The organism is Paenibacillus glycinis, from assembly GCF_009909185.1.
GTDB classification, from domain to species: Bacteria; Bacillota; Bacilli; order Paenibacillales; family Paenibacillaceae; genus Paenibacillus_Z; species Paenibacillus_Z glycinis.
The window spans coordinates 1-57,671 of sequence record NZ_JAAAMV010000026.1 but is presented as its reverse complement, the minus strand read 5'-3'; the positions used below and the strand labels follow the sequence as shown (position 1 = coordinate 57,671).

The 57,671-nt window shown below is 56.3% G+C and carries 40 protein-coding genes (1 of these 40 running past the window's edge); 10 read left to right on the top strand and 30 right to left on the bottom strand.

The annotated features are described in order from the left end of the window. Together GT019_RS25655 and GT019_RS25650 are read left to right on the top strand one after the other, a co-directional pair. Positions 1 to 189, top strand: the final stretch of a protein-coding gene (locus GT019_RS25655; RefSeq protein ID WP_161746292.1) for a GerAB/ArcD/ProY family transporter. It extends 882 nt beyond the left edge of the window; 189 of the gene's 1,071 nt are visible here — the last part of the coding sequence; its start codon lies off the left edge, out of view; the stop codon is at positions 187 to 189. After that, positions 186 to 1,259, top strand: a complete 1,074-nt coding sequence (locus tag GT019_RS25650; protein WP_161746291.1) for a Ger(x)C family spore germination protein — start codon at positions 186 to 188, stop codon at positions 1,257 to 1,259. The genes GT019_RS25655 and GT019_RS25650 overlap by 4 nt, the downstream gene beginning before the upstream one ends. Positions 1,260 to 1,316: 57 nt before the next feature. Here the strand turns inward: GT019_RS25650 and GT019_RS25645 are convergent, their stop codons facing one another. From GT019_RS25645 to GT019_RS25610, 8 genes are all read right to left on the bottom strand, one after another. Continuing rightward, on the bottom strand, positions 1,317 to 5,918 hold the full coding sequence (locus tag GT019_RS25645; protein WP_161746290.1) for a discoidin domain-containing protein: 4,602 nt from the start codon (positions 5,916 to 5,918) through the stop codon (positions 1,317 to 1,319). Between the two features lie 254 nt (positions 5,919 to 6,172). Beyond that, positions 6,173 to 7,411 (bottom strand): flavin-containing monooxygenase, encoded by a 1,239-nt coding sequence (locus tag GT019_RS25640; protein WP_161746289.1) that lies wholly within the window; start codon positions 7,409 to 7,411, stop codon positions 6,173 to 6,175. Positions 7,412 to 7,448: 37 nt separating this feature from the next. Then, positions 7,449 to 8,486, bottom strand: coding sequence for an alpha/beta fold hydrolase (locus tag GT019_RS25635; RefSeq protein ID WP_235949321.1), 1,038 nt, complete (start codon positions 8,484 to 8,486; stop codon positions 7,449 to 7,451). Positions 8,487 to 8,707: 221 nt separating this feature from the next. Then, a complete protein-coding gene (locus tag GT019_RS25630; protein ID WP_161746288.1) occupies positions 8,708 to 9,172 on the bottom strand; it encodes an MEKHLA domain-containing protein in 465 nt (154 codons plus the stop codon). A 221-nt stretch (positions 9,173 to 9,393) separates the two neighbouring features. Then, positions 9,394 to 10,500, bottom strand: coding sequence for a GerAB/ArcD/ProY family transporter (locus GT019_RS25625; RefSeq protein ID WP_268896089.1), 1,107 nt, complete (start codon positions 10,498 to 10,500; stop codon positions 9,394 to 9,396). Then, positions 10,497 to 11,657, bottom strand: a complete 1,161-nt coding sequence (locus GT019_RS25620) for a Ger(x)C family spore germination protein (protein ID WP_161746286.1) — start codon at positions 11,655 to 11,657, stop codon at positions 10,497 to 10,499. Before GT019_RS25620 ends, GT019_RS25625 begins: the two co-directional genes overlap by 4 nt. After that, positions 11,654 to 13,033, bottom strand: a complete 1,380-nt coding sequence (locus GT019_RS25615; RefSeq protein ID WP_235949319.1) for a spore germination protein — start codon at positions 13,031 to 13,033, stop codon at positions 11,654 to 11,656. The genes GT019_RS25620 and GT019_RS25615 overlap by 4 nt, the downstream gene beginning before the upstream one ends. 147 nt (positions 13,034 to 13,180) lie before the next feature. Continuing rightward, positions 13,181 to 13,477, bottom strand: coding sequence for a putative quinol monooxygenase (locus tag GT019_RS25610; RefSeq protein WP_161746284.1), 297 nt, complete (start codon positions 13,475 to 13,477; stop codon positions 13,181 to 13,183). A 523-nt stretch (positions 13,478 to 14,000) separates the two neighbouring features. Between GT019_RS25610 and GT019_RS25605 the strand changes: the two genes are divergently transcribed. The 3 genes from GT019_RS25605 to GT019_RS25595 all read left to right on the top strand — a co-directional run bounded on the left by GT019_RS25605 (position 14,001) and on the right by GT019_RS25595 (position 15,662). Then, complete coding sequence (locus GT019_RS25605; protein WP_161746283.1) at positions 14,001 to 14,597, top strand: nitroreductase family protein; 597 nt, start codon at positions 14,001 to 14,003, stop codon at positions 14,595 to 14,597. 236 nt (positions 14,598 to 14,833) lie between these two features. Then, entirely contained in the window at positions 14,834 to 15,040 is a 207-nt protein-coding gene (locus tag GT019_RS25600) for a helix-turn-helix transcriptional regulator (RefSeq protein ID WP_161746282.1), read from the top strand. Positions 15,041 to 15,110: 70 nt separating this feature from the next. After that, the gene (locus GT019_RS25595; protein WP_161746281.1) at positions 15,111 to 15,662 is read left to right on the top strand and encodes a VanZ family protein; all 552 of its coding nucleotides are present in this window, start codon (positions 15,111 to 15,113) and stop codon (positions 15,660 to 15,662) included. A gap of 496 nt (positions 15,663 to 16,158) precedes the next feature. Here GT019_RS25595 and GT019_RS25590 read toward each other — a convergent pair whose 3' ends face one another. The 4 genes from GT019_RS25590 to GT019_RS25575 are packed head-to-tail and all read right to left on the bottom strand — an operon-like array spanning position 16,159 to position 18,914. After that, positions 16,159 to 16,926, bottom strand: a complete 768-nt coding sequence (locus GT019_RS25590) for an ABC transporter permease (protein ID WP_161746280.1) — start codon at positions 16,924 to 16,926, stop codon at positions 16,159 to 16,161. After that, positions 16,927 to 17,688 (bottom strand): ABC transporter ATP-binding protein, encoded by a 762-nt coding sequence (locus GT019_RS25585; protein WP_161746279.1) that lies wholly within the window; start codon positions 17,686 to 17,688, stop codon positions 16,927 to 16,929. A 15-nt stretch (positions 17,689 to 17,703) separates the two neighbouring features. After that, positions 17,704 to 18,570 (bottom strand): pentapeptide repeat-containing protein, encoded by an 867-nt coding sequence (locus GT019_RS25580; RefSeq protein WP_161746278.1) that lies wholly within the window; start codon positions 18,568 to 18,570, stop codon positions 17,704 to 17,706. A 14-nt stretch (positions 18,571 to 18,584) separates the two neighbouring features. After that, complete coding sequence (locus tag GT019_RS25575) at positions 18,585 to 18,914, bottom strand: PadR family transcriptional regulator (RefSeq protein WP_161746277.1); 330 nt, start codon at positions 18,912 to 18,914, stop codon at positions 18,585 to 18,587. 273 nt (positions 18,915 to 19,187) lie between these two features. Between GT019_RS25575 and GT019_RS25570 the strand changes: the two genes are divergently transcribed. After that, positions 19,188 to 20,432, top strand: coding sequence for an ATP-binding protein (locus GT019_RS25570; protein WP_161746276.1), 1,245 nt, complete (start codon positions 19,188 to 19,190; stop codon positions 20,430 to 20,432). Between the two features lie 141 nt (positions 20,433 to 20,573). Here the strand turns inward: GT019_RS25570 and GT019_RS25565 are convergent, their stop codons facing one another. Beyond that, positions 20,574 to 22,520 carry a glycoside hydrolase family 127 protein gene (locus GT019_RS25565; protein WP_161746275.1) on the bottom strand — a complete coding sequence of 649 codons (1,947 nt, stop codon included), beginning with the start codon at positions 22,518 to 22,520 and terminating at the stop codon, positions 20,574 to 20,576. A gap of 132 nt (positions 22,521 to 22,652) precedes the next feature. Here GT019_RS25565 and GT019_RS25560 point away from each other — a divergent pair, with 132 nt between their 5' ends. Further along, on the top strand, positions 22,653 to 23,507 hold the full coding sequence (locus GT019_RS25560; protein WP_161746274.1) for a helix-turn-helix transcriptional regulator: 855 nt from the start codon (positions 22,653 to 22,655) through the stop codon (positions 23,505 to 23,507). An 81-nt stretch (positions 23,508 to 23,588) separates the two neighbouring features. On the opposite strand, the gene GT019_RS25555 is transcribed toward GT019_RS25560, so the two are convergent. From GT019_RS25555 to GT019_RS25540, 4 genes are all read right to left on the bottom strand, one after another. Then, a complete protein-coding gene (locus tag GT019_RS25555) occupies positions 23,589 to 29,975 on the bottom strand; it encodes an S-layer homology domain-containing protein (protein WP_161746273.1) in 6,387 nt (2,128 codons plus the stop codon). 115 nt (positions 29,976 to 30,090) lie between these two features. Next, the gene (locus tag GT019_RS25550) at positions 30,091 to 30,930 is read right to left on the bottom strand and encodes a carbohydrate ABC transporter permease (protein ID WP_161746272.1); all 840 of its coding nucleotides are present in this window, start codon (positions 30,928 to 30,930) and stop codon (positions 30,091 to 30,093) included. Between the two features lie 11 nt (positions 30,931 to 30,941). Next, positions 30,942 to 31,811, bottom strand: a complete 870-nt coding sequence (locus GT019_RS25545; RefSeq protein WP_161746271.1) for a carbohydrate ABC transporter permease — start codon at positions 31,809 to 31,811, stop codon at positions 30,942 to 30,944. Between the two features lie 81 nt (positions 31,812 to 31,892). Then, the gene (locus GT019_RS25540) at positions 31,893 to 33,224 is read right to left on the bottom strand and encodes an ABC transporter substrate-binding protein (protein WP_328804034.1); all 1,332 of its coding nucleotides are present in this window, start codon (positions 33,222 to 33,224) and stop codon (positions 31,893 to 31,895) included. A 262-nt stretch (positions 33,225 to 33,486) separates the two neighbouring features. Here GT019_RS25540 and GT019_RS25535 point away from each other — a divergent pair, with 262 nt between their 5' ends. Next, positions 33,487 to 34,767, top strand: coding sequence for a Gfo/Idh/MocA family protein (locus GT019_RS25535; RefSeq protein ID WP_161746270.1), 1,281 nt, complete (start codon positions 33,487 to 33,489; stop codon positions 34,765 to 34,767). A gap of 17 nt (positions 34,768 to 34,784) precedes the next feature. Here the strand turns inward: GT019_RS25535 and GT019_RS25530 are convergent, their stop codons facing one another. From GT019_RS25530 to GT019_RS25515, 4 genes are all read right to left on the bottom strand, one after another. Then, positions 34,785 to 36,404: a response regulator transcription factor gene (locus tag GT019_RS25530; protein ID WP_161746269.1), complete on the bottom strand. Its 1,620-nt coding sequence runs from the start codon at positions 36,402 to 36,404 to the stop codon at positions 34,785 to 34,787. A gap of 3 nt (positions 36,405 to 36,407) precedes the next feature. Further along, on the bottom strand, positions 36,408 to 38,147 hold the full coding sequence (locus GT019_RS32540) for a sensor histidine kinase (protein ID WP_161746268.1): 1,740 nt from the start codon (positions 38,145 to 38,147) through the stop codon (positions 36,408 to 36,410). Continuing rightward, the gene (locus GT019_RS25520) at positions 38,144 to 39,667 is read right to left on the bottom strand and encodes an extracellular solute-binding protein (RefSeq protein ID WP_161746267.1); all 1,524 of its coding nucleotides are present in this window, start codon (positions 39,665 to 39,667) and stop codon (positions 38,144 to 38,146) included. Before GT019_RS25520 ends, GT019_RS32540 begins: the two co-directional genes overlap by 4 nt. A gap of 185 nt (positions 39,668 to 39,852) precedes the next feature. Then, positions 39,853 to 42,771, bottom strand: a complete 2,919-nt coding sequence (locus GT019_RS25515) for a DUF4832 domain-containing protein (RefSeq protein ID WP_161746266.1) — start codon at positions 42,769 to 42,771, stop codon at positions 39,853 to 39,855. Between the two features lie 309 nt (positions 42,772 to 43,080). On the opposite strand from GT019_RS25515, the gene GT019_RS25510 reads away from it, so the two are divergent. Beyond that, positions 43,081 to 44,619 (top strand): glycoside hydrolase family 31 protein, encoded by a 1,539-nt coding sequence (locus GT019_RS25510; protein ID WP_161746265.1) that lies wholly within the window; start codon positions 43,081 to 43,083, stop codon positions 44,617 to 44,619. A 133-nt stretch (positions 44,620 to 44,752) separates the two neighbouring features. On the opposite strand, the gene GT019_RS25505 is transcribed toward GT019_RS25510, so the two are convergent. The 7 genes from GT019_RS25505 to GT019_RS25475 all read right to left on the bottom strand — a co-directional run bounded on the left by GT019_RS25505 (position 44,753) and on the right by GT019_RS25475 (position 54,667). Next, a complete protein-coding gene (locus GT019_RS25505; RefSeq protein ID WP_161746264.1) occupies positions 44,753 to 45,763 on the bottom strand; it encodes a LacI family DNA-binding transcriptional regulator in 1,011 nt (336 codons plus the stop codon). A gap of 225 nt (positions 45,764 to 45,988) precedes the next feature. Then, positions 45,989 to 47,443 (bottom strand): sulfatase family protein, encoded by a 1,455-nt coding sequence (locus GT019_RS25500; RefSeq protein ID WP_161746263.1) that lies wholly within the window; start codon positions 47,441 to 47,443, stop codon positions 45,989 to 45,991. 3 nt (positions 47,444 to 47,446) lie between these two features. Beyond that, positions 47,447 to 49,009, bottom strand: a complete 1,563-nt coding sequence (locus tag GT019_RS25495) for a sulfatase-like hydrolase/transferase (RefSeq protein ID WP_161746262.1) — start codon at positions 49,007 to 49,009, stop codon at positions 47,447 to 47,449. Between the two features lie 15 nt (positions 49,010 to 49,024). Continuing rightward, complete coding sequence (locus GT019_RS25490; protein ID WP_161746261.1) at positions 49,025 to 51,172, bottom strand: ADP-ribosylglycohydrolase family protein; 2,148 nt, start codon at positions 51,170 to 51,172, stop codon at positions 49,025 to 49,027. A 63-nt stretch (positions 51,173 to 51,235) separates the two neighbouring features. Then, a complete protein-coding gene (locus tag GT019_RS25485; protein WP_161746260.1) occupies positions 51,236 to 52,105 on the bottom strand; it encodes a carbohydrate ABC transporter permease in 870 nt (289 codons plus the stop codon). Position 52,106: 1 nt separating this feature from the next. Further along, positions 52,107 to 53,069, bottom strand: a complete 963-nt coding sequence (locus tag GT019_RS25480) for an ABC transporter permease (RefSeq protein ID WP_161746259.1) — start codon at positions 53,067 to 53,069, stop codon at positions 52,107 to 52,109. Positions 53,070 to 53,089: 20 nt separating this feature from the next. Continuing rightward, complete coding sequence (locus tag GT019_RS25475; protein WP_161746258.1) at positions 53,090 to 54,667, bottom strand: extracellular solute-binding protein; 1,578 nt, start codon at positions 54,665 to 54,667, stop codon at positions 53,090 to 53,092. A gap of 504 nt (positions 54,668 to 55,171) precedes the next feature. Between GT019_RS25475 and GT019_RS25470 the strand changes: the two genes are divergently transcribed. Beyond that, the gene (locus GT019_RS25470) at positions 55,172 to 56,383 is read left to right on the top strand and encodes a GGDEF domain-containing protein (protein ID WP_161746257.1); all 1,212 of its coding nucleotides are present in this window, start codon (positions 55,172 to 55,174) and stop codon (positions 56,381 to 56,383) included. Between the two features lie 68 nt (positions 56,384 to 56,451). Here GT019_RS25470 and GT019_RS25465 read toward each other — a convergent pair whose 3' ends face one another. Beyond that, complete coding sequence (locus tag GT019_RS25465; protein ID WP_161746256.1) at positions 56,452 to 56,835, bottom strand: DUF7674 family protein; 384 nt, start codon at positions 56,833 to 56,835, stop codon at positions 56,452 to 56,454. 129 nt (positions 56,836 to 56,964) lie between these two features. Next, positions 56,965 to 57,423: a DUF4830 domain-containing protein gene (locus GT019_RS25460; protein WP_161746255.1), complete on the bottom strand. Its 459-nt coding sequence runs from the start codon at positions 57,421 to 57,423 to the stop codon at positions 56,965 to 56,967. Between the last annotated feature and the right edge of the window lie 248 nt (positions 57,424 to 57,671).

The following is a 57,671-nucleotide window of genomic DNA, read 5'->3' as shown; positions in this document are numbered from 1 at the left end:
AAACCCGCGTATATCCTGCTCGCGATCCCCCTCTTCGTCTTTATCGTGTGCTTGTACATTCCCGATTGGAAGGACATTACGGAATTCTATTGGTGGGGGACGTATCTGAGATTCTACATCCTGGTGGCCGTGCCGCTGTCGACCTGTTTCTTCGCAGGCCGGATCCGCAAGAGGAAGGTCGGACTATGAAGCGAACGTTGAAGCGCGGCGCGGGCTTGTCGGCCGTCGTCGGACTGTTGTGCGCTCTCTGCGGATGTTGGGACAACCGGGACATCGATCACCGTTCATTGCCCGTCGTCATGGGAGTCGCCCTGCATGACGATCTCTACGAGGTGGTGCTGCAAATCCCGGAGACGAGCCAGAAGGGAATCGACATCCGCATCATCAGCCAAACGGGCAAAACCATCAATCAAGCCGTCGACAAGATCAGCGAGCGAATGGAGACCAGCGTCGATCTGCTGCATCTCAAATTGATCCTCGTCGAAACGGAATACGCCCGAGAGGGCCTGACGGACAGCATCTCCAGCTTCATGAGAGCGAGGGACATCTCTCCCAAAACGATCATCGCCATATGCGACGAGAAGTTGGATCCTTTCTTCGATTACGTGGCAAGCTCCATGACGCCGAAGGGCACGACGCTGTACGATTGTTTCGAGAAAAACGCGGGATGGAATCCCCAGATGTCCTTGACGCGGATATGGGAAGTCTACCGAAGCATTCATTCGTACACCCGCGACGTCGCCATTCCGATCATCAAATCCGGACGCAGCGGGACGATCGACTATCTGGGATCGGCACTCATCAAGAACGGAAAAATGGTGGACCGGATATCCCCGGAGGAAACGCTGCTCTTCAACTCCTTCAACGGTCAAAGCGCGCAAGGGAAAATCGAGGTGATGGACCATGCCAGCGTGCTGATCCTGCGAAGCTCCGTGCGCCATCGCAGCAAGTTCGCCCATGGCACGCCTCATCTGGACGTCCGCATCACGCTGAAGGTGTCGATCGTGGAAACGAAGGGATCCGTGACGTCGAAGCTCGTGAAAAAGGAGGTCGAGGAAATCCTCGCGAAGCGGTTCGACGGCATGCTGCATAAAGTTCAAACCCAGGAATCCGACATCCTCGGACTAGGCCAATATTTCAGGAAGGATATTCCCCGCGCGCAATTGCGCAACTGGAGAACCGAGTATCTGCCGAAGCTGAAGGTCGATTTCAAGATCAATACGATTATCCAGAACGACGGAAATACGAAGCTTACCTAGCCGCGTGCCGAAAACCTAAAAACCCGGCGCCTGCGGCGCCGGGTTCGAAACATCTATTCAGGCTCTTGAACGGAATATGCCGGCGGCGTCGCCGCCCGTATCCGGCGTAAAGAGCCGCAGCTCGGCGATGGACCACCAATGCGCGTCCGTCCCCGTTTGGACGATCTTCATATAACGCGCGGTTTGCAGCGGGAACGCTGCCGTTATCTGCGGCCCGTTTCCTTTGCCGGAAGCAATCGGAACGCCCCAGTTCTCGCCGTCGCGCGAAACGTAGACCTCGTAGCCTCTCGCGAAGTCGTCGCGGCTTCTCCCGCTGTCCATGGCCAGCTGGTCGAAGATTTGTTCGGCTCCGAAGTCAAGCACGATAAAATCGCCGTTCCGCTGTTCGCTGCCCGTTGACCAGCGGGTATCCGATGCGCCGTCCAGCATCGACTGCGCGCTCTCGCCGCCCGCCGTCGAAGAAGCCGTCGCTGTCCAGCCGCCGGGCGCAAGCGGTTTTTGTTTGCCGATGCCATAATAGTATGCGTTCAGCTCGGCAACGGACCACCACTTATCGGCCTCTCCGGTTTGGACGATCCGGATGTAGCGCGCATGCCGAGCCGGGAACGTAATCAACGTCGTTCCGGCTTCTCCTTTGCCGGCGGCGGCCGCCGTTCCCCAATTCACCCCGTCCTGGGAAACGTACAGCTCATAACCGCGCGCGTAATCGTCCGCGGAATTTCCGGAAAGCAAAGCCACGCTGTCGAAGCTTTTCGTTTCGCCCAAGTCGATTTGCAGCCATTGCCCGTTCGTCTGGGTTTGGCCGGTCGTCCAGCGCGTATCGCCGTCTCCGTCCAGCATATTGGCCGCAATGTCGTCGCCCTGCGCGGAGGAGGCGGTCACGATCCAAGCCGTGCGGTCCAACTCGCCGAGTTGATCCGGCGGCGTCTCGGCTGCCGGTTTGCCGAACTTGGCGATTTGGACTTCGGAGATCGACCACCAGCTGTCGTTCGCTTCGGTAAGGACGATTCTCACGAACCGCGCCGTTTGTTCGGGCAGCGATACCGCGATGCTCGGGGAAGTGCCTTTTCCGGAGGCCGCCGGCTCTCCCCAGCTCTCCCCGTCCTTGGAGACGTACACTTCATACCCGTGCGCGTAATCGTTCCAGTTCGTGCCGGAGTTCATGAACAGCGTATCGAAGCGCCGTTCGGCGCCCAGATCGAGCTGCAGCCAGTCGCCGGCGGCCTGCGTCTTGCCCGAGGACCAGCGCGTCGACGGATCGCCGTCGGTCAGGCGCTCCAGCGGCTCTCCGGCTGCGGAGGCCGTGATCGACCACGCGGAACGATCCAGGTACGTGATGCCCTGGGATGGATCGGGGCCGCTAAGAACGCTGTTTTTCAACGGATCCACGGCCGCGAGCGCGTTCGCGTATACCGTTGCGGAGCCCAAAGCGCCGGCTTTGTCGAAGAAATGGATCGTTTTGGCGCGTTCCGCAGGATTCCAGATTTGCGCCGTATATGCGCCGTCTTTCTCGTACACGGTTACCGCCGGGTCATCGGCCCAAATATCGGCGCTGCGATGTCCGAGCGACGTCATGCCATGTACGAACCAGTATGCGTTGAACGCTTCATTTTGCTGCATGTTCGCGGTATCCCACTTGCCCAGCACCGCCTGCGAATCGCTGATGGATTCGAACGGCCAGATGATGTGATACCAGGCGCGCTCCTGCCCGCCTTCGATTTCGCCGGCCATCCCTCGATACAAAGCGGCGGCTTTCTCCGGCTGACGGCCGTAGTACGTCATCCACTCCGCGGGCGGCAGCCAATGGATGCCGTATACATACTCCGGATCCCCGTTGAAGAAGGTCGTGAAGGCCGTCGCGCTGCCGTAAACCTGACCTGCGGTCGCATGATCGTACCCCTTTGCCCAGTTATCGCCGTCATAGTTGAACCAGTACTGCTCCACTGCCTTTTCTTCGGTCGTAAAGCCCCAAATCCCCGCATCGCGATACGTATCGTTATCGGTTACCAGGCCCCACATGTATTCGCCGACCCAGCTGAACAGCGCTTCGCCCGCGGCTTCCTGGTTGTTGCCGCTGCGGTTATCGGCGTACCCGCCCGCCCAGGAATGGCCTTCATACGGGTCGAAGTTCCGGAACCAAGGGAACTGGCTGTCGGTTCTGGACGGATTCGCGTAATCGCGGATCAGCGTTTCGACCATGTCGCCGTAGTCGCGCTTAAACGACTGATCGTACGTGGCCAACACGGCCGAAGCAAAAATATAATACCCGTACGTGAAATGATGGTCGGTCAACCCGGTATTCAAGCCGAATCCGGTATGGTACGCCATCAGAGAACCCCAATATTCCGAATAATGGAAATAAGTCCCATGCAGCTTCTCTTCCGGCGAGTAAGTATACCAGTCGGTCAATATCGTTCTCAGATCGGCCAGATAACGGTCCCTCCGCTCATGATCGCCAAGCTGGTCGCTGATGAGCGCCGCCAACGCAAGCGGATGAAGCTTCTTGCCCTGCCAGTACGGATCCTCGGCCATCAGGCCGTTCGCCGCGTCGGCGTCCAATTGATCCAGGTAAGCGACGAGCTGGGCGCGGGAATACGTCGGATCGTTCGGCTCGACGAACTGCGGGATCAAGCCGTTAAAGCGGTCCGACGTGGTAAACCCATGGCCGATAGCGATTTTCAGCGTCCCGCGGATCGACGGATAGCTGAGCTCCGTGAGCGCCGTATCCGATATCTTCCACTGATGCGGAAGCAGCGTCAGGATCGTATCCGCCGAAAAGCCCGGACGCTTCGGTTCGGCAGTCGTCGTGAAGTCGGTCGTCACCGTGGAGGTCTGTTCATCGAAACGGTAATCGACTTTGGTACCGGTCACGAAAGCATACGCATGGCGGTAAAACAGTTCGAGCTCGGCCGCGGAAGGAAGCGCCGCGAGCGACAAGTAATTTTCGCCGCCGCCCAGCTTGATTTTGATCGTGTTGCCGAGCTTCATGAAAATCGTTCCTTCAGGGACGAAGATTCCGTAGTGGCGAACGAAGGTTTGCGGCACGGGCGCCTTGTCCTTGTTCGTCACTTCCAAGCCGATATGATCGGCCGTGTATACGTCTCCGTCGTTCGCCAGCACCGGATTGCCGTCGGCATCGAACAGACGGGTCATCGCCGGCGATTGCAGGATAACGGCATCCGGATCGTCGTACGTATTGTACAGGAAAGGCGATCCTTTCACGAAGGTCGTGCTCATTTTGGCCGTGTCGTCATCGCTGAGGACGACGTTGGCGGAATAATCGCCGTAACCGGAAATCTTGGTTTCCATGCTCGCGGGATTGATCGTATTGCTGGTCAAGTAGAGGTCCGGGTCGCCGTCGGCATCGATGGAATCGCCATGCGCAAACCCGGCGCCCGGGTTCAATACAGCCAGCCCCTGCTTGGTATACCAGCTCTTCAGGGGCAGCGTCATGAGGCTGCTGCCATCGCCGAGCTTGGAGACGAGAATGGACTGCCACCAGTCGTTGGAAGGAATCGGCGCCGCGATATCGGAGGTGCGATATGTAGGATTCTTCGGTTCCAATTGCGTGATATCGTGCTTCTCGTAGCTGCCGGCGCCGACCTGCACGGCGGCGGCGGCCGGGATAGCGGGAAGCTCGTAGACCGGCTTCGGATCGCCTTCCCGGTACGCATGCACCTCGAATTCGAACAGCGAATAACCGTTGGTGCCGCCGCGCGCGATGCCGGCCATCTTCACATAACGGGCATTCGCGTAGACCGGTATCGTTTCTCGGCCGCCGCTGCCGTTAAGCTGCCGGTAAACGGTCGTCCAATGCTTGGCATCGTCGGAAACCTGGATGTCGTAAGCCCGTCCGAAAGCGGCTTCCCAGTCGAGCGCGATGCTGCCGATTTCGCTTTTTCGGCCCAAATCGACATAGAGCCATTCGTTGTCCTTGTAGACGGAGGACCAGCGCGTATCCCTGCTGCCGTCGGTTGCATTGCGGGCCAGATAGTTTTTGGGTTCCATCTTCGCTTTGTCTTCAGCCGATTTGCTTGGCTCGTCGATCTCGGTGGACGAGACGGTCACCGGCTGGTCGAAGGCCAGGTTCGGAGCTGCCGGCAGCGGAGGACCGCCCAGGCCGCCGGTTCCGTAAACGCTGAATTCCCGTATGGAGATGCCGTAAGGCTGCTGGGCGCGCGCCGTGCTGAACAGACGGACGTAACGTCCCGCAGCGGCAACGTCGATCGCGACTTCGCCGGGCTTCCCCTGCATGACCGGCGTGATATCCCGCCAACGGTACTCGTCGTCGGAAACCTGGATCGTATACGCGCTGGAATACGCGTTTTCCCAATCGACCACGACCTTCGTGAGGCTCGCGGCGGCTCCCAGATCGACATAAATCCACTGCAAGTCTTTCTTCCAGACGCTTTCCCAACGGCTGTTCGCGCTGCCGTCCACGGCCATATCCGGCGTGTTGCCGCCAAGCGAGGACGAAGCGTAAATCGAACGGTTCATGGACAGCAGGTAGCTGTCCGCGCTGTCCTCGACGGCCGCGCCGGCCGCCCGGACCGTCTGGGCATGCAAAGAAGGCACACTGCCTGCCAACAGCAGGAAGGCTGTCAGGACATGGGCCCAGAGATGGCGTTTTTTTCTTTTTGCCGTAAACAAGCGGTTCATTTCTCTACTCCTTGCACCTTGTATTTTGTTGCGACAATCGATTCGTGCAAGATTAGTGTAAGGTTTTGACACAAGCCCTACAAATTATGAAATACGCGGACAAACATAAATTAATTTATATTTTCGGGATCCCCGTCTCCCGTCTGGCATCGCTTCATCCGCTGCCGGCGCCGCAAGCAGCCGAACGGGGGACCGGCCGCGATGCGGCCGGCAACCGGTCGAATTTCATGCTCGGCCTCAGCTTCTTTTCCGGATTACATCGATAAACGGTCTGCGATATGAGACGAAATATACGCCGCATCTTCCCCTACGCCGTAGAGGATGGGAGACTTTGCTTTATGCAGCCATGCCAACCCAATGAAGTACAAGCCCGGATGATTCGCGACTCCCCGATCGTGCACCGGATAACCGTCCCGATCGCGAACGGGCAGGTCGATCCATTCAAAATCCGGCGCATAGCCCGTCGCCCAGACGATCGTCGTGATTCCCGCCGCGGCCAAATCCAGCTCCTCGATGATCGGAAGCGCGACGCGCTTCAATCGTTCGTCGTTCATCCTCGCATCGTCCTCGGGCACGATCAGGTTCGACTTCGAGATGTAATGATCGATGCCGTCCATGAACGCTTCCGCGAATTCGTCCGCCTGTGCCAGACTATCCAAGAGATCGGGCCGCAGCTTCACGGTCGTCCCACGAATGTCCCGCAGCCGTCCCAGCAAGGTTATGCCATCCAGCGCGAACCGGCGAAGGTGGATATCTTCGCCTCGGTTTCTGCCCGATACGTAGGGACTGCTGGCGAATTTCTCGGCTGGCGAACCCAACAGCCCAGCCGGCTGATCGTACATGCCGAGCTCGGAAGCCCACCGCATCGTATCCTTCCCCCGGTAGCGCCTCGGCTGCCTCCCGCTGCCGCCGACCGACAGATACACGCGTCTTCCCGATTCGTTCAATTCCTTGGCGATATGACAGCCGGATTGACCGGCGCCGATGACGAGCACGCTGCCCGGACTTAATCCATGCGGATTCCGGTACTCGCTCGAATGAAGCTGCGCGATGCTTTCGTCGATCCGAGCGCCGATCGCCGGTACTTTCTTCTTCTGAAACGCGCCGGTGGCCACGACGACGTTTTTCGCCAGGATCGTCGTTCCCGAGGCTTCCACCGCATAGGTGCGAGCATCGGGATTCATGCGAACGGCCGTAACCGGAAGCGTCCTGATCCGCGGTTGAAAGCGTTCGGCATACCTTTCTAAATACGCCGTCACTTCATCGCGGGTCAAAAATCCGTCCGGGTCTGTCCCCGCATAGGGAAACCCGGGAAGCTGCAGCATCCAATTCGGCGTCACCAAATGAAAGCTATCCCATTTCTTCCTCCACGAAGCCCCGATCCGTTCTTTCTCCAAAATCACGTGGCCGCAGCCCCGCTCGGTCAAATGATAGCTTACGGCAAGTCCGGCTTGTCCCGCTCCGATAATGACGACATCCACCTGTTCCCGCATCTCGCGCACCTCCTGAGCAGATCTGGTCCGATGCCGGTTAATCCCTGGCTGCCTCGTACAATTTATTGGCCAGATATGCCGGCTGCGCATAGGCGGTCGTCATATGGTCGCCGTTGCCGGTAATCAGCCGAAACTGGCCCAGATGACCGGATTGGGCAGGGTTGAAGCCGTACTTGTCGCCCTGCGGCGCTGCCGTATCGGACGTGAAGTACAGATAGCTTTTCGGCAGGTTCAGCGCGTAAAATTTCTTCAAATCCAGCTTCTCGAGCAGCGGCGCGGCCGGCTCCGGTTTGGCGCTTTGATAGATTTGCTTGGCCAGGCCGTCGCTCGCCGTATTGACGAACCCGTCGCGGAACAATGGATACGGCATCGGAATGGTGTTGTTGCCGGAAGCTTGGATCAGCTGCGCGAAGGCATCCTGCAGCTCCGCGGGGAATTGGTCCGCCACGCTTTGCCCGTCGAGCGGCACGAAGGCGTCAAAGAAAACCAGACGGTGGATCCGATCCGGAATGCGTTCCGCGACCTTCTGGATGACCGAGCCGCCGAAGCTGTGTCCGACAAGCACGATGTCTTTCAGATTTTTGGACGTAATGTAGTCGACGACGGATTGCACGATCTGTTCATGCGTGACGTCGGGCTTGTACAAGCTCCCGTGGCCGGCATATTCGGGCGCGTAAGCGGCGTGGCCCTTTCGCTTCAATTCCGCGACGGTTTTGCTCCAGAAGCTTGCGTCGGTCCAAGAACCGTGAACGAGCACGAACGTCATGGGCAGCTGCTTGGCCGCTTTGGCGGCCGCGTCGGCGATCGCGCCGGAGGTGGCGTAGGATACGCCGTTCTTGATCGCGGGCTTCAGGGCATTTTGACCGTCAATCTGCAGATACCCCGTGGCCGCGTCGTAATAAAGCCGATCCGGGCTGATTTGATAAACCGTATATAAAGTGGTCTTAACGGGTAATGTAGAGGCGGACGAGGAAGCGGCCGCCTGCGCGAGGCTTGCATTCCCCCATGGCGCTCCGGCAAACAAGACGGCGGCGGCCAATGCGGCGCCTGCCAGCTTCTTCTTTGAGGTTTTCATGCGATTCGTACTCCTTGCATTGCTTTTTTCCATCATGCCGTTCTCCCTTCTTGTAACGAAGCGGTGGTTGTTCATCCTGCAGCTACGATACTAACAGGACGAGCAAAATCGAACCGTGACTTTATCACATAAACGGCTATCCAAATGTAGGAGACCATCCGGCGCAAACAAAAAAAGCAATCTTCTGCAAGAGAAGACTGCTTTTTGCTTTGCCGAATGGCCTATTCCAGATAACGGCACTCCCGAAACGTGGCGGCCTGTCCATGATTATGGCCGCTCTCGTCGATCAGATTCCACACCGTCGCCTCCAGAATATAAAATCTCCGGCCCGTGCTGGATATCCGAATGCCCGTATAGTTGTCGACGAAGCCCTGTTCGCCGACGGTTTGCAGGAAGCGGCTCCGCTCCTCGCGTTCCATGGGCTCGGCCGTCAATCTCGACGGGGTGCGCGTGAACGCGCTCCAGTCCATTTCCCACTGCGCCTGGGCGGCGAGGTTGCCGAAATTAAGCACCGGATCCGGCTCCAGCCCGTGGGACAGGACGACGAACGGGCTATGATACAACCGTTCGAATTCCTCGCCCGGCCTCGGCTCCTCTGCCAAGAGCTTCTTCCCCGTCAAGCGCTCGTAACTCGCGACAATGAGTCGCGCATGCTCGTTTGTCGCCCCGATTCCGGTTAGCGTCATGCTGTTGTTCCCCTCTCCATCCGATGATTGCTTCCATGCTGACGCGATCCTTGCGGTCAAGCGGAACGTACGCCATGCTTATCAGAATCGGCGTACATGACCTGATTGTAAACGGCGGCACGCCATGCAAGCAAATAACGAAATTACGATCATCGATTAATATATTTATGGAAGGGATTCCGCTAAGTGCCCGTCTTCATATGGCCTTCTCGTCGCGGATGCTATGAGTTTTGCTGCTCGCGCGCAGGCGGCGACTGGCCCCTTATCAAACTGACGAGCAGCAAGATGATCGGCAAGCCTACGATGAAGATCGGGAAAATATAGATGATCCAAACGAATTTCGCAAAATCCAAAATGCCGATCACATTCGCGGGTACCAGGGATATCGCGAAAATAACGGCCGCTACGAAGCCGATCATGATTCGCCAGTTCTTGACGCCAAGCAGCTGCGCCGTTCCGTAGCTGTTGATGAACAAATAAATCGAGAGCTTCACGAATACGCTGAAGATCCAGATGCACATAATCCAGACGTCCATGTTTTGAATGAATTCGAGGTAATTGATAAACCTGACCATGCTGAAATACGGGAAGATCAAGGTCGATCCGATATTGGTGCCGAAGGTCATGATGACCATGATCGCCGTCACGACGGCGATCATGGACGGAATGCAGATCGCCAGCAACGCCGGCTTAAGCATCTTTCGCGAATTCGCGATAAACGGCGTTAACATCATGATCATCATGGATTCTCCCAGAAACGATGCATTCACCAGCGAACCCTTCAATATGGGGATCGCCCCGGAGTCCGCGTAGATGGGCAATAGAAGATCCGGATGCAGATTCGAGATATTCAGCGCAAACGTTATCATAATGCCGAGCAGAAGCGACGGTCCGGCCAATTCGCTGAACCGGGCGATCGCTTCGATCCCGCCGGCGAAATTGATGTAGACCATGGCGGCGACCATCAGCATCGCGATGACCCAAACGGGCGTATCGTGAAACAAAAATTGCTTAATAAACAAGGAGAAGATGCGCAATATATCCGCCGATACCGAGAACCATACCGCGATATACAGGCCGGCGATCAGCTTGCCGATCCACTTTCCGAGAAGCTTCTGCGCAAACTCCACCAGCGTAAGCGAAGCATGGCGCTGGCTGACGCGCGTCAGGATCAGCGTCACGAACAATCCGATGACGCCCGCCACCGCAAGAGAGATCCAGGCATCCTGCCTAGCAATCTCGATCGACGGCGAGACCGTCAGCCAAATGCTCATTGAAATCTCCAATGTCGTGAACATGCAAAACAACTGCCAGGGCGTAATTCTCATGTTCTGTCTCCGATTCCCGGGATTCGCTTGCCGATGCCGCCCGTATACTGTATTTTCAATTTGACGCTGACCGCTACCTCGACGGCGGGGAAGAGCCGATCCCATTTGTTTCGAAGCCCTTTCCACTGGCGAGGATGTTCTCTGTGGAATTCTTCGCCGATTCCGAACACGTCCTGTCCATATTGCTGCTGTACTTTCTTGATCGTCGCTTCGACTTGCTTGGCTTTGATATCGTTCAGCTTGCGCTCCAACGGCCTGCGCTCGGAGGAGGCGGACAGATCGATATTCGTATTGTTTTCGAGCACTCTTCCGACCCCTTCCAGCTTTATGTAGGCCTTCAGCCGATTGCCGACGATTTCGGTGCGAACGGTTTTTTTCAAGTTGGATTCATAGAGCGAGATGGTGCCTTCTCCCGTTTCCTCCATGATGAATTGGTTTTTCAGCACGCCCTTCACCCAGAACATCTCCAAGGATTCGCGTCCGCTCACTTCCCCGACCATCTGCAGGTCCCGATTGAAGATGGCCACGGATTTCACTTCGATGATTTCGTCTTTTTCTTTGCCGTTCTTCGCCGAGATCTCGACCATCGGCATGGAAGGACGAATGCCGTCGCGACCGACATCGAGCAGCACATCGCGCAGGGCCGTATCCCCCAATCGGCAAAATCGGTCTTGTTCGACCGCCACGATCGCCGAGAATTGATTGAACGGACTTTTGACTTCCAAGATGTCCCTGCCGTCTCCGTTATTCACGACAAAGATGTCCGTACGCATCCGCGTGTCGGTATTCCGCGTAAATTGATCCATGATATCGGTTATCCCTTTGCGCGCCAAGCTTTCGCCGATGAAGATGGACCTGCGGTGTCCGAGAAAAATCTTGCGGGGCAGTTTGTCCTGCACTTGCTGCTCCAAATCCACGATGGACGAACCGGTCGCCGATATGACGATATTGGCCCGCTTCCCGCTTCCCCCGCCTCCGCCCGACGTCCTGAAACCGGCGGGAACCGCGATCTGGGCGCTTTTTTTAAGCTTGCCGTCTTTCGACAAATCCAGCCCGGTGCCGATCCAGAACGCGTAATCGTTAATTTCGTTCCGGTCCCAACACCCGGTTATGAAAGCGAGCGCGGTCAACCAGACGATGGCGCTTATTTTCCTCATGGTTTTTTTTGCTCCGATACGTACCGTTTATTCATTCGCACAAACGCATCCTTCCAGAAGTTTTTTCCGATCGGAGCGATCGGCATCAAATACGGCATGCCGAACGACTTCAGCGCCACAAGGTGGATCAGGATGAATATGAGCCCGATCGCGACGCCGTACAGACCGAGAAAACCGCCGGCGATCAGCAGCGGAAACCGCAGCAGCCGAAACGGCAGGGCCAGGCTGTAGCTGGGGAAAGCGAACGATGCGATGCCGGTGCCGGCAACGATCATGACGATCGGAGCGGAAATAAATCCGGCTTGTACCGCCGCCTCCCCGATGACGAGCGCCCCGACGATACTCACGGCCGACCCGATCGCTTTCGGCAATCGAAGGCCCGCTTCCCGCAACCCCTCGAACATCAACTCCATCAGCAGCGTTTCGATGACGGTGGGGAACGGAATCCCTTCTCTGGAGGCCGAGATGCTAAGCATCAGCGCCAGCGGAATCATCTGCGGGTGAAACGTCGTAAGCGCAACGTAGACGGATGGAAGCAGGCAGGACAACATGGCAAGCAGCAATCGCAGCAATCGGACCGCCGAGACGTAGATGAAGCGCTCGTAATGGTCCTCCGCCGCCTGCAGCCCGGCCCAAAACGTCATCGGCATGAGCAAGGCGTTCGGCGAGCCGTCGACGATAATGGCAACCCTCCCTGCCAATAAACTCGCGGATAGCGTATCCGGCCGCTCCGTATTTTGAATTTGCGGGAATAAAGACCAGCTTTTATCCTCGATATACTCTTCGATATAACCGGAATCCAGCAGCTGATTCGTGCTGAACGCATCCAGCCTTCTTCGGACCTCTTGAAGAAGCTCCGGTTTGACCTTCTCCTCGATATACGCCACGACGAACTCCGTATTGGTCAGCTCGCCTGCTTGATGCTTGTCGAATTTCAAGGTCGGGTGACTGATTATTCGGCGAATCATGCTTAAATTGGTTTTCAGGTCTTCGGTGAACCCTTCGCGCGGACCCCGAATGGCGGCTTCGTTCGAGGGCTCGGCGATAGCGCGTTGGTTGAACGCGGTCAGTTCCGCCACGTAGGCGAAAGGCTTGCCGTCGATAAAAATAGCCGTGCTGCCTTTCAAAACCTTGGCGACCACTTCCGACAGGTAATGAACGCTTTCATACTGCGTCAGCCGCGTGAATTCGCGACTGATCATGCATGCCGATATAATCTGTTCCAATTTCGCCGCGTCCGTCAGCTCTTCGATATAAACGAGCAGAATGTCGGCTTGATCCGGCAGCGTTAACGGTCGAAATACAATGTCCGCGCAATTGCGGAGAATGCGCTGCAAGGCATCGTGATTGATCGCGACGCTTTCGTCCACATCCATTGGAAATTTTTCCTCCATGACACGTACCGGCCCTTTCCGTAACCTCGATACACTTGCAGCGATTTGGGTTTAGTCTAGGTAAAAGAAGAGAAGCACCGCGGCAGCGGTGCTTTGCTTGTCTTCCGAAGGCGGAACATCGACTTGCCGCTATGCGTTCGCGATGATGTTCAACCGATAGACTTCGCGCGTATCCAACCACGCTTCCGCAGCTTGGCGATAAGCCCGGTAGTGGGAAGAAGCGATGTGCGCGTCAAGCGCGGCTTGATCCTGCCAGGTTTCATAAAACACGAATTGTTCCGGATGCTCCGCGCTTTCGTGCAGGACATAATCCAGGCAGCCCGCTTCGGCGCGCGAAGGTGCCGCGACTTTCAGCAATTCGTCCCGAAGCAGCCGCTCGTTCCCTTTCCGGGCTTTCAGTATGGCGACGATGGTAATGGCAGACACTGCATGTCCCCCTCTTGTGATTGATAAGCTTGATCGGCGCGCGAAACCGGCATGCTTCTCTTATTTTTTCCTCAATCGGGTTTAATAATCATGATGGTGCCGAATGAGGCCATATTTTTTTGATTCGCGCCCCAGTCCGATGCATCCGAGCCGCAACCGCAAATCGTCGACTCGAGCATCAACGAGCTTGAATGGCTGGACGAAGCGCGAACCGGGAAACGCGCCAAAGCTCAAGAACGCGACCGGAGGTAGCGGGATACGGCAAGCAAAAGGCTGCTATCTCGGGCTTTCGCTTGCGAGGACAGGCGGAGCGATGCCGCCGGACAACAAACCGACGTTCATCCTGAACGTCGGTTTGTTGCTCGCCACGCAGCTCTCGGACCGTAATTCATGGCACGCGGCTTCTCGATTCGGTCATGATTTTCGCCAAAATATCTTAACAATTAAACAGTTGACGCGTGCCTTAATTTCATGTATCTTAAATTTAAGATTTAAAACATTAAGTTATAGAGGAGAGATCACCGTGAGCAAATCTTATTTGGAAGCCGTCAAGGCCAGACGCACGTTTTACGGACTGAGCAAGGAAGTCGTCGTGCCCGCAGAGCAAATCAAGGAAATCGTAGGCGAAGCCGTTAATCATACCCCATCCGCATTCAACTCGCAAAGCTCGCGCGTTGTCGTACTGTTCGGAGAGCAGTCGGATAAACTGTGGAACATCACGAAAGAATCCCTCAGAAAAGTCGTTCCCGCCGAAAATTTCGCGGCAACCGAAGAAAGAATCAACGGTTTCGCGAACGGCTACGGCACGATTTTGTTTTTTGAGGACCAATCCGTCGTGAAAGGCCTGCAAGAAAAGTTCACGTCATACGCCGACAATTTCCCGATCTGGTCGAACCAGTCCTCGGGCATGCTGCAGCACGTCATTTGGACGGCGCTCGTCGCGGAAGGTCTCGGCGCTTCCTTGCAGCACTATAATGAGCTGATCCACGCCGAAGTGGCCCAAACGTGGGAACTTCCGGGCGAATGGAAGCTGATTGCGCAAATGCCGTTCGGCAAACCGACATTCGAACCGGGCGACAAGGAATTCATGCCGCTGTCGGATCGCGTGAAGTTCTTCTAATTGTTCGCAGCCTAAAAGATCGTCACATAAATACAGCGGCCGGACTAGGACATGGAGATCATGTCCTAGTCCGGCCGCTGTTTTCTTTGCCGCATAACTCCGATATTAACGAGAGCAAATCGTCTCCTTGAACATGTAACGCAAAGGTTATATGATGAGTAACAAAGGTTACAAGTCGTCGCTCTCCGCATGTCGTACCTGATTATGGAAAAAGACTAATCTCGAAGGAGAATAACATGAGTGAAGATAGCCTGGACAACACAATCAAAGTACAACGGGCCAAAATAGATCTTACCCAGGAGCAATTGGCATCGTTGGTCGGGGTAACCAGAAAAACCATCAACACGATCGAGAACGGCAAGTTCGTGCCGAGCACGCTGTTGGCGATTAAACTGGCAAGAGCACTGGGGGTAACGGTAGAAGAGCTCTTTATCCTCAAGTAAGCTTTGACGGGCACTAGGATCAGAACGCTATCGGTTCTAAAGGAAAACCGAGTCGGCCAAGGAGAATAAGATGACTAAACTAGAACGAATCAAAGCAGTCCTGCTATACGGCGTTTTCATCGGGTACCTGCTAGTATTGCTTAAAATATTGTTCTTATCGAGAGTTTCGGTCTCGGAGCTGTTCAATACCCAGAGGGCCGCGGTTCGGTCCATCAATCTCGTTCCTTTCGATACCATACGCGAATACCTGTCCGGCAGCTCTGCGAATCTAAGAAGATTCGCTTCCGCCAATGTGGTCGGCAATATCCTTATTTTCATTCCCCTGGGCGTATACCTGACAGCGCTTAAGCGCAATAAGAACGTACTCGCCAATCTATGCCTTATCTTGGCATTAAGCTTATTGGTTGAAATCATTCAGGGGCTATTAGGCATCGGAACGGCGGATATCGATGATGTCATTCTTAATGGTTTAGGCGGATGGATCGGGATTTTGGCGTATCAGTTTTTACGAATTATAGTACGGGGCCAGAAGAACGCTCTTACCGCGGTTACGGTGTTATCCGTAGTCATGGGGTTGCCAGTTATCTGCTACTATTTGTTTTTCATCAAAATGAGATTCTGAAGGTCCGCCTGCATAATAAAAAAACCCTGGGGGGCTTTCACTCGCTTTCTTCCGCTTGATTCCACTTGGCGATGATTTCTTTGGTACAGTCCGAGCAAACGAACGTAGATAAGCTATCGGGGTCTACTTCGCCGGATTGGCTTGGAAGATTAGCGAGCCATTTATATTGCCGACAAACTGTACAAAACACTTGAAATGAAGCTCCGCGCAACAAACCACTTCCTTCTGCGAATTTACTTATGACAATAAATACTATGCAGCCGCGCATGTTAAATTTACTCACTTCATTTATGCCGTACCTAAAGTTTACCTAAAGGCGATTGGCAGAGGCTGTCGAGAATGCATTTCCGACAGCCAAAATCCGGGGGAAAGGCGTTCCCCCGGATGAACGCGAGCATATCTTCTTGCAGTTTCGAAGCCTCCTGCCAGGCCGTGACGCATCGAAACGCTTTTCATTAAAATTAAACCTCTCCATTCGCCGTATCCATGCAATGCGTTATCCCCGCTTTTTGTACGCCCGTATCGCAAACGCATACGCGACGAGCGTAATGCCGACGCACCACGCAAGCGCGATCCAGATGTCGTTGCCCACCGGCCGACCCGACAGCAGCGCGCGGATGGACTCCACGATCGCGGTCACCGGCTGATTTTCGGCAAAAACGCGAACCACGGTCGGCATCGACTCGGTCGGCACGAATGCCGAACTGATGAAGGGCAGGAAGATAATCGGGTAGGAGAAGGCGCTCGCGCCATCGACCGTCTTTGCGGACAATCCGGCTATCGCCGCGACCCAGGTTAAAGCCAGCGTGAACAGAATCAGGATTCCGGCTACGGCCAGCCATGGCAGCACGCCCGCGGACGAACGGAAACCCATGATCAACGCGACGAGAACGATGACGACCACCGATATGGCGTTGGATACCACCGAAGTCAACACATGCCCCCAAAGCAAGGATGAACGCGAAATCGGCATCGTGTGAAACCGCTCGAGTATGCCCCGCTGCACGTCGGTGAAGAGGCGGTAAGCCGTGTAGGCCACTCCGCTGCCGATCGCCATGAGCAGGATGCCCGGCAGCAGGTAATTCACGTAATTATCCGTTCCGGCATCGATCGCGCCGCCGAACACGTAGACGAACAGCAGCATCATGGCGATCGGCGTGATGGTAACCGTGACGATGGTGTCCATGCTGCGGAAAACATGGCGCATGGAACGCCCGAGCATCACGCTGATATCGGTGAAGAAGCGGTTTTTTGTCGTTTCCATTTATTTGCCCTCCCGTTTGCCGATGATCGCCAGGAAGATCTCTTCCAGCGTCGGCTGTTTTTCAACATACTCCACTTGCGCGGCCGGGAACCTCTGTTTAAGCTCCGCGAGCGTGCCGTTCGCGATAATCCGTCCCTCGTGCAGAATGGCGATCCGATCGGCCAGCTGCTCCGCCTCCTCCAAATACTGCGTGGTGAGAAGTACCGTCGTGCCGCTGCCGGCCAATTCCTTGACGTTCTTCCATACCTCGATGCGCGCCTCCGGGTCAAGCCCGGTCGTCGGCTCGTCGAGGAAGATGATCTGCGGGTTGCCCACCAGGCTCAGGGCGATGTCGAGCCTGCGCCGCATCCCGCCCGAATACGTGGCTACCCTGCGATCGGCGGCGTCCGTCAAGCCGAAGCGCCGAAGCAAGTCGTCCGCAACCTGACGCGGATCGTCGAGGTAGCGCAGCTTGGCGATCAGGATCAGATTTTCGCGCCCGGTCAAAATTTCGTCCACGGCGGCGAATTGCCCGGTCAGGCTGATCGCCTGCCGCACCTTCTCGGGGCTCGACGCCACATCGAAGCCGTTGATCGCGGCGGTTCCGCCGTCCGGTTTGAGCAGCGTGGCGAGGATTTTGACGCATGTCGTCTTGCCTGCCCCGTTGGAGCCGAGGAGGGCGAAGATGCTTCCCTTTTCCACTTCGAAATCAACGCCTTTTAAGACTTGAAGCTGCTTGTAGGATTTTTGCAGTCCTTTTACTTGAATGGATGCGGTTGGCATATGATTTTCCCTCCCTTAAATAATCGTCACGTTGGACAGATTGGCTCCGATGCCTTTGAGCGCGGCGTACGTCAGCTTATCCATCGCGGCGCCGTCGAACGAGATCGTCTTGATGGTGCGGTAATACTTATTCGTCAAGGAGAAGAACGGAATGAACGACACGTTTCTAAGCGTTGCGCCCTTGAACGAAGCTTCGTTCAACGCGGACTTGTCGAACTTGACGCCGCTAAAGGTCTGCCCGTCGAAGCGCTGTCCGCTCAGATCGCAGCTTTCGAAGCTCGCGCCGTTAAAGGAGCATCCTTGGAAGATCGTTTTTCTGAGGTCCATCTTGCTCAGCGTAACGTCGGTCAGATTGACGTCCTTGAAGGCCGCGCCGTCCAGTCCCGCTATGCTGAAGTTCGTGCGGACAAGCCGCGATTGACGGAAGCTCGCATTCGCGAGATCGACGGCCGACAGGACGCAGTCGGTCAGATTGGCGCCGTCGAAATTCGCTTCGCGCATGTCGCTGCTCTTGAACGAGCTCCCGGTCAAGTCCGCCCCCGAGAAATCCGAGCCGTGCAGCGCGCTCGCATTGAATTGTCCCTTGTGCGCGGTCACGCCCGCAAAGTCGCTCTGCGTCAGGTTGCTCGCGCTGAAGTTGGTCAGCACCTGCCGCTCCAGCGAACGGGAAAGGTTGGCGACCTCCATGATCGTTTGTTCGATGTCGCCGATGCTCGCGATGGTCATCGCGAACGCGGTCTCGTCGTCTTTGCCTTCGGATTTCAATTCCCGGTACCGCTCCTGCAGATCGGACAGCAGGTCGGCCTTCAATTCAGTGACGCTCTTCACGCCGTCGTACGGGGTGAAAACACCGTTCAAATAGTTCGTCAATTTCGCATTCATCGCCACGCATCTCCTCATAATAAATTTTCTAACACGCGCTGTGCATAAGCCCAGTTGCTTTTGTTGCGGGCGTAAATATCCTTGCCCTTCTCGGTAATCCGGAAATACTTGCGCCGTCCGCCCTGCGATTCGTCGCCCCAATACCATTCGATATCGCCGTCCGTCTCCAGCCGTCTGACGCTGGAGTACATCGTGGCTTCCTTCAACTCGTACTCGCCGCCCGATCGATCCGCGATCAGCTTGACGATCTCGTAGCCGTAGCGGTCCGCTTCGGACAATAGCCGTAAAATCATGGTATCCGTATGTCCGCGCAGCAGATCGGATGTGATTTTGTTCTCGCTCATCTCCTCACCTCCACATCAACATCATAAGACATATTACTTTGACTGTCAAGGTAGTTTTTTAATTACGATACTCTGTCTAGAACAACTCGTTCCGCCAAAACAAAAAAACCGCGCGATGCGCGCGGTTTACTGGCGTGTTATGCTGAAGGCACCCGCGTATATTGTTGCGGGAAGCCGCATTTTGGAAGTTAAAGAAGAACAATGGCGAAATAAAGGAGATTGTCTACTTTTCTAGAAAGAAGAGCGTAATCCTAATGAAGGGAACCCAGCCGAATGCACTTTCATTCAGACTTGATCCTCAATGCGTTGATTATTTTTCTGCCCTTGATTTTTTATCGCCTTGTTTTCAAATATAAAAATCCGATTCTTCTGTTCTTGCTATTTCTTGTTCCGTTAATCATCACGATGACCTTCCCGGTCGCAATGTTCCAATCGGTGCTGGACCTGAGGGGAATTCCGCTTATTCTAGGCTCCTTTTACGGCGGCATCTATACCGCTTCGCTTTTGTTCGGAAGCCTTATCGCCTACCGGCTGATTTTGGGCGGCATCGATCTATGGCATTATACGATGGCTCTGCTGCCGACGGCCGCGCTCGTGCTCGCATCCTTTCGGGCTTTTGCGGGGGCCAATGCCAAAAAACGGATGCTCATGGTCTTCGGCGTCTGTTTATTTTTGCGCGTGACCGTCGTGAATCTATATCTCCTGCTCGAAGGACGCGAAAATTTCTTTGCCGCTACTTTCTTGCCCAGTCTGCCTATCATTCTCGTGCAATGCATCATGGCGGCCTTATGCGTGTTTATGATCGAAACCATTCGCAATCAGATGCGAATGCAAGAAGAGATGATCAAATCGGAGAAGATGAAAGTCGTGAGCGAGATCGCCGCGTCCGTCGCGCATGAGGTTCGCAATCCGTTGACCGCTGTCAGAGGCTTTATCCAATTGCTGTCCGACCCCAAGCTCAGCGACCGCAAACGGCAAGAATTTTCCGTCATTACCTTGGAAGAGCTCGATCGCGCGGAGTCCATTATTTCCGATTATTTATCGCTGGCCAAACCTCAAAACGAGAAACTTGAACCTATTTTTTTGGAGGTGGAGCTGCTAAAAGCATGTCAACTGCTAAGTTCCTACGCAAACCTGCAAAACGTCGAAATCGAAACCGATTTCGCTGCGCCCGCTGCCGTTCGCGGCAACAAGTCGAAATTCAAGCAAGCCATGATCAATATCGGCAAGAATGCGATCGAGGCCATGCCCGACGGGGGGAAGCTGGCCCTGAATTACGTGACGGACGAGCATGCGCGGACGGTAACGATCACGATTCGCGATACTGGAGTAGGAATGAACGCGGAGCAGCTCAAGCGGCTCGGCTCGCCCTATTATTCGACGAAGGATAAAGGCACCGGTCTGGGGACGATGGTTATTTTCAGCATCATACGCGGAATGAACGGGCACGTCGAGGTACAAAGCAAGGAGGGCGCGGGTACGACGTATCTCATCCGATTGCCGTTGCATGGCCGATGACAGTTTGCCATCGATGTCGCCCGACTATGGAGCGGCCAGGTCAGCCAGGTCGAATAGCAAGGGCTGCCGACCCTTGGGCCGACAGCCTTATTTAAGGTATTTCAATTCCGCCTAACGGGTAATTTCCCGCCGATGCTGCCCTCAGACGCGCAGCCAGACACTCATCTCGCCCGGTTCGCGGTTGCCCCACAGGAAATAAGGAATCGCCTTGAATCGCACGGGCTTGTCTAGCTTTCGCAGCGGCCGATACGGCAACCCCTCCTCCGGCCAGGCAGTCTCGTCCGCCGCGAGTCCTTCCCCTTCCACCACGATGCAGCCGTCCAGCAGCCCGTCGCCGAGCCGCTCCGACAGCTTCGGATCCACTGCCAACGAAAGCGAGGACAGCGGAGCGGCGTTATCCGCTTCCTCGAGGCAATAGACGAGCGGGCCGCGCTGGATGGCGGCTTTGCCGGCATCTGCCCGGATGAGCGGATGGGCGGCGACCAGCTTCGTCTCCAGCGGCAGCAGCCACTCCAGCTTATCGCCTTCCGCCCAATTGCGCTCCACTTTCGCGTATCCGTTGTCCATGCGGAAGGTTTGCGGTTGCCCGTTAACGTGCATTGCCGGCGCGGCGCTCTGGAACCACCCGGGCACGCGCAGCGCGAGCTCGAACGCGGCGCTCTCTCCCCCCTCCGGCAGCGACACCTCGAACGCGACCCGCCCGTCCCACGGCAAGCCGGACCGCTGGCGCAGGTTCACCCGGCGGCCATCGAGCTCGAACGAGGCTTCGCTGCCAATGAACAGATGCGTATAAAGCGTTCTGCCGTCCTCGGACACGTCGTAAATGTAATCGCTCAGCGAGCTGAGCAGCCGCGCTACGTTGGGCGGGCAGCAGGAGCAGCCGAACCATTTCTGGCGCGCCGGCTTCACGTGGTGCCGGTCCGGATTCTTGGCGCTCGCCTCCGGCCATACCTCGAGCGGATTCACGTAGAAGAAATGCTTCCCGTCCTTGGACATGCTCCCGAGCACGTTGTTGTACAGCGCGCGCTCCATGACGTCGGCGTAATCGCTCTTCGCTTCGAGCCGAAGCATCCGTCGCGCCCAGAAGATCAAGCCGATCGAAGCGCACGTCTCCGCGTACACCGTGTCGTTCGGGAGATCGTAATCGAACGAGAACGCTTCTCCGAGATGCGTCGAACCGATGCCGCCGGTAATGTACATCTGCTTGCCGGTCGCATTCGCCCATAACCGTTCGCACGCTTCGCGCAGCCCGGCGTCCCCCGTCAGGCGCGCCAAGTCGGCCATCGCCGCGTACATGTAGACGGCCCGCACGGAATGGCCGGCGGCGACGGATTGCTCGCGAACGGGCAGGTGGCTTTGGTTGTACTCCAGATTCGGCGCCGACGCGATGCCCTGCACCCAGTGGCTCGTCCGTCCGCGGCGTTCCCATTCATCGACGAAATAGTTCGGCTTGCTGCCCCGTTCATCGATGAAGTACCGGCTGAGGTTCAGGTAACGTTCTTCTCCCGTCAGAGCGAACAATTTGACCAGCGCCAGCTCGATCTCCTGGTGCCCGCAGTACCCGCGGATCTGGCCCGGCTCCGTTCCGAAGCGGCGATCGATCAAGTCGACGAACCGGCAGACGATCTCCAGCAGCTTTCGCTTGCCGGTCGCTTCGGCATACGCGACGGCGGCTTCGATGAAGTGGCCGGCGCAATAGAGCTCGTGCGCGTCGTGCAGATTCGTCCATTGCTTGCCGGGCTCCTTGATCGTAAAGTACGTATTCAGGTAACCGTCTTCGAATTGCGCTTGTCCGATCAGATCGATCGCCCCGTCGGCGATCCGCTCCAATTCGGGATCCGGATGGCGACGGAGGGAATGCCCGACCGCCTCCAGCCATTTGGCCAGATCGCTGTCCTGGAACACCAGGCCTCCGAATTCTCCCTCCTCCAGCCCGGCCGCGATGCGGAAATTCCGGATCGCGAAGCTGGGCGCCGCCCCTTCGATACGGTCATTCAGCGCTTCCCATTGGTAAGGGATCACGGTTTGGCGGACGAGCTCCGCGTAGTCGTTCCAGAATTCGTCTTGAATCCGAACCTGCTGCTTCATCTGAGATCCTCCTCGAAAACAATAGAAATTGACTCTTATCAGCTTCAAGTATATGCTTTTCGCAGCGGCCGAAATAGAATCGAATTGAACTTTTTTCTATAAATTCCGACACAGACAGGAGCTGCGGATCCCGTGAACCATGAAGCGATCATCGAGCTGCTCACGCCCCCGCTTCCCTATTATTTGGGCGCGGGCCGATCCGACTTTCGCATCGGCGAGCAGCACCCCAATCGAAGAAACCTGGGCATCTACGACCTGCTGATCATAGCGAAGGGAGAGCTGCATATCGGGGAGAACGGGCAGCAATGGGCCTTGACGGAAGGCGATACGATGCTGCTGCTTCCGAACGGAGAGCATTATTCGGTCAAGGCTTGCGAGCGGGAAACGTCCTTCTATTGGGTTCATTTCGAGCATGCGAACCGGCCGGCGGACGTCTCTTCGGCGCCAAACGCGGGGCTGGACTACGCGTCGCGGCCGTTCGGCAATCCCCATGCGCTGCGCATCCGCAAGCATGCCCGTCTGTCCGATCCCGAATCCGCATTCGGATTGGTACGGCAGCTGTTGGCGCTCCCGGCCGGCGATTCGTTCTGGGAAGAGCAGCATCTGTTGGCCGGTCTGTTGGCGATGCTGATGACGGGCGGAGCGGATGCAGCGGAATCGCCTTCGTCCCGGCTTGCGGAACGGGCGGCGGCTTACCTTCAGCAGAATTATCGGTCGGACATCACGAACGAATCGTTGGCGGCGGCGCTTCATTTTCACCCCAATCATATCGTCCGCTGCATGAAGTCGAGGTACGGCCGCACGCCGATTCATTATTTGCACGACTTTCGGCTGGAACGGGCAAAGCGGCTGCTCATCTCCACGGATTGGTCGATCGACCGCATCGCCGGGGAAGTCGGGTTCCGTTACGCCCCCTATTTCTCCGCCTGCTTCAAGCGCGGCATCGGCTTGTCTCCGCTTCGGTTCCGCAAGCAGTATTGGCATTGAGGAATGACCGCGCTATCGGCAAAGGATAGAAAGAGAGCACATGATTTCGAACGTCATGTGCTCCCGTACTCCAAACCGCCTTTAATTCATAAAATGCACGAACTTCAACAACCGCGTGATCATGACGGCGGCTTCGGCCCGACTTGCGTCCGCTGCGGGCGCGATCGCCGTCTCCGATTTCCCGCGGATGATGCGAGCGGCAACCAATTCGGCCATCGAAGGTTTCGCCCAAGAAGCAATGCTTCCGTTATCCGCGTATTTCCCGAGCATGGCGTCTACCTGATCCTGCACCCGGACGGATTGGCCCGCGTACTTCAGGGCAGCGGACAGCATCACGGCCATTTGTTCGCGGGTAAGGCGTTCATTCGGTCGGAATGAACCATCTTGGAAGCCACTCGCGATCCCCGCGCGAACCGCTTCGTTGATCGGTTCCGCGAACCAATCTCCCTCGGTTACGTCGCTGAAGCTTGCAGCCTTGGCAGCAGCTTGCAGACCGAGGGAACGAACGAGCAGCGCCGTGAATTCCGCGCGCGTAATGGACTCGTCAGGCGAGAAACGACGGAGCGCTTCCCCGTTTACGATTCGCTTGGAAGCCAGCAGTTCAATCTCCGGCTTGGCCCAATGGCCGTCGATGTCGGCAAACGTCCTGCTGCCCGAAGCCACGGTATAAATGCTATTCCCGTTGCGCTTGATCAAGGCTTCCGTATGGTCGCCATCGGCTTGAAACACGGCCGGAACAAACCGGAATGTCTCCGTGTCCGGGTCGAATACGAGCGCGGTCGCTTGGGTCGAATCTATCGATCCGGATAGGAGCATCGATCTTTCGAGATAAGCGCTGCCGAAATCGGTGATCTCGATCGACTGATCGTTTGCCAGCGCATGGATGCTGTAATCCAGCGAAGGACTAAGCAGCGTCAACCCGTCGCGGCTTGCTTGCACGGCGATTTGATTGGCCTCCTGGCCCGAGATTCTCTCGATCGCGATGCTGATCGTCATCTCCTCCAAGCCTACGCCAAGCTTCTTCGCCAAAGCGTCCAGGCCTAAAGCGTTGACCGGAATCTTGTAGCTGCCGAAATCCGTCCGTATCATGACGAACGCGCCCGGCATCTGCTTCACTACGTCCGCGAATGCAGACGACGGGATGTTCACCCTCGCGCTGCCGCCGTCATTTTTCAACGCGATCGTAACCGAAGTCAAGCCCGTTGCATGCGAGATTGCATGAAAGGCTTCCCGGAGCTTCTTCGAATCAATGGCTGCCACAGTCTCGGCTACGCCATCCCCGTTCGTCGTTCGAACGGTCTTGACCGCGTCCTGCCCCAGCATTACACCGTCGTCCGTCGGTTCCAGCGCCGGTTCTTGCGGCGTTGCCGCGCCCCCTCCGGCGGAGGGGTTCGAATCGGTTCCGGACGTAACGATGACATGAAACGTTTTCTCCATGTTGCCGTCGGAGGACTTCGCCGTAATGTCGGTTTGACCGGCGCCGACGGCCGTGACCAAGCCCGCTGCGGAGACATAGGCGACTTTAGCATCTGCCGAAGTCCACACGATCCGCTTGTTGTCGGCTGAAGCCGGCGCGACGGAGACATCGATCCGAGCCGTTGCACCCGGAGCCAGCTGCAGCCGGTCCGCCGTACTCGCCGATAAACCCGCGACCCTTACCGGGGCTTGAGCCGCGCTGCCCGATACGTCCACGCTGCCCAGGTTCAACCATCCGCCGTTATGCTGCTCGGCATTCGCAAAGCGGAATACCTTGGCATCGCTATTGACTTCCTCCAACGGATTGACATAGCGCATGAGGATTTGATAGCTTCCGTTGCTTAGTGCCGGATTGGCGGTCGATTCGAACAACCGGTTGCCGTCGAATCCGTTCGTATTCGGAAGAATGCCGCTCAGATCCCAGTCCGGCTCCCAGATTTTTACGATGCCTTCTCCCGATTGGGCGGCCAGCTCGACCTTCCAGTCGGCGTAGAACGGCGCGACGCCTCTGTTCTCCAGCTCCACGCCAACCTTCAAATTCCCGTCGGCTCCGTCCAGGTAGGCGGCGGGCGCATAATATTCATAGCCCATGCTTCGCGAACCTTCGGTTGCCCTTGCCAACGGCTCGGCAGCCAGCGGAGTTTGGAATACGCCCTGCGCGATCAGCCAGGAGGCATGGGTGAGATCGAGGCTGGTATAGTAATCCTCGCCTTGCGCGCCTTCGATCGGCGACGACGGCTCATCGTATATGGGCGGATCGTTGTTCCACATCTTCACTTGAATCTCCGGTCTCATCTCTCCGCCCATGCTGTTCCGCTTCCAGAAATCCGTGACCCCCGCGTCATGAACTCTCCCCCAGAAATGCCAGCTTTGTCCGCCCAAGCTTGGCGGGAGCGTCTGGAAAGCGAAGGAATCGTCATGATAGCCGACGTCGAAGTTCTTGGTCTGAAGCGTGCCGTTGTCCATTGGATAACGCAAGACGAGCTGCGTCTTGTCGAACGCGTCATCCATATCGGTCAGCACGCGTTTCAGATTGGCGTCGGTCGGCATCAGGTTAGGCGACTTCAAGTTCCCGTCGTAGGGATACGTGTGCCATTCGCCCCAGAACCCGATTAATCCGATCATGACGGAACCAATGCGGGGGTCGCCGTCGTAACGCGAGCCTAACGCGCCGATGAAATTATCCAACGCGCCAAGCAATCGCTCGTCATTATAATCCGGCGCTACGCTCGTCGCATCCTTGCCGTTGTCGTATTCCTCGTAATCGTACGTCTTCAGCCCTTCGTCGATCAGAAACCGCGGTATGCCCGACGGCTTGTTCGGATAATCCAGGTACACCCGGAATACGGCCTGATTGCCTCTCGCGGCCACTGCCGCAAGCCGTTTGTCCAGTTCGGTCCAATCGAAGTCGTCCAGATTGTTCATCAGCATATTGAGTGGCAGGTAGAAAAACTCCATGCTGTACGGCAGCTGGGACGGCCGATCCCGCCAATCGTCGCCGTCGTTGAAATAAGCTTCCTCCGAGGCATCGTAGAAAGGAAGAAAGCCCTTGAGCGGATTATCTACCGGCGCAGGCTGGTAAGCCAGCGCATGCGTCCCGGCTTCCCCTGCCCATGCCGGCGGGCTCGGATGTTCGACCGGTTCTTCCGTCGGTCCTCCCCCGGGTCCGCTCGTCCTGCCGGTCAAGGCGTAGATGCCGACCTGGTCGATGCTGAGGACATTGTCCGATTGGTTTTTCGGGCCGAACCCGAATTGAATTTGAAGCACCTTGCTTTTGTCGAACTCGGCGTCGCAGGCATCGCACGCCTGCCAGGCCGATTGGGCGAATGCGCCCCACGGAATTCTGACCATGCCTCGGTAGCCGGCGGCGATCGACAGGGAGCCTCCGCCTAGGGCGGTTGACTTCCAACCGTCGGCGGCCGCGTAGAACTGCACGGCTTCGCCTTGTTTTAACGAGAACTCGCCCTTGGGCGCGTCCGTAACAAGCGCCACGTTCAGATCCATCGTTTTGCCGCTTGGCGACGCGTTGTTGACCCAGAAGGTAAGTCCGTCGAACGCGGACCAATCGGTATCCGTCCCCGTAAACGCCGCGCGCTTGATATTGACCCAATCCGAAGCGGATCCGTTCGGAGGCGGAGATACCGAGAACTTCATCGCTTGACTGCCGTTCGAATAGTCGGCGTCGTCGATCGTCCGGCGCGCGGACGGTTCGCCGGACTCCCAATCGATGCGCCAGACGCTCTGCAAAGCGGCATCGTCCGCATACGATTCGAAATCGTCCAGCACTTTATCCGCGCGGTAGAGCACGATGTCGTCGATCGTGACGACGTTATGCACGTAACCCGCCGGCGGATAGCCGAACTGCAGCCCGTCGACTTCGCTCGGATCCAATGCGGCTGCGCATTCGGCCTGAACGCCGCCGCACTGCCATGCGGATTGAACGAATTGATCCCAAGGCACTCTTACGACGCCTCGGAAGCCTGCGGGAATGGCAAGCGAGCCGCCATTGAACGCCGCGGGGCGCCAGCTTCCGTCGGCGGCGAGCGTCAACGCCGACCCGCCTTCTTTCAAGCCGAACTCCCCGTTGGCCGCGGGCGTCTCCAGCGCGACGTTCAAGCTGAAATCCTTGTTGTCGCTCGTCGTATTGTCCACCCAGAAGCTTATTCCGTCGAAACGGGACCAGTCTCTACGGTCCGATGGGATGGCGTGAACGATGTTCGACCACTCCGAGTCGGCGATCGCGGCCGAAAGCTTCAAGCCCTTGCTTCCGCTTGCTTGGCCGAGCGCCCTTGTCACCGATCCCGGCTTGTCGGACCACGCCTCCGTCCATGCTTGACCGAGCGCGGCATCATCGGCGTAGGATTCGAAATTCTCGATGAGTCCCGGCGTCTCCGGTTCCGTTACCGGCGGCGTGCCCGTGTCCGGATCGGATGCCGCCTTATCCGTAAAGTAGATTTCATCGATCACGATCGTTCCCGTCGTTCCCCAGGACGCTTGCGCGATCGCGAGGCTCCAGATCGTCTGCGACAGATCCACGCCTTGCGCGGGCAGGTCGATCACGATGTCTTTATATTCGGTCGTGATCGTGTCTCCGCTGAATTGGCCGATCGTTTTCGTTACGCCGCCGATCGTTAAGCTGACCTGGCTCTCTTCGCCGCCGGCGGCCCCTTTCACCCGAAGCACCAGTTTGCCCGTATCGGATAGATTTCGTCCGATGTTCGTTTCCATCCGCGACATATTCTGGTACTGCAGTGTGAGCGCGCCGTCTTGGACAACGCCTGCGCCATTGCCATTGGCGAAATTCGTTGAACCGGTCCACTGATTCAGATCGTTCGTCGTGCTGCCGGACCATGCCGGCGTCCCGTCATAATTGTCCACGAGCAGGCGCTTCGGCGGCGCAGGCGGAGAATCCGGAGGCGGCGAACACGGCGAAGCGCAATCCCCGATCCGTACCGGTCCCAGATTCAGCCAGCCTGCCGCGTCCTGATCCGTATTCGCGAACCCGACTTGCTTAGCCTTGCTGCTAATGGCCTCTAACGGATTGACGACCTTCATCACGACATAATAATATCCGTCATTCAATCCCGGCGCGGCAATCGTCGCGTCGAAATAATAAGGTTCGCCGAACGGGACGTACTTCGGATCGCCGGGAACGTTCCACTCCGGATACGTCCGGATCTGCGAAGGCATCACCTTCGTCAGGTCCCATGCGGTATCCCATTGCTTCACGAGCTTACCCGAAGCGTTCTTCACGCCGAGCTCTACCTGCCAAGGGTAAGCGAAGGGAGCGACGCCGTTATTCTGAATAGAGACGCCGACCTTGAGCGGCTCGCCTTGCGCGACGTTATTATAATAGGCGTTCTTCACGTTCAGATCGTAGCCCATCTTTCTCACGCCCGCGGCTACGGCCGCATCGTCGGCCCGATAATTGCCGATGCCGCCTTGGTTGATCATCCAGGTCGCATGCGTCAGCTCGATATCGTCCATGGCATCGTCGACGTTCGCGCCGCCGCTGAAGAAGCTGCCCTGAATCTCCGGACGCACTTCCCCGCCGACGGACTGCGTGATCCATTGATTCTCCGAGCCGGCATCCAGCATCCGGGTCATGAACGAATAATAGGCCCCGCCCATGCTTTCCGGCTGCGTCACGCTTTGCAGCGGATCGCCTTCCTTGAAGCCGAACGAGTCGTCATGATAACCGATGCCGTAATCGCCCGCGTTAGGCAAGTCCGGATAGCGGACTTCAAGCTTCGTCGCGTTGAACGCGGTGTCGTATGCGCCGAATATCGCGTTGATCGTGTCCGCATTCGGCATGTAATTCGGATAACTGTCCGCGCTGGTATCCGTGTCGTAGGGATACGTATGCCACTCGCCCCATAATCCGACGAGGCCCATATGGATGAATCCGATGCGCGGATCTCCGTCGTACGCCGCGCCGAACGCTTTGATGAAGTTGGTCAGATACGTCACCATCAACGGATCGTCGTAATCCGGCTCGTCTTGGTCGAAGGTATCGTTGTGCCGCATTTCAACGCCGCTTTGGCGAATGAAATCCGGCATGGCATCCTCCTTGCCCGGATATTCCAGGTACACCCGGATCGCGGCCTGATTGCCTCTCGCCGCGATGGCGTTCAATGCCGGCTCCAAGCCCGCGGCGAACGTATACGAATCAGGGCCGTTCATGACTGCTTTGAGCGGAACATAATACCACTCCAGGCTGTGGGGGAACGAAGTCTCTGCCTCCCACGGATAGAACGGCGCGAAGCCATTGAGCGGATTGTCGAGCGGGCTTGGCGCGGCAGTCAGATCATGCTTGGCCAGCGCGCTATCCGGCGCAGGGCTCGGATACGGAACGGATGGCACGCGCGTTGGCTCGGAGCTTGCGTGCGCCCTGCCGGAGGGATTCGCATACAACGTGCTCATGAGCACGCACAGCACGAGAAAAACGTGAAAGGAAGCCTTCCTCGTGGGGGTTGACGATAATGGATACATCGATATCCTCCTCGTTGACTCTCTTGTAACCGCTTTAATTGCGCGTTAAAAAAAACGCCAAGCCGATTGAGAGGTTAGGCTTAGCGTATTGAGGCGCGTGCAATGACGCGGGCGATCATCCTTTATGCGCGCTGAACGCCACGCCTTCGATGAACTTCTTCTGAAAGATAAAGAACAGGATGATCATCGGAATGACGGCCATTAACGCCCCGGCCATCAAGATCGGGTAATTCGTGCTGAACATCGACACGAGCGTGGCCAGCCCGGATGACAGCGTGAGCTTATCGGGCGAGCTGTTGATGATCAGCGGCCACTGCAATTCGTTCCAGGACCACAGCAGCTGAATGATGACGATCGCGACCAAGGCGGATTTCACCAACGGCAGCATGATATAGCGGAACGTCTGAAACGGATTGCATCCGTCCAGGATCGCGGCTTCCTCCAGCTCTTTGGAGATGCCGAGGAAAAATTGCCGCAGCATGAACGTGGCGAACGGACTGACCAGCGCGCAGATCCATAGGGCCGTCACCGAATTGACCAAGCCCCATTTGCTCATCAGCAGGTATTGCGGCGTATAGAAGACCGGATTCGGCACCATCATGACGGAAATAATGACGAAAAACAGCAAGGTCCTGCCCGGGAATCGGATTCGCGCGAACGCGTATGCGGCCATCGAGCTGAACAGGACGGGGAATACCGTCTTCATCAGGGCCGTGAAGGCCGTGTTCAAGTAGTAATGCTTAAAGTCCGTTTTCTCGAACGCTTTCGCGTAGCTGCCGAAATCCGGATGGGACGGAAAGATCTTGACCGGAATTTGCGTCGCTTCCGTCACGGTTTTGAACGAAGTCAGAATCATCCAGCCGAAGGGGATGATCATGACGACGGATGCCGCGATCAGCACCACGTGGATGATCCAATTGTAATTGCGCTCGACGGCTTGCCGGCGATTCTCCATGCTCTTCCCCCTCAGTCGTAGGTCACCCATTTTTTCTGGAACGCAAATTGCAGGCCCGTCAAAATCAAGTTGATCACGAGCAGCATGTCGACGATGGCCGCGCCGTAATTTTGATCGTAATAGACGAAGGAGTTCTGATAATAGGCGTACACGAGGGAACGCACCTCGGGCAGCGCGACGTTCGTTTTGCCGATCAGCAGATAGATCGAATCGAATACTTGCGTGGCGCCGATCATGAGCACGATGGTCGTGAAAAACAACGTCGGCGTCAAGAGCGGCAGGGTGATATAGCGGAACTTGCGGAACCGAACGGCGCCGTCGATCGAGGCCGCTTCGTACAGCGCTTTCGGTATCCCCTGCAAGCCGGCTAGAATGAGCAGCATGTTAAGCCCGATCGCGCCCCATACCCCCACGATGACGAGCGCGAACATCGCGAACCTCGTATCGGAGATCCAGGCCACGTGCGTGCCGAGCAAATAGTTAATGAAGCCGTAGTCGCGGGCGAACAGCACGACCCACACCATGGCCGCCGCCGCGGGCATCGTCACCTGCGGCAGGAAGAAGATGACCCGGTACGCGGATAATCCGCGGATCTTCGCGTTGAGCAGCACGGCGAAGAACGTGGAAAACACGAGCGTGAGCGGCACGAACAGGACCATGTAATACAGCGTGTTTCCGAGGTTTTTCCAAAACTCTTTGTCCTTGAACAGCTTCTCATAGTTTGCCAAGCCGACCCAGTGGTTGACCATCCCGAAATTCTCGGATTTCAGAAAGCTCAGATAGATCGAATAGAAGGCCGGCCAGCTCCAAAATAAGACCGTTCCGAGCAAGGTAGGTGCAATCATGATATATGCCCATACATACCTGCTTCTCGAATTCATGGCCTACCTCCCTTATTCATCATCGAAGGCATCCCATTTTCGGAATGCCTTCGACCTTCTCCGTTCCCCCTCGAGGAGGGCTTACTTGTTGTCCGCGATCGCTTGATTCATCATGGCCGCCACTTGCTTGGCGCCTTCTTCGATGGAGATCTTGCCGCCCCATGCCTGCGCCATGATTTCCGACTCTTTCGGGAACCACACCGGGTACGCCTTCGTGCCCGCCGGATATGGCGTCGCGTCCGCGGCTTGATCGATGAATACCTGCAGGTTCAGCTGCGGCTTCGATTGGACCCATGCCGCCTGCGTGTCTTTGAACGCCGGGATCGCCGCGCCCATTTGCGCCGTGATTTCGGCCGCGCGCTTGGAACCGAGGAATTTCAGGAACTGCCACGCTTCGTCCTTGTGCTTGCCGGACGCCGACATGACGTTGCCGAGACCGTTGATGATGTCGCCGCGCTTTGCTTTTCCCTTCGGCAGCGGAGCCCAGTTCCATTTGCCCTTGATGATGTCGCTGCCGTCGATGTCCGTCGTTCTCCAGTCGCCTTCGAAGATCATGGCGATTTTGCCGGACTTGAACATCTCGGTGGAATCCGTGTCCGTCATTTGCTGATGGCTCGGAGAAGCTTTATCGAGAATCATTTGGTACCGCGCTTGCAGCGCTTCGATGGATGCCGGATCGTCGTATCCGGATTTCGTGCCGTCCGCGGAAATGATCGAGCCGCCGTTCGCGAGCATGTCGTTCCAATAGCCGCCTTGCGTATCCATCTTGGCCGCGAAGCCGTAGATGCCCTTATCCGGCTGGCTCAATTGCTTCGCCGCTTCCGCCAGCTTCGCGTAATCCCACGTATCGTCCGGATACGGAACGCCCGCTTGGTCGAACAGCTCTTTGTTGTAGGCAAGGCCGATGGTATCGAAGTCTTTCGGAATCGCGTAGTTTTGGCCGTCGAGCTGATAGATGGAGCCCAGATTCGCCGCATAGTCGTCCATGTTGATTTCCCCGGCCTGCACCTTGTCGGTGATCGGCTCGAGGAACTTGCCGGACGCGTACTTCACGAATTGGCCGCTGTGCATCCAGAACACGTCGGGCAAGGTGCCCGCCGGAGCCGCCGCGGACATCTTGGTCCAATAATCGTTCCATGGAATGACTTCGACTTTGACTTTGATGTTCGGGTTCTCGGCCGTGAATTCTTTCCCGATCGCTTCCATGGCCGGCTGCTGCAGCTGATCCCAAATCGTATACGTCAGCGTAACGTTTTCTTTCGAAGCGCTTGCCGCATTGCCGCCCGCGGCGTTATTCGTCGTGCTTGACGCGTTGCCGCCGTTCGAATCGTTGCTGCCGCAGCCCGTAAGCGCCAATGCCGCGGCAACGGTCATGCCCACGCCGGAAAGCCAAGCTTTTTTGCGAAATGCCACTGTATTTCCCCCTCGTTTTATGGTGAGACGACAACGGCCCAAGAAAAATTGCGCGCATTTTTCCCGGCATTGTCCCGCAAGGCGTCCCCCTGCGCATTCATCATAAGACACGCGGTTGCAGGGGCGAAATGCCTCATTCTTAAGATTGAAACCCCATAATTAAGATGGGCTTTTCAAGCATGCGGGTTACCGTCCATAATGATTTTTGAATCAAGCCAACCCATGCATGCGCAGGCTTGCAAGCCTATGAGGAGGTCGTATCATGAAAAGAAAACCGTCGCTTGCCGTTATCGGCGCAGGGGCCAGGGGGTTGATAAGCTATGCGCCGTACTTCGCCCAATTCCCGGATGAGGCAGAGATCGCGGCCGTCGCCGAGCCGAACGAACAGCGAAGACACGCGTTCGCCGAACGATTCGGCTTGCCCGGCGAACGCGTCTTCACGACGTGGGAAGAGCTGCTTGACGGCCCTCGCATCTGCGATGCGCTGCTCATCTGCACGCAGGACCGGATGCACTTCGAGCCGACCATGGCCGCGCTGCGGAAGGGATATCACGTGCTGCTCGAGAAGCCGATGTCGAGCGATCCAATGGAATGCATCGCCATGACCGAGGCGGCGAGCCGATCGGGGCGCTTGCTTACGATCTGCCATGTATCCCGCTATATTCCGTTCTGGCAGCGGATCAAGACGCTCATCTCGGAAGGCGTCATCGGGGAGGTCGTGTCGGTCCAGCATAACGAGAATGTCGGTTACCTGCATTACGCCCACAGCTTCGTCAGGGGAAATTGGAGGAATGCCGAGCAGTCCAGTCCGATGATCTTGGCCAAGTCCTGCCACGACATGGATCTGATCCGCTGGCTCGTGGACGCGGATTGCGTGCGCGTCAGCTCCTTCGGCTCGTTAAGCCACTTTCGCGCGAGCAACGCGCCGGAGGGCGCGACGGACCGGTGCACGGACGGATGCGCGGCGGAAGCGGCTTGTCCGTATTCGGCCATGCGGTTTTATGCGCAGGATCCGGAAGCCAACCCCTTCGCGGCGCTCATCGCCGACCCGCCGACGCTGGAGAATCGGATGAACGCCATCCTGACGGGGCCCTACGGCAAATGCGTATACCGCACGGACAACGACGTCGTCGATCATCAAGTGGTGAATCTGGAATTCGCGGGCGGCGCAACGGCGATGTTCAGCATGTGCGGATTCACGCGCGATATCAACCGCATCGTGCAGATCATGGGAACGAAAGGAGAAATTCGCGGGGACTTGCTGAAGGAGGAAGTCGATCTGTTCGAATTCGCCGGCGGCAAACGCACCGTGTACCGAACCCCAAGCGGCGATAGCGGACACCACGGGGGAGATGCGGGTGTCCTGCGCCAATTTTTGTCCGACTTGCGCGAAGAACGTTTCGCCGGCTCGTTGACGTCGGCGGAAGCTTCGCTCGAAAGCCATTTGATGGCTTTCGCGGCCGAAGACTCCCGTTTGCGCCAAGGCGAGGTCGTGGATATGCGAAGCTTTCGTTCTTCGTTGGCCGCCGCCGACCGGGCTTGAATGCGGTTCAGGGCGGTTCAGGGCAGACCGTTTTTATACTCTTGCGGCGTCATGCCGTAGCGGGTTTTGAACAGCTTGATAAAGTATTGCGGCTTCTGGTAGCCCACCTCCTGCGCGATCCGGTTGATTTTATAGTCCGTCCGTTGCAGCAGTTGCAGCGCCAAGTCCATCCTGACGCGCAGGACGTGGTTCGAGAAATTGTCTCCCGTCTCGGTCTTGAACAAATTGGACACGTAGACCGGGTGCAGATGAACATGGTCCGCCGCCGACTGAAGCGTGACGTCCTTGACTTGGTCGTTGACGTAACGGATGACGCGGTTGATCAACTCGTGGCGGAAGCGGTTGGACAGGCTTCCGCTGTAGGTTTCCAATTGCCGCAAGCTCCGAAAGGACCATTCCCGCAACGGCTCGATGCTCCAGCCGGCATCGAGCTTCAGCATTTTCTCGGCTTCGCGGCCGTAGATATCGTAGAACCGCTTCCCTTTCTTGTGCACGTAGTAGGAGAACGCCTGCATGATGGTGACGTATGCTTCGAAGACATGCTCCCGCGTCTTGTTCTCCCGCTGCTCCAGCTCCTCGAATACGCGCTTCATCTTCGCTTCCGCGGCACTCCATTGCTCGACCTCCAGCAGCTGCATGAACGAAGGGCTGGCGTACAGCTCGGATAACGGACGGATCTCCTCCACGCTCCGCTCCTGCAGGTCATGGAAGAAGCTCTCCGTCTGAAAGCCGATAAAATCCGTGAACAAGGAAAGCGAATTACGATACGCGGCGGGTACCTCGCGCGGAAACGCGCTCCAATTGCTCATCACGAGCGAAACCTTGATCTTCAGGAACCGTTTGATCTGATGCTGCACGAGCCGGGCCAGCCTTTCCGCTTCCTCCATCCATTCCTTGTCGGCGCCCTCGGACGGCTGCTTCGGGCGGATCAGGAACACCATATACCCGTAATCGTCCTTGCAATGCCAATTGTGATAGCGCGGCGAGAATATCTCGTCCGCGATGTTCGTGAGCGCGTATTCGAGCAGCGACACGCTGTACAGGTCCGTCCCGGCGAAATCCTCCTCGATGCGCATGCACAGCATCAGAAACGGATTCGTTTCGTCGAACGCCAGCCCGTACAGCCGCAGCTTCTCGTTCAGCTGGGACAATGGCGGCAATTTGCCCGCAAGCAGCTCCTGCAGCAGCGACTCCCGGAGCTTCGGCAAGCTTTCCCGGAACAAGTACGCCAGCTTCTGCTGATTGACCAGCGCCTCCCCTTCCCGCTGCAGCTCGCCGATCAACGCGCGAATCGTCCTTTCGAGCTCCTCGTTCGAAACGGGCTTTAACAAATAATTGCAGATGCCTTGGCGAATGGCTTCTTGCGCGTACTGGAACTCGTCGTGCCCCGTCAGGATGACCGATTTGATCTTGGTCCATTTCTCCTTCACGACGGATACCAGCTCAAGTCCGCTGATCCCCGTCATTTGAATGTCGGTCACGATCAGGTCGATGCCGTAATAATGCAGCAGCTCCAGCGCTTCTTCCCCGGAATACGCCTTATGCACGGCGCTGATGCCCATCTCCTCCCAAGGCAGGGCGTTCGCCAAGCTGTCCACCAAATGCGTATGATCGTCCACGATCAATATTTCGTACACGCGCTATGCCTCCTCTTTCGATTCCAATTCGTCGTATTGCGCCAGCCACGTCAATTCCGCGTGCAAGCCGCCCCATTCGGACAAGCGGAGCGAGAGCCCGGAGCTCCTGCCGAACAACAGCATCAGCCGCTGGTGAACGTTCTGCAGGCCGGAATCGATCTGGTCGATCAGCGCATTGCGAATCTTCGCCTGCAGCGCTTCCAATTGCGCCGGGGCGATGCCCGGTCCGTTGTCTTCGACCGAGAGCCGCGCGATGCCGGTCTCCTCGAGCGTTCCCCGGATGCGGACGGCCCCGTACCGCACCGGCTTTCTGAACGCATGCAGGATCACGTTCTCGACCAAGGGCTGCAGCGACAAGCGGGGAATATTCATATTCAGCATGGCCGGGTCGATGTCGATCTCGTATTCGAAATCGTCCGTCAGCATGCAGTGGATATCCAAATAATTGACGACCAGCTCCTGTTCTTCGCGCACGGTCGCCAAGCTGCGGCTGAGCTTGGTCGTATAGCGGTAATACTTGCTTACGTTCATCGTCATCGACACGGCGGCTTCCTTTTCCCCCAGCTCCACCATGCTCTTGATATAGGCCAGCGTGTTATACAGGAAATGCGGATTGATTTGCGACTGCAGCTGCTTTACATTCGCTTCCTTCGTCCGGATCTGTTCCTTCAGCACGTCCTCGATCAGCTCTTCGATTCGCTCGGCCATGGAGTTGAAGCGATGATACAAGTAACGGAACTCCCCTTTCGGGGGATCCTTCATCCGGCTCGTGTAGATGCCTTTCTCGATGAAATTCATGCCCTGCAGCAATTTGCGGAATGGAATGCGGATGCTTCGGTACAGGAGGAAGCCGAGCATGCAGGCCATGAACAGCATCATGCCGCTGATCGCGTAGAACATCGTCTGGTTCCGGTCGATCGGCGCCATGATGGTGCCGATCGACACGTAGTCGACCAAATACCAGCCGAGCGACGGAATCATCTCCATGTGCACCTGGTAATCGCCGCCGCTCGTGCGAATCTGCAGCGGCCCGAAGCTGCCCTCTGCGCGATTCGGGCTTAACGCCGGAAGCATCTCGCGGATCAAGGCCTGATTCGCCGTATAGTTGAAGATCGGCGAATAGCCCGGTCGGTATAGGAAGGGATCCTCCAAGCCGTTGCCCTTCATCTCGGACAGATCGCTTTTGATCTCGCCTTCGTCCACCTTCGCGACGACCGTCAGGTCCGCCTCTTCATCCTTGGCGTTTTTGGCCGGACTTGAGATCGTCTCGATAAAATAAGCGTCGCCCTTCGCATTCGCCTGGTAGCTCCAAAACCCGTCTTTGTCCGGAAGCGCGGCCGGCATGGCGCCAAGGCTCGAATTGCTCTTGATAATCATCCCCGTCTTCGGGTAAACGACCGCGACGATCCCCTTCCGCCCTCCGTAACCAGCCAGCCGATTGATCTCTTCGGACACGGTTTTGAGCGTGCGAAAATGGAGCAGATCATCATCGCCAAGCAGGTCCGGATACGCCAGATTGCGAACCTCCGTGCTTTCGTACAGCATCTTTTGGTAGGAGTCGAATTGGGCGAACATCTGGCCGAGTTGGCCGACGAACGTTTCGACCTGCGTGCGCTTCGCCTTCACGATCTCTCCGGTCAGCACGCTGGAGCTCGTATGGTTCGAGTACGCGTACAGCGCAATGATCGGCGTGAGCAGCAGCAGGAGCGCAATCACCATATTCGTGAATATGCTGGATTTCACCTGGACGCCTCCCGGCTCGCGGGGACGGGCTGGTCAGCCCGAAAAGCCGCGTATTGTCGCTGAAGCTCGTCCCATACCTTGTCGTAGCCGGCTTTCTTGAGCGCATCCATGGCGCCGGCGAATTGCTTGTCGTAGCCGACGATTCCCATATTGAGCGGGACGAACTTCTCGTTATAGACCGCGAGCACCCTCGCGTACGCCTTCTTGACCGCTTCCTGGTTGAAGTGGAAGCCGAATAGCCGGGAAATCTTCGCGTTATCGTCGTTATGCAGCATATCCTGCACGACGGAGTCGTCGACGCTGGTCGTCGCCATGAAATAATTTTTGTTCCGCCACATCCACTCGTACATGAATTGGTCGTTCGTCAGCAGCTCGATTTTGCCGTTCAAGGTGCGATAATCCTTGCCCTCCACGCCGTAAATGATGAAATTGTAGTGCTCCTTGCTCTGCAGGATCCAATTCATGAACTGCATGGCCCGTTCCGGATGAAGCGCCTTCGCCGGAATCATGTACGCTTCGTTCGAAGGCGCCACGATGTATTTCGGCTTCTCCGGGGACAGGTAATACTCCCGAAGCTTGGCGCTTGCGTCCGCCTTCTGCACCGTTTGCAAATTTTCCATCGCCCGCGAGACGGCGCCGACGCGGAACAGCAGCTTGCCCGCGTCCTCCTGATCGATATTCGCGGCCAGATTGCCGATGAGACGCTTGTCGATCAGCCCCATGTCCACCCATCGCTCGCGCACCTGCACGACCTTTTTATACAAATCGGATTCCAAATAATTGACGAGCTCTCCGGTATTTTCGTTCACGGCGAACATCTGATTTTCATCCAGGAACGTAAACGGCTGATCCGACAGCTCCCGCCACAGGACGTCTTGGCCGCGGTCGTTCTCCAAGTACCCGTAGTAACTCGGATCCTTGGCGCGCATCTTGGAATAAAACGCTTCCAAATCCGCGATCGTCCGAATCTCCTTCATGCCGACCGACTCCAGCAAATCCTGACGCACCATGACGGACGTGAACTTCCCTGCGGAGGTAAACGCTTGGGAAGGAATCGCCCACAGCTTACCGTCCATCTCGTCCAGCTTAAAGTTGTCCGCCGGGATGTTCGCCGTCAAATCCTTTCCGTACGTTCGAAGGAGCGCGTCGAGCGGCTGTATGTAACCGTTCGCCTTGTAATCCGACACGAACGGCGTGCCGTACCAGAACAAATCGTAACTTTCTCCGGTGGACAGCGCGAGCTCGAGCTTGGATTGATAATCCGACCAGGGAATGTACGTCATCTCCAGCTTCAGGTTCAATTCCCGCTTCAATCGCGCGTTCAGTTCGTTATCGACGAATTCCCGCATGCGCGCGGATTCGTCGCCGGGCATGATCATTCTTAACGTGACATAGGGCTGCGTCGCGCCCGCGAAGTCCTCGCTCGCGGAGTCTTCGACCGCCCCTCCCTTGCAGGCCGAGCTCAGCGCAGCGACGGCGAGCATCAACGCCAGCGCGAATATACGTCTCTTTCTATGCATTCCAGGCAGTCCTCCCCCGATTGACGACAGACAACTTCAAGATACCACGGCTGCCCGAATAATTGAACCTCTGGACCTACATGCGGAAGCGGGGGTTCGCCCGCTTGCGATAATTGGCACGGGAATCGGTAAAAGGCTCCCCCTCGTCGGTCAAAACCGGAGGGGAGCCTCTTCAGCGATAACCGCTATTCGAACCGGATCTCGTCGATCCACACCGTCCCGGCGCTGCCGTGCCAGAACGACATTTGCAATTGTCCCGGCGCAGCTTGGTTGACGCCGTTCGCCGCCAAATCGATCGCGATATCCTTGTAAGCCGTCGTTACCGTATTCCCGCTGAAGGCCCCAAGCGTCTTCTCCACGCCGCCAAGGACAAGGTGAAACTGGCTTTCTTCGCCGCCCGCCGCGCCTTTGATCCGCACGATCAGCTTGCTGTATCCGGCGATGCTCTGCGTGACGTCGCTGCCTAACCAGCCGTCATTGTTGTACTGCAGCTTCACGGCGCCATTCTCGATGACGCCGGCGTTGTTCGCGAATCCGTTGGCGCCCGTCCATTTGCCCAGATCGTTGCTGCTCGGCCAAGCCGGCGCATTATCGAAGTTGTCCAGCAGCAGCGACGCGACGCCTCCGGACGTGTTCGTCGTGCCGGATGCCGAGCTGCTGGATGCCGATACGTTGCCCGCCGCGTCCTTGGCCTTCACGGTATAGCTGTACGTCGTGCCGGATGCGAGCCCGGTATCGGTATAGGTCGTTGCGGCGGTTGTTCCCGCATACGTGCCGTTCCGGTAAACGTCGTAGCCCGTTACGCCTACATTATCGGTCGAAGCGCTCCAGCCGAGCGCGATGCTGCTCGTCGTCGCGGACGTCACGGCGACGTTCGCCGGCACGGTCGGCGCCTGCGTATCCGCCCCGCCGCCGCTGCCGGTGTTCAGCTGGATCCGGTCGAAGTCCGGCGCCCAGCCGGTCGCATTCGAGAACTTGATCGTATTGTTTCCTGCTGCGAGCTGCACGGAAGTCGTCACCGTCCCCACCGTGCTCCAGCTGCCCGTACTCGGGAAGCTCACGGTGGCGGCCGCGCCGCCGCCCACGCTGAGCTGCGCCGACCTCGCCGCATCTCCGTTCAAGTAGGAAATCGTCAGCGAATACGTGCCCGCGGCCGGAGCGCTAATGCCGCCGAATTGCAGCGTGCCGCTATTGTTGCCGACATATCCGACTTTCGAGCCCCCGGAGCATGTGCTGCATGCCGCCGTTGCCGCACCGCCCGCAAGCGTATTCGCGGCGGACTCCGCTTCATACGTCACGCTAGTGCCCCCGCCTGCGGCAGCCGACGTCGTTACGGTCACGGCATTGCTGGCGGTCGATGCGTTCCCTGCTGCATCCTTGGCTTTCACGGTATACGTATAGGCGGTCTGCGCCTGCAGTCCCGTATCCGTATAGGTGGTTCCCGTGGCTGAACCCGCGTAGCTGCCGCCCCGATAAATATCGTAGCCGGCGACGCCGACGTTGTCCGTCGACGCGGACCAGCTCAAGCTGACGCTGCTTGCCGTTTTTCCGGTCGACGCCAAATTCGAAGGCGCCGTCGGAGCCTGCGTATCGCCGCTGCCTCCGCCCGTTCCGCCGTCGTAAGCGCCGCTTTGCAGGCTGTAGCCCAGCGTGTTGTCCGACTTCAGGCTGGCGAACGTGCCCAGGTTCTGATTGGCCGGGTCCATGCCGATGCCTACCTTGCCGATCGGCGTTCGGCCGCCCGCGTAATAGTTCGTATTGGCGAAGCGGACGCTCGGCTTCCAGCCCGACGGATCGAGAATGGACAACGCCAGCGTGTACGTGCCGTTCGGCACGCTCGACGGGATGGTGAACGATCCGTTCACCGTGTTCGTTGCCGGCGCTTGGTTGTACGCGCGAGTCGTGCTGTTCCAACTCGTGCCGGGCAGCCAATTCCGCACATCGCCCTGGAACAATCCCTTCCATGCGACGCTGCCGTCGCTGTTCAGCAGGCTCGCCTCGACGGGCCAATTGTAATAGAACGGCGACGAGCCTTTGTTGACGACCTGGAACGAGACGTTCATCGTGCCTCCGGGCGTCACGTTCCCGGTGAACGTGGCCTGATTCAACACGAAACGGTAGCCGAGCATCTTCTGCATCGCGGTCGCTCCCGCTTCGACGGATGAATTGCTCGCGTTATAGTCCGATATCCAGCCCAAGCTGGACGTATGCGTGTTCATGATCCAATCGATGACGTAGTTCGTATGGGAGACGCTGCCGAGCGTGCCGTCCGGACTGCCGCCGAGATTCGACTGATCGCCCCAATCGTACGCGACCTCGCCGCTGTTGATCTGCGTCCGCCATGTATCGCGGGCGATCTCCCCGTTGCCCCCCGCGGCATCGTCGGGCAAAGCGAACGAATCCCATTGAATCCCGAAGTTGTACGCGGTGAACGTCTCGGGGTAGCGCACGAGCACCTTCTTGTTGTGGAAGGCCGCCGTGTACGCATCGCCCAGCGCCGTTTGGAAGCTGAGCGGAATGCGGTCCGTGCCATCGGCGAATTTGTTCGGATAGATGTGGGTTTCGCCCCAGTTCCCGTATAGGCCGAGCTCGACGAACGCCACGCGGGGATCGTTGTCCCAGGCTTGCCCGAGCTTGCCGATGAACGCGACCAGACGGGATTTGAGCGTCTCCGACAGCCATTGGTTCACCGGATCTCCGTGGGTCACGCCGTTCGGCCAGAACTCCCCGGTTCCCGGGTACACGATGACGACGCGCGGCACGACCTTGATGTTCTTGTTCTCGATGCCCGCCCAAGCGGTATTGCTCCAATCCTTGATCTTCTGCACCGAATCCGTCGCGTCCGTCTCGAGATCCGTGTACTTGATGTACTGCTTGTAAATATCCGCGTATTCCCGGTCGGAAAATGCGCTCTCATTGATGTACCGGGACGGCCGAAAGCCCATGATCGGATTTTTGAACGCTTCCGGCGATTCCGTCAAGCTTACCGTAATCGGCCCGATCGCGGCATGCGCCTCGCCTCCCGTGCCCGTTCCTCCTCCCCACCACATGCATGCGGACAGCGCCGCCGCGCACAGCATCGCTCCTGCTTTTTTTCTTCCCATCATTCTCCTCCTCGGCTTTTGGATTCTCTCTCATTCTGTCATACGGGGAGATGGCCCGCGATGCCGAGAATTTAAGAAAAACGACAACATTTTAATGCAGTCGCGTTATCCGGGTAATGGCGGTAAACGATTGGCGCGGAAGACAGCGCGAGCGTGCGGGGCAATGCGGAGCGTGCGGTCCGATGCCTCGATTTTAAGATTGCCGCCCCATACTTAAGATCGTCTTTGCAGGAGCCGAACGACGCTGCATAATGGTAACCGAAGGGGATGCCTCCCCGAAGGAACCGCATGGACAAGGAGCGCTTAGACATGGATGCGATCGAACTGAAGAGATTACCCGGCGAATACTGGTGGGGCGGCGTTATCAACGACGGCGTCTGCATGCCGTATGGGGATGCGCCGTATGCGCGAGACCTCAGGAACACGGACGACAACCAGGCGTCGCCGTTATTGCTGTCCAGTCATGGACGTTACGTCTGGAGCGAAGAACCGTTCGCGTTCCGCATCGACGACGAAGGATTGACGATCTATCGCGCGGACGCACGCGTCACTGTCGAGGAAGATCACGCCTCGCTGCAAGGCGCCTATCTGCATGCTTGCCATGCCCATTTCCCGCCAACTCGACTCATGCCCGACCCGCTGGCCTTTCTGGCTCCGCAGTACTGCACGTGGGTCGAGATGTTCTATGAACCGACGCAGGAGAAAATCATCCGCTACGCGGAATCCATTCTCGCCAACGGCATGCCAGCCGGCATTCTGATCATCGACGATAACTGGATGCGCGATTACGGCATGTGGGACTTCGACAAGTTCCGGTTTCCCGATCCGAAGGCGATGGTCGATACGCTGCACGGGATGGGATTCAAAGTCATGCTATGGGTCTGCCCTTACGTCAGCGCCGATTGCACGGCATACAAAAAGCTGCTTGCGAACGATTTGCTGATGAAAAGCATCGACGGTAGCCCGCTCATTCGACGCTGGTGGAACGGGTACAGCGCCGTGGTGGATTATACGAAGGAATCGGGGGCGGCTTGGTTCAAAGCGCAATTGGACCGGCTGATCGACCGGTATGGCATTGACGGCTTCAAGCTGGATGCCGGCGAGCCGATACTCCAAGATGCGGGAGACGTCCTGCAGCCGGTCGCATGGAGCCGGCCGATGAGCGCCATGGAAGATTGCGAAGCGTACGCCCGTCTCGGCATCGGCTATCCGCTAAGCGAGCTTCGCATGTGCTGGAAGCTCGGCGGACAGCCGCTCATCCAGCGCCAACGGGACAAGCATCATTCCTGGGACCGGCACGGGTTATCCGGGCTCATTCCCAATGCGGTCGCCCAAGGGCTGCTGGGATACGCGTATAACTGTCCGGACATGATCGGCGGGGGGATGGACGGGGACATCAACTCCCCCGATTATCGCTTCGACGGCGAGCTGTTCATTCGATATGTCCAATGCTCGGTTCTGTTCCCCGTCATGCAGTTCTCCATGGCGCCTTGGCGCGTGCTGCGGGACGACGAGCTCGCGTGGTGCCTGGATGCCGTTCGTCTAAGAACGACGCTCGGACCGGAAATCGCAGCGCTTGCGCGCCAAGCCGCGGAAGACGGTCAGCCCATGCTGCGCAGCATGGAATTCTCGTATCCGCATCAAGGTTATGCGAAGATTCAAGACCAATTCATGCTGGGCGATCGCACCTTGGTCGCGCCGGTGCTGGAGAAAGGCGTAACGTCGCGGATCGTGCGTTTTCCCGAAGGCCGTTGGATCGGAGACGACGGAAGCGCTGTCGCGGGTCCGGTCGAAATGCGCGTGGAGGCACCGCTGTCTCGCCTGCCATGGTTTCGCAGGATGGCCTAACGGATTCGAATGATTCGGACGCCGCCTCGCTGACCCGGTCCATAGGTATAGAAAAAGAGATTGTCCGCGTTTCGGGCAATCTCTTTCGCATGCATTAGAATACTCTTTCTCGAGCGGGCCGCGAGCGACGCCCCTACATCTGCTTGACGGTGGATTCTCTCACAATCAGCCGAGGCTCCAAGACGATTCTTTCATAGGCTTTGGATTCCTCGCCGATACGAAGGATCAGCTTCTCCACCGCAATGCGACCCATTTCCGCCACTAGATTTGAAACTGAACTCAGTTTAGGGGTGGTCAGCGTACACCATGGAATATTGTCGATTCCGACTACAGCCACATCCTCCGGCACACGCAAGCCAAGACCAATCAGACCTTGCGCGACTCCAATGGCCACGAGATCATTGGCTGCGAACACCGCATCCGGTTTTTCATTTAAATGGTAAAAATAACGAGCCGCCTCGAGGCCGGTATCGATGGCCAGCCGTTCGCCGGTATACACTAACGAACGATTGAAATCGATAAAATGAGAAGCCAGCGACTGCACGTACGCCGTATAGCGGTCTCCGCGATGCAGCGTCGTATTTCCGGCAAACGCAATTCGCCTTCTGCCGATGCGAATCAGATGATCCATCGCCAAGTATCCTTCGTTTTCACGAAGCCCGACCCAGTCTGCCGGCATATCCTCCGGGTAATTTCCAATCAAGGCAACGGGGACGGCTGCTTCTTTGATAACCTTCGTTAACGTTTTCGGATGGCTGATCGACAGCAGGACGATGCCGTCCACGCGCATATCGCTTGCTTCCTTGATGACCGCAAGCTCCTCGGACGGATTACCGTAATGATTAATCAGCACTAGCCGAAAGTTATTCTCTTTTGCCACTTGTTCGGCAGCCCAAGCGAGTTCCGGGTAGTAGGGATTGCGAATATCGTCAATGGCTAACGCAATTTGCCGGCTCAGTTTGGTCTTCAAGCTTCGCGCCGTGATATTCGGCGTAAAGCCGAGTTCTTCAATCACCCGGTTCACTTTTAATTTGGTATACGGTTTGACGCCGGTAACATTATTGATAATGCGAGAAACAGTCGATTTGGAAACCCCCGCCTTTCTGGCGACGTCGTCAATCGTTACTTTAGGCTTCGTCTCCAATTGCCGCCCCCCTTCCGAACCAAATTTGCGTTTTATTCCATGCCGCTTTCAGGATATCTTAGTTGAAATCTTTTTCGCTTATCGGCTTGATATCGCTCGATAATTGGATAGGCTATTATACCCATAGCTGAAAGAATAACAGTTCGCTCATAAGGTTACAACGAATAATTTAACCGCTTGCCTTGCGATCGGCCGGACGAATGCTCCATTGTGCCGTTACCGATCCTATTCCATTTCCGCGATAACCGTCGATGGCCATTTTGGCGATTGGTCGAGATAGCCTCGCGGTACATGTTCCGTCTCGTCGTAGCGCACCAGGCGGCCGCCATCAAGCGCTTCGTCTAGTCCGTAACCGCTGTAATAGGCCTTCATTTGTTCCCGGCATTCCCGGCACAGCTCCGGATGCTGCGCCGAGACGTCGTTGAACTCGTCCGGATCCGCCAGCAGATCGAACAGGTTCTCCTTGCCGCCGTTGGCATGGTAAATGTATTTGTACCGATCCCAGCGCAGCATCGTCTTGAACAACCGGCCTCTGCCGATCTCCGCAAAAATTTTCTCGCGCGTGGGCTGCCCCCGCCGTCCGGCCGCAGGCAGCAAATCCACGCCGGAGGAAGCGTCCGGCACCTTTCCCCCGGCGGCGCTGACGAAGGTGGCGTAAATATCCTGCAGCAAGGCAAACTGGTCCCTCCGCTCTCCCTCGGGAAGCGTTCCCGGCCAACTGACGATCATCGGCACTTTGGCGGACATCTCATAATAGGTCCGCTTGCCGTACGAATAATGGTCGCCCAGCATCTCCCCGTGATCCGCCGTAAACACGATCAGCGTGTCGTCGATCAAGCCGCAGGACTCCAGCGTATCCAGAATTTTGCCGATCTGCTTATCCAGTTGCGTAACGCAGCCGTAATAATAAGCCCGCATCTTCAGCTCGTCCTCGCGGCTGAGGCTGTCGATACCGTTCACTTTGTAGTCGTTCATGACGTCGATCCACGCGTCATCTGACGTCCGTTCATGCTCCCGGCGCTTTGGCGGCGGCACCTGGTCCGGCGCGTACATCGTGTCATAAGGCACGCACGGATCGAACGGCGGATGCGGCTTGATGAACGAAGAGAACAGGAAAAACGGCCGGTTGCGGTTCTGCCGAATGACGTCGCATGTCGTATCCGCCGTCCAGGCGCTCGTATGCAGATGCTCGGGCAGCTCGGAGATTTGCGGAACGTAATAAAGCTCGCTTCGTTTGCCGTGCGGTTCGATCACATGGCCGTAGCCTTGCGCCCGCAGAAACTGCAGATATTCGTCGTCGTCGAAGTGGGACGGGACCTCCTCCGACAGCAGCATCCGGTTGAAGCCGTAATGCCGGCGCGCCGGGTGAAAATGCATCTTCCCGACCGCGCACGTGTGGTATCCCTGCTGGCGGATCAGCTCCGGCAGGGGAGCTTCGATCTCCCTGGACAAGCCCTCGTTCTTGAGCAGACCGATCTCGAACGGATTCAGCCCGGAGATCAGGCCATGCCGCGCAGGCACGCAAACAGGCGTCTGGCTATAAGCCTGATCGAAGACGACCCCCATCCGGGCCAACCGGTCGATATTGGGCGTTTGCACAAGCTCGTTGCCGTAGCAACCGAGCACGTCGTAGCGCAATTGATCGCACATGATAAGGAGCAGATTCGGTTTTCGGCTCATCGCTCATCGTTCCTCCTTCGTCCAGATACCGGGCGCGCCATCCCATTGCGGGAATTCCGGCTCGTCTTCGAACACGCCTCGCTTAATCAATTCCTTGCATTCGGGATCGGTCATCGTCAGCGTATAATCTTCGCCGTTCGGGCCGATTAAGCCCAAATCGCGCTTTGCCCGCAGCGACACCGCCTCCGGATCGACGATCTCCCGCAGCAGCGCCTCCATCCGATCGAGCAGATCGCGATACTGCTCGTCCTCGGCCAGATCGCGCATCTCCTTGGGATCCTCCTTCAGGTTGAACAGCGACGGGCGGTCGTTCACGTAATACGTGTACTTGAAGCCATCCTTGACCAGCATGTACCAATCCTGTTTGAAGAAGTTGCCGTGATATTCGGAGAAGGCATAGTCGGGACGACCCGGCTGCTCGCCGCCTCGGAGAAGCGGAAGCCAGCTGTTTCCCGGGCGGTCCGCCTCCGTCTCCAACTCGGCGATCTCCATAATCGTCGGATAGAGATCGACCAATGTCACAGGCTGATCGATGCGCTGCCCGCGGGGCAGACCCGGCCCCTTGACGATCAGCGGCACGCCGACCGAGCCGTCGTAACTGCACTGCTTGTAGAACAGGCCATGCTCGCCCAAGTTTTCGCCGTGATCCGACATGTAGATGATATAGGTATTGTCGTAAAGGCCTTGCTCCTTCAGCTCCGCGACGATTCGGCCGATATTGTCGTCCAGCGCCGTAATCATCCCGTAGTAGGCGGCGATGACATTGCGCAGTTCAGGCTCGGTCAGCTGTCCGAGGCCGAGCGCGTCTTGCATGTTGCGCACTTGCGGATGCAGGCCGTCATTCGGGAACAGCGCGTCATGCGGCATGACCACCTTGTCCGGGTAATACAGATCGTAATAGCGCTGCGGGACTTTATAAGGCCAGTGCGGAAACATGAGACCGACATACATGGCCCACGGCTTCCCATCGCCGTCCGTTCCATTGCTCTTGCGTTTGATAAAATCGATCGCCCAATCGGTGACGACCCGATCGTGGTCATAGAAGCCGAGATCTTGGTTATAACCCGTGTCGCCGTCCGTGATGATATCCTCGCGCACGCCCGCGTTCAGAATGTTCTGCCGCTTGTCCGCCCGCACATGCCCTTCCAAACGCGAATAAAGCGGCGTCGTGCGCGGGTACGGCTTGAACGAGGGCCGCTTCTTGATAATCTTGTATTCGCTGAAGCCGCCGTCCTGATAGTCGCCGCAGAAATCCATTTTGCCGAACATGGCAGACGTTATGCCCGTCTCGTCCAGCTTGCGCGACCAAGTCATCTCCTCGCGATCGAGCGGGCAGCCCAAGAACCAGCTGTCGATCTGATTCGGATATTTGCCCGTGATGAAGCTCATCCGGCTCGGCGTGCAGACGGGACAGTTGCTGTACGCGCGCGTGAAATGGGCGCCGTCCGCGGCCAGCGCGTCGAGATTCGGCGTCTGGATAAAGGGATGCTCGCGGTATCCGCTGATAAGAGGGTGATGCTGGTCGCTGCAGATGACGACAATATTAGGCTGTTTAGACTGGCTCATAGTCCTGGACCTCCTCTAAGCAAGTGATTGACCGGAGACCGAGAAGCTCCGATAATGCGTGCGGCTGCCTTCCGCGTTCGAGAATCCGACCATGCCGGACAAGTAGGGACGATCATCGTCGATATAGTCTAGAAGAAGCACGCCGTTCACCGCGATTTGAAAATGATCGCCCTTCGCCTGCACCGAGACGGTTGCGGCCCTCCCGATTTGCCACTCGGAAGCGCACTGGCTCAATACGCGGTAGCCGTTGTCGTTCTTGTACAGCGCAAGCCTGCCGCCCGGCGCAAACCCGACCGCGTAAGAGCGGATGCCGCCCTGCACGCGGAAGTTGATCCGGTGGTGCTCGCCCAGCTTAGGCACGACCACGGCTTCGAACGTATAATCGTCCCACGACAGCTGGCCGGTATAACATTCGGCCGGCTCTCCGAAGTAGCTTCCGCTGAGCGCGCCATCCTCCAGCGTCCAGATCCCCCGCAGATAGGTCATCTGGCTGACCTCGATGTGCAGCCCGTTCCACTTCTCCAGCCGTTCCCGGGCAAAGTCGACCGCATAGGCCGGCTCGCCGCCGAACGCGACATCGTCGATGTACACGACAAGACTCGGACCGTGCGCTCCCTTGCCGTCCAGCGGGGTCAGCTCGATGCCAGCTTGCTCCAGACAAGCACCGCTGAGGAAAGGAATGGAGAAGCGCAGGGACGTCCAGCGACCGGCGGTCAACTGTGCGGCTTCCCCGTAATAGTAGGCGTTCTCGTTGCCGTCTTTGGCATAGAGGCGAGCCTGCACCCGCTGATCGGCTGGTCCCGGCAGCAGCACTTGGGCTTCTATCGTCTGACCGGGATATAGAATCGGCGAGAAGCCCGGGTCGTAACGACTGTCGTCGAAGTCGTGCGGGCGATAGTAAGTTTGGTGAAATACCCGGTACGCGCAACCGCCTTGCACGCTATCGAACGCAACCTTCAGCGACCTGTCGCCGGTAGCCGACGCCTGCGTCGTGTTCTCGATCCACCCCGTTACCGGCAGGGGGTCGTTATGCTCCAACCGGAACGCGTGCGTCGAACCCGGGTATTCGAAGTGAAATCTCGTCCCTCGATCCGCGAGAATGCCGGCCCATTTGCCCGGCGGCTGCTCGCCCTGAAGCTTATAGCCGATTCGAGCGATATAGGCTGCGCACCATGGGATATCGAGAATGTTCAGCGAACCGATGACGCTTGAGCAGCAAAGAAAGTCGTTGATCGGGCGCCTCCACTCATCGCCGATCGCATCGATTCCTCCCCGAACGCCCATGATCGTCGCCACATTGCCTACATTGCAGTCCGTATCCCAGCCGCACATGTTGCAAATGTTGATCGTTCGGGAGAAGTCGCCTTCGCCGTACAACAGCGACAAGATCATCGCGGCCGAATTCGGGATGATGTGGCAGTGCCCCGGATACTTGTCGTAGCCGTAATTTTCCTTGATGAACTGGAACGCGTCCCTCCAGTTATCCGGATACGCTTTGTAGAATTCGATGACCGCGCGCGTCACGTGCGCATATTCGCAATCCTCGGGGATGACCGCCAGACCGCGCGCGATGATTCGCTCGATGTCCTGTTCGGCAAAGGCGGCGGCGATGCACGCGGCAATAAACATCCCGCCGAATTTGCCGTTTCCATCATGCGATACGGAGGCGCTCTTGTCCGCGAACTGCGCAGCCAGATCCGGCCGTCCCGGGGCGATCAGCCCCCATGTATCGATGAAGATCTGGCCGCCGATCTGCTCGGCAACGGCAACGCCGTTCTGCTCTATGGAGCCTGAGCGCGGCGCCATGATGCCGTTCTTTAAATTCAGGTAGGCCGTGTGCTCCGTGGACTTGCCGTAGCCTCCCCACCAATAGAAGCCGTGCCCGTCCGGGGCGTAATTAAGCCAGGTCAGCCCGATCTGCTCCGCCGTAATGTCCGTGCCGCACGCGTAGTCCTCGAGCGCCCGCAGGAAAAAAAGCGGCCCGTTCGTGTCGTCGTCCGCCGCGAAATTCTTGAAGTCGTGCAAATAGCCGGTGATCTCGCCGAACGCGCGTTGAATCCGCTCATACGTCCAATTCTCGATGTTGCCGCCGTGCCTGACGCCGATCACCTTGGCAAGCCAGCCCGCATATACCCGCTCGATATAATCTTCTTGAATGGCCATTAGAATGGTACCTTCCTTTATTCAGAGTCGTCTGCTTCGTTTGCCTGATTCCTCTTCTCGCCGTTATCCCTTCACAGATCCCATCAACATGCCTTTGTTGAAATATTTCTGCAGAAACGGATACACCGCGATCAACGGCACCGCTGCAATGACGATCGCCGCCATCTTCACGCTGGGACTGTATTCGAACGCGCCCGATACGTTCTCCATGCTGTCATTGGCTTCGTTCATCATCTGACGCAGGAACACCTGCAAAGGCCATTTGTCGGAATCGTTCAAATACAAGACCGCGTTAAAATAAGCATTCCAGTTCTGTACGGCATAGAACAGCGTGAAAGTAGCGACCGCCGGCAACGAGAGCGGCAGCACGATGCGCCCGAACAACCGCCATTCGCCGCAGCCGTCCATGCGCGCCGCCTCTTCCAGCTCGAGCGGTATGTTCTGAAAGAAGCTGCGCATCACGATCAGATGAAACGGCGCGATTGCGCCGGTCAGATAGAGGGACCAGTAGCTATCGATAAGATGCAGGCTCTTGACGACGAGATAGGTCGGAATAATACCGCCGCCGAACAGCATCGTGAAGAGCACCATCAAGTTGAGCGCTTTTCGGCCTTTCAGCCACCTCTTGGACAGGCCATAAGCCATCAGCGAGGTAAACGACATGTTGACGATCGTGCCGAGGACGGTGATGTGAACGGCATTCAAGAACGAAGTCATGAATTGACGATTGCTCATGAGATAGCCGTACGCATTGATCGTCCAGCGATGGGGAAATACGAAAAATCCCCGTGACACGATCTCTTCTCTCGGCGCGAAGGAAGTCGTGACCACGTACAGGAAGGGGAACAGGACGATTAACATGCTGACCAACAACATGCCGGTCGTCAATACCGTAAAGATCGGTTGGCTTCCGCGGGCATTGAACCTTCTCATGCTAGTAAACCCCCTCTTGACCGAACACTTTGGTCAACCGATTCGCAAGCATGATCAAAACCAGTCCGATGACCGACTTGAATACGCCTACGGTCGTCGAATAGCTGAAATTGCCCTGCAGCACGCCATTACGGTAAACATAGGTATCGAAGACATCGGCTACGCCTAAATTGACCGGGTTTTGGATCAGCAGGATATGCTCGAAACCGAGGTCCAGCACCTGACCGAGCCGAAGAATAAATAAGATGATCACGGTCGATTTCAGCGCCGGAAGCGTAATGTGCCATACCTGTCTCCAGCGGCTGGCGCCGTCGACCACCGCGGCTTCGTACAGCATCGGATTAACGCCGGCCAGCGCCGCCAAAAAGATGATCGCGCTCCAGCCGGATTCTTTCCAAATATTTTGCAGCACGTACAAGGCACGGAAATAGTGCGAGTCCGTTAAAAACTCGATCCGCTGAAAACCAAGGCTCTCAAGCAAATTGTTGATGCCGCCGTCCTGCGTAGCGAACAATACGACGGTGATGTTGACGACGATGACCCAGGACAGGAAATGAGGCATATAGATGATCGTTTGCACGCTTTTGCGGAACCATGATCTGCTTACCTCGCTTAACATGATGGCGAGAAGGATTGGCGCGGGAAAGAACAAAATCAAATTCAATCCGCTTAGGATCAGCGAGTTGCGGAGCAGCATCCCTAAGTCCGGATCCGTCAGCAGCCGGTGGAAATTATCCAATCCGGTCCATGGACTATTCAGAAATCCAAGAAACGGATCGTACTCTTGAAATGCGATCACAAGACCGCCCATCGGAATGTACCTGAAGATGACGAAATACAGAAAACCCGGCAAAATCATCACATAGATCGGAATTCCGCGGATCCAAGCCGAGGAGCTTCTGGACCTTGCGACAGATGAAGAAGCAGTCGACTCGACTGCTTCCTCCTTTATTTCCATCCTCATGTTGTTCCTCCTCTGAGGCGTTATTTCTGAGTTGCTTGGTAAGCGTCATTGTATTCCTTCGTCATTTGATCGCCGCCGTCCTTTTTCCACTGCGCCACCGCTTGTTCGATGTCGCCGATCGGCTGATCGCCCATGATGACTTTGATCAGCGTTGCCATAAACTTCTGGTCGATGGTCGTCCCGATTTTGGTAGCCGTCGGCGATTCCAGCCCTGCCGCCGCGTCTGCCCATTTAAACGGCTCGTTGTTCTTGAACCATTGATCGACGTTGCTAACCGTCGTGGGATCGTCCCACAGATGGATCTGGGTATGCAGATCAAATCGACGAAGCAGCAGCGTGGAGATTAGATTGGCGCCGTCCTGGTCGAAGGCATCCAGCTTAACGTACTTGTCGCCGTCCTTCTTATAGTCGGCCCCTTCGACGCCGCTTTTCGTCAGAACGTCGCCTTCGTCGGACAAGAAGTAGTTAAACATCTCGAGCAAGCGATCCTGCTTATCCTTATCGATCTTGGCGTTGATGACTATCTTCTGCGTGATGGAATTCGTCGAAGTTCCCTGCAAGCCCGTCGGTCCCTTCGGCGGCAGCAGCTGCACGGTTTCCGCGTTCGGGTCGACTTTCTTCAGCTTCGGAACGATCGCTTGATAGAAATTGTTCGGCACCACATCATCGATGCCGACCTTGCCCGCCGTCTCGTACTTGTCCTGCGGATCCTTTACTTTGTTGATCGCGAAGTCCTTGTCCAACACGCCTTCCTTGTAGGCCTTATTCAAGAAGGTCGCGAAATCCTCGAGCTCTTTGGTTTGCGTGTGCCAGCTGATCAGCTGGCCGTCCTTTACGCCCCAGTTATTAACCAGACCAAAAGCCGCTTTGATCGGATCGATATGCTTGAAATCCGTCTTATTCTGAACCAGGGAAGCCGAGAAGCCATACGTATCAGCCTTGCCGTCTCCGTCCGGATCTTGCGTAGCGAAGGCCTTGGTTACGTCGTAAAACTCGTCAATCGTCGTCGGCATCTGCAGTCCAAGCTTATCCAGCCAGTCCTTGCGGATGCCAAAGGAGGTTTGCGTCTCGATTTGATAATAGGGAAGACCGTAAATCTTGCCTGGCGGATTCATGAATTGCAGCGATTCTTTACCGCCCAAATATTGCGACAAGTTAGGGTACTGGTCGATGACGGGAGCCAAATCCAGGAACACGCCTTTGTCCCGCCATTTCAGGTAGTCCGGCTTCTGTACCAGGAAGGCGTCGGGGAAGTTGCCGGCGGCGGCCAGCACGTTTAACTTCTCTTCGTAATTGTCCTGTGAGATCGCCTGGAATTTCAGGTTGACATTGAATTTCTGGTTCAGGAACTGAGCAATCGCACTGTCGTTTGACCAATTCGCGCCGCCATAGCTGATGGTCAAAATGTCGATATCCAGTTTCTTGGATTGATCGGCCTTATCGGAATCCGGTTCGGACGACTGTTCGGACGACGGCGCCGTGCTATTCGTATTTTCCGAATTAACCGCATTAGTCTTGCTGTCGTTCGAATCCCCGCAACCCGCAATCGTCCCCATGGCAAGTACTGCCGCAATAGAAATCGGAAGCCATCTCTTCATTACAAATTCCTCCACATGAACATAATAGTCGTTCGATATAAGTTGATAGGATAGGTTCTTAAGCATCCGCTAGTGAATCCGCAACGTTTTGAAACAAAACTGCAATTATGGAACCGGTTCGATTTTTATCTACGCATCATTTCCCTACTCCATGCTGTTAATCAGCAATAGGACTTTGCCAATAAAATAAGCGGATCTCCGGTTGGCCGGTCAACAATGATAAGTAGATAGTTAATAATTCCGATAGAATTATATGGATTATAGTAACAAGTTGCCCCTATGGCGTCAATAGCTTTTTATCGCGGCATTGAGGATCCTTGCAGATAACAGTTCCAACGATTTGCGTTCTCTTCTACGCTCTCCGCGGAGTTGAGCATAAACTTTGAGTTGTCGATAGAAAGAAGAGCAGCTTAAATTCTTATGGGAAATGAGCCACGCTGCGAAGGATTTGTTATAATCTGAGTGAATGATCAATGGATACTCCTACTTAAGCAGGTGCACAACATGAATTTATACTTAGACTCACACACGATTATCATAGCGCTTGGAATCGGTTATTTAGTGGCTTTCGTTCTGGCTAGCTCATATTGGCTGGACCGCTCCAATCTCGCATCGATCAATAGTTACTTCGTTGCGAAATGCTTGCAAATTATATCCTGGTTTTGTATGGCGCTTCGGGGAGATACCATTCCGGATTTTCTCTCCATCAGTTTCGCGAACTCGATTCTATTGATTGGCACTTCCCTTGAGATGGTAGCCCTCTTGAATCTTCATAAACCGATTCGGCTGAAGATAAAGAAAATGTATGCACGCTTAACGGCGTGCGGCATCGTCGGCTTTCAATTGCTCCTCCTCTTGCACAACAACGAAGATATGCGAATTGCCTATATCACTTTCGTAACCGCGGCAATCCTGATGCCGGCCTATCGGCTCGTTCTGGACCGAGCCGCAACTGTACTCATGAGAGTCACGGGCAGTCTCTATCTACTTGCAATGCTAGCTTTCATGCTAAGAGGGATAATCGCCTTACGGTTCGCGGAAACGGCCAGCTTCTTCATTCCGGGAATCTTTCAATTGATTTCGTTATTGGGTATCTTTCTGCTCACGGTTCTGGGGAGCACGGCATTTGTATTGTTATTGAAGGAGAAAACCAATCAAGAATTAGTCCATTTAGCCAGTTATGATGATTTGACAGGCACGCTGAATCGCAGAACGTTTTCAATCCATGCGAAGCTGGCTCTTGCGCATTATGCGAAGAAGGGGAAGCCTGTATCTTATCTGCTTTTCGATATTGATTGGTTCAAAACCATTAACGATACCCATGGTCACCACGTCGGCGATCTGGTATTGCAGGATCTAGCCTCGCGGATCAAGCGGAATTTGGGCAACGAGGATTTGTTTACTCGTTATGGAGGAGACGAGTTTGGTCTGATGCTCCCAGGAAAGAATGAAGCCGAGTCCACCGAACTAGCCGAGCGGATTAAACAATCGCTACGCGGTTCATTCGGCGAAGCTCCGCCGGTACCTTATACAATCAGCATGGGCGTGCTCACTGTAGTGCCGAATAAGTTCACACAGCTTGAGACGCTATATACGACTTGTGATCAAGCGCTTTACGCAGCTAAGAGTAATGGAAGAGATGGCCTATCCCGCAACCGATCCGAACAATTCCCGCATCAGACGCGGGGGAATCATGAATTATTTACCTCCAAATAAGCCGCCGGTGTCCGATGAAAATAAAGTCGTAGACTGTCTCATGTTGTTGAGCTATCGTGCCCGTTCGTTCAAAGATTTGGTCTCCAATTCATCATTCCGTTCATTTCTTTAAGGGTTTCCCGTCCCATTAACTTTATCGCATTTGTCCGAATGACAGGTTTCTCTTCATAAGCTAACCACTCTGCGATTTCTATCGCCGCGAGTGTTCGAACATCATCGTGCTTACTTTGCATCATTATCTCTATAAAATCGGAAATCCGTTTTAACACGGGGGTTTGCCAATCATTTTGAAGAATTTCTTCCATGGTTGGAACGACAACGAAACCAAAGACCACATATGGCAGGTAGTCATCGAACCACATATACGTATTTTCAGCGTAGAGTGGCTTTAGTTCAGGTATTGTAATTAAGAGTTCTTCTATAACAGTGATGTACACCATTTCATTTGCCATGCTCACAATCTCCTTATCGGCATAAACCTGTCGTCAAGCGGATCGAGTTGACAGCAATCTGCTGTCGTTGTATTCTCGTACCCGTTTAGCGTAATTCCCCAAATATATGGTCGCTTATCTAAAAAACTTTCATATTACATCCTCTTTATTCATCATAGGTCTGGTTGGGCCAGGGATAGTCTTATATGTGTAGTTATCTTCCTCGAGCACGGATTGATTTAATACCAGATAGGCTGCGATTATTTTTCCTTCACTTTCAAATAAGTGACAGGTTATCTCATTATAATTATTTATGCTTTCGTTAAGTATGTACTCCGTCTCAATGACTTCTTTATCCACATATGGACTTAAATCAAGATTTGCCTTTGTTTTTAAATCGTTCGCACGTTCCTGATAGGAAGCCTTTAAGGTACCAGCACCAAAATTCGTGTCAGCATGAAATTGTCGTATTGTCCAACCGTATTGTTCAATAAACTGTTTATGAGCTAATGGAAATGACTGCTTATCTTCTGGCTCATTTGATTTACATCCAGTTAGAATAGCGAAGCATAATGCAAATAAAAGCAACATCACATAATCTTTTTTCATGTGCATGCTCCTTCCCTCTCATCACATGATGTAGAAATCCGTTCCCTTCCTGTGAATTCACTCCAACCTATCTTCAAATGACGCATAAAGTTGATGTGAAGTTGCGTTAGACTGCCCTTTAGTCATAATGAACGAGGCGGCCCCAATCGCTTAACGTAGGTTGCATGTGGATACAATGTGTAGTGGATTCTACTTAAAACCATATGCAGAGCTACATTCGAAAGGAGCCGTTACTATGAAGGATTTCA

Coding starts and splice junctions, on each gene's coding strand:
- GT019_RS25600 (WP_161746282.1), top strand. CDS start 14,834: ATGAGTGAAGATAGCCTGGACAACACAATCAAAGTACAACGGGCCAAA.
- GT019_RS25565 (WP_161746275.1), bottom strand. CDS start 22,520: ATGAAGCAGCAGGTTCGGATTCAAGACGAATTCTGGAACGACTACGCG.
- GT019_RS25645 (WP_161746290.1), bottom strand. CDS start 5,918: ATGAACCGCTTGTTTACGGCAAAAAGAAAAAAACGCCATCTCTGGGCC.
- GT019_RS25490 (WP_161746261.1), bottom strand. CDS start 51,172: ATGGCCATTCAAGAAGATTATATCGAGCGGGTATATGCGGGCTGGCTT.
- GT019_RS25535 (WP_161746270.1), top strand. CDS start 33,487: ATGAAAAGAAAACCGTCGCTTGCCGTTATCGGCGCAGGGGCCAGGGGG.
- GT019_RS25615 (WP_235949319.1), bottom strand. CDS start 13,033: ATGGATGTGGACGAAAGCGTCGCGATCAATCACGATGCCTTGCAGCGC.
- GT019_RS25640 (WP_161746289.1), bottom strand. CDS start 7,411: ATGCGGGAACAGGTGGATGTCGTCATTATCGGAGCGGGACAAGCCGGA.
- GT019_RS25545 (WP_161746271.1), bottom strand. CDS start 31,811: ATGAATTCGAGAAGCAGGTATGTATGGGCATATATCATGATTGCACCT.
- GT019_RS25485 (WP_161746260.1), bottom strand. CDS start 52,105: ATGAGAAGGTTCAATGCCCGCGGAAGCCAACCGATCTTTACGGTATTG.
- GT019_RS25515 (WP_161746266.1), bottom strand. CDS start 42,771: ATGGGAAGAAAAAAAGCAGGAGCGATGCTGTGCGCGGCGGCGCTGTCC.
- GT019_RS25460 (WP_161746255.1), bottom strand. CDS start 57,423: ATGAAAAAAGATTATGTGATGTTGCTTTTATTTGCATTATGCTTCGCT.
- GT019_RS25495 (WP_161746262.1), bottom strand. CDS start 49,009: ATGAGCCAGTCTAAACAGCCTAATATTGTCGTCATCTGCAGCGACCAG.
- GT019_RS25595 (WP_161746281.1), top strand. CDS start 15,111: ATGACTAAACTAGAACGAATCAAAGCAGTCCTGCTATACGGCGTTTTC.
- GT019_RS25550 (WP_161746272.1), bottom strand. CDS start 30,930: ATGGAGAATCGCCGGCAAGCCGTCGAGCGCAATTACAATTGGATCATC.
- GT019_RS25465 (WP_161746256.1), bottom strand. CDS start 56,835: ATGGCAAATGAAATGGTGTACATCACTGTTATAGAAGAACTCTTAATT.
- GT019_RS25625 (WP_268896089.1), bottom strand. CDS start 10,500: ATGAGAATTACGCCCTGGCAGTTGTTTTGCATGTTCACGACATTGGAG.
- GT019_RS25590 (WP_161746280.1), bottom strand. CDS start 16,926: ATGGAAACGACAAAAAACCGCTTCTTCACCGATATCAGCGTGATGCTC.
- GT019_RS25470 (WP_161746257.1), top strand. CDS start 55,172: ATGAATTTATACTTAGACTCACACACGATTATCATAGCGCTTGGAATC.
- GT019_RS25475 (WP_161746258.1), bottom strand. CDS start 54,667: ATGAAGAGATGGCTTCCGATTTCTATTGCGGCAGTACTTGCCATGGGG.
- GT019_RS25575 (WP_161746277.1), bottom strand. CDS start 18,914: ATGAGCGAGAACAAAATCACATCCGATCTGCTGCGCGGACATACGGAT.
- GT019_RS25580 (WP_161746278.1), bottom strand. CDS start 18,570: ATGAATGCGAAATTGACGAACTATTTGAACGGTGTTTTCACCCCGTAC.
- GT019_RS25630 (WP_161746288.1), bottom strand. CDS start 9,172: ATGACGCTAACCGGAATCGGGGCGACAAACGAGCATGCGCGACTCATT.
- GT019_RS25650 (WP_161746291.1), top strand. CDS start 186: ATGAAGCGAACGTTGAAGCGCGGCGCGGGCTTGTCGGCCGTCGTCGGA.
- GT019_RS25500 (WP_161746263.1), bottom strand. CDS start 47,443: ATGAGCCGAAAACCGAATCTGCTCCTTATCATGTGCGATCAATTGCGC.
- GT019_RS25510 (WP_161746265.1), top strand. CDS start 43,081: ATGGATGCGATCGAACTGAAGAGATTACCCGGCGAATACTGGTGGGGC.
- GT019_RS25620 (WP_161746286.1), bottom strand. CDS start 11,657: ATGAGGAAAATAAGCGCCATCGTCTGGTTGACCGCGCTCGCTTTCATA.
- GT019_RS25520 (WP_161746267.1), bottom strand. CDS start 39,667: ATGCATAGAAAGAGACGTATATTCGCGCTGGCGTTGATGCTCGCCGTC.
- GT019_RS25585 (WP_161746279.1), bottom strand. CDS start 17,688: ATGCCAACCGCATCCATTCAAGTAAAAGGACTGCAAAAATCCTACAAG.
- GT019_RS25635 (WP_235949321.1), bottom strand. CDS start 8,486: ATGAAAACCTCAAAGAAGAAGCTGGCAGGCGCCGCATTGGCCGCCGCC.
- GT019_RS25480 (WP_161746259.1), bottom strand. CDS start 53,069: ATGAGGATGGAAATAAAGGAGGAAGCAGTCGAGTCGACTGCTTCTTCA.
- GT019_RS25570 (WP_161746276.1), top strand. CDS start 19,188: ATGCACTTTCATTCAGACTTGATCCTCAATGCGTTGATTATTTTTCTG.
- GT019_RS25555 (WP_161746273.1), bottom strand. CDS start 29,975: ATGTATCCATTATCGTCAACCCCCACGAGGAAGGCTTCCTTTCACGTT.